The sequence below is a fragment of the Brevibacillus sp. AF8 genome (assembly GCF_021270385.1).
GTDB lineage: Bacteria > Bacillota > Bacilli > Brevibacillales > Brevibacillaceae > Brevibacillus.
Genome location: NZ_JAGQDN010000012.1, coordinates 115,343 through 173,013 on the forward strand (window position 1 = coordinate 115,343; position 57,671 = coordinate 173,013).

A 57,671-nucleotide genomic window follows, 5' to 3' on the forward strand; every position below is an offset into this window, starting at 1 on the left:
CCTTCATGGATGGAAGGCTCCTTTATGAGGTGGTAATCGTCCAATACCAGATAAAAGTCACGATCAAACCCCGCAATTTCCTCGAGCAGCACAGACATCAACTGCTCAGCAGAAGCCGTGTACTGTGGGTGAAGCACCGAGGAAGATTCTTTGCCCGAGCCTTCCTGTGCCATATCAATTGCTCTGGCAAAATATCGCCAAAAGCGCACGGGATCATTATCTGATTCATCCAGGGAGATCCAACCGGTCGGTTTGCCGGAATTTTGCGTCCATTGACTGACTGCTGTCGTTTTACCGAAGCCGGCTGGTGCGCACACGAGAATCAATCTTGCGGCGCCCGCTTCATCGATTTCTTTCAATATCTGACGCCGAAGTAACAAGTCCGAACCATACTTCGGAACATGAAGTTTGGTTGCAATAAGTGGACTGTACGTTAATAAATCCATACGCATCTCCTGCCTAGAAGTAAAATGACATTCATGAAGGAAACATGGAAAGTAGCCTTTCTATCGATGACCGGAAGCGCGATGAGGTTGGCTAACGGGGGAAAAAGAGATCATATTATGATAGGAAATATTGCTCAGATTAAAGATACAGCAAAGTGATCCCTGCGTGGGTATTTTTTTTATGAACGTTGCATCCAGACAGAGAAAAACCCAACTATCGCAGATGTCGGGTTTCCTTTGCGTCATCTAATCATTCTGTTGATTCGTCTGGCTTCTATCGCGACTTTTTTACTGTACAGCCTTTTATCCTGTTTGAGTTGCAGCACCTTGGCACACTGGTGCGCCTTTCTCAAAACATTACTGCTGTAGTTGTTTGTCGATTTCAACATCTGATCAGCCCAGCGGTACGCTTCTCTAGCCAAAGTCTCGTTACTATCCTTTGCCTTCAAGCTGATATCCAACAAGGTCTCGCTCAAGCTTCTGCCCAAACCGGCACTCCTCCAGGAAGAAAAGAGTTTGAGCTCTGGTTCGCACTGCTTGACGCTCGCAAAAGCCTGGACCCAATCCTGCTTGAGCAAATGGATTTCGGCCATTTTTAGCCAAAGGAATACCTTGTTAAACGAATCTTTCTGTTCCGGGAGATCTTGTATGAGATAGTGAAGTGCCTTGTCGTACTCTTCCAATTGTTTTGCCTGATGATACAGCAGAGAATAATTCTTTTTGTCAGAGCCGAGCTGCTCCTCTAGCTTCTCCAGTAATTTTCTGGCTTCTGCCATGTTACCGAAATCGCAGGCTCTGTCCATTAATGTAATCAAGGACTCATCCTCGAGATTGGCTGGGTAATTCCTCGCCTTGGATTGAAACCATCGCTCCATATGTTCAGGCGTATACATCGTTGCCAGCTCCTCTCTCTTATCCTGAAAGAAAGAGCTGGTTCGGCACAGATCGTTCTCTTCGATATACGCGATCGCCTCTTCAATCCCCGCCGAAATGATATACTCGGTATCAAAACCATAGTAGGTATCAAAATTGCTTAATTTTGCCCGTTCAAAAAGTGGGATATGGGTAACATCCTTGCATTTCGCCAACAAATAAGCCACGATGTCCATCGATTCATAAAATCCCTGATACGGATGAGACTTATGCATCTCAATCTCTTGGCTCATCAAATAGTACAGGAGCTCCTTGTCTGCTTCCGTCACAGTCTGATCGTATTGAAGCTGAACGATCAAGGCGTATCTTTTCAGCCCGTTTTTGTCATAACCGTATGCATCCTTACATTTGCTGTATGCAAAAGAGCCCCAGAGGTCTTTGGCATGTTTGATCAATGGCAATTGCTCGGGTATTTGGTTGATTTCCATATGCGATTCTCCTCTCCCTTGAATGGGATAGCCACACCTTGCTCATCTTTTTCCATTCTAACCGTCAACAATTGACAATACAATTTTCAAAATGGTTAAATGTAACATGTTTACATTTCTTCAGGAGGTGCACAAAATTGGAGCAACAACCACCATCATCATCGGTACCGACAGAGTTTTCTCCTCTCGCCCAGCAAGAGCCACCAAAAAACATGGGAGATTTATCGAAATCGTATGACAGGGCGACGATTTTTTTCACGAGATGGGGAGCCCATGTTCTTGATTATATTCTTCTCGCTTGTTTTCTAACCGGCTTTCTCTCGCTTGGGGTTTCCATCACCAAAGACGCCAACAGTCTCTATTTCTTCATCCTAGCCGCCATTATCCTATGTTCTTATTATGTACTGTTAGAAGGACTTACCGGATATACGATCGGAAAATTTACGTTCCGCATCATTGCTGTCAATGAGGAAGGACGGCCACCGGGGTTATGGAAATCATTTATCCGTTCCCTCATTCGTCTATTCGAAGCAAATGTATTTCTTCTAGGCGGGTTGCCGGCCGGTATCTGTGTGTTGGCTTCCGACAAAAGACAACGGTTAGGCGATCTGGCAGCGAATACATACGTCGTGAAAGTGAAGGATCTGAACAACGTCAGCAAAAAGCAAACAACCGTACTCGCTGTTGTCTTTTCCATCGTAGCCGTTTTATCCATCATTGGTATGATTTTTGGGATAATCAGTCTCGCATCAAGAACGCCTTCCGAAGAAATTTTCTATAGCAAGGATAAAAAGTTTCAAATAACAGCCCCTTCGGATTGGAGCAAGGATTCCACCCTTCACGATGAAGCAGATATAGAAATCTCCAATCGTTTTAGCGAAAAGTATGTATTGGTCCTGTCAGAATCGAAACAGGATTTAGATAGTTCATTCACACTTCAAGATTATGCCCAAGCCATTGAAGCAAACCTTCAAGAGGCAGTAGAAAATGTATCCATTGATAAACAGATTCGTACGGTAGTCGACAATCAGGTGGCCACCCAATTCAATGCCAAAGGCGAAGTAGACGGCATTAAGGTCGCTTATATTGTGACATTGGTCGAAACGCCTACGCATTTTCATCAAATCATGGCTTGGACAGAAGAAAAAAGGTTCGAGTCCCTCAAGCAAGAACTGCAAAAGGTCAGTGCAAGTTTTCGCGAGGTAAAATAGCGACAGAACACAGAAGCCACCTTCATCAGGTGGCTTCTTCCCGGTACTCAGAAAACATTTTTCAGTTTTTATTCCTCACTGGCCTTTTTGTTGGCTACTTGATTCCCCCATGGAGGTTCTGCTCTCATCAAGTGCCGTACAAAATACTCCCATTTTCTGCGGATAAAGTACGGTTCCAAAGAAAATCCGTGATGTCGGTTGGGCAAAATCAACATGTCAAAATCTTTATCCGCTTTAATCAATGCATCCGCCATCCGAATTGTTTGGGAAGGATGCACATTTTCATCCATATCCCCACTCACCAACAAGAGCTTTCCTACCAGATTCGCTGCTAGACGAGCATTATCTTGATCTCTGTACAAGACTGGATCATACAGCCCTTGATAACGTTCTGCCCATGCTGCTATATACAGCCGTTGATCATGATTCCCACTCGCGGAAACAGCAACCTTGTAACAGTCAGGAAATGAGAGCATGGCCCTTGTCGAAGCGTAACCTCCCCCTGACGATCCCCAGATACCTACCCGGTCAACATCCACAAATGGGTAGCGCTCTGCCAATTCCCTAACCGCTGTTACATGGTCAAGTAAGCCTCCTGCTTCCTCCAATTTTCCGTCTGAGATGTCATGGAACGCTTTCGAACGATAAGGTGTTCCCATTCCATCCAGGATCAATACGACAAAGCCCAATTGCGCCAATGATTGCCCACCCCCCAGCGGGTCATGGCTTCGGCCGGGATCGAGTGCGAAAGCTTTTGGTGTATTGATGATCTGTGGTCCCCCGTAAATGTAATCGACAACCGGATATTTGCGGGAAGGATCAAACGGGAATGGGCGCAGCATCACCCCATAAAGATCGGTAACGCCGTCTCGTGCTTTGACGGTAATCCTTTCTGGAAATTGGTACCCCATCTCGAGCAGCATTTCCACATCAGCGTACTCCAATTCGCGAATCAAGCTACCATCTACCGAACGGAGGACAGTAACAGGCGGTAAATCAACTCGCGAAAACGTATCGACGAAATACTTCATAGTGGGAGAAAACACAACATCATGCTCTGCATCCTCTGGCGTCAGCAACGACAGACCAGTTCCATCCAGGCGAACACGATACAGATGTTGATAGTAAGGATCGCGCCCCTCTTCTAGCCCTCCTCCGGTGATATACACCCATCCCTGCTGCTCGTCCACTGCCATCAGCCTACGTACCGTCCAGGGACCCGATGTGATCGGATTGCGAATCTCTCCCGTTTTGCCATCACAATGGTAGAGGTGGCTCCATCCATCACGCTCTGAATGCCAGATGAACGAACCGTCGGCCAATAATCGAATATTCGGATTGGAAGCTCCGAGATTATGCAGGTCTTGGTTCAAAAACGTATCGCTTTCTTCCCGCAGTAACGTGCAAACCTCACCGGAGCAAGCATCCGCTACGGAAAAATCGACAGAGCGGGCATCACGGGACATCCGGGTGATATAGATCTGTTTACTGTCGGATGACCATCCAGCCATTTGCATCCCCGGAGTGAGGGGTGAGACTGGACATGCCAGTAAAGGCTCGCTTTCAATCCGGACTGTGGTTCGCCTTTCCAGATGACAGATGACCAGCTCAGCCAAAGGTACGTGTTGATCGCCAACGAGTGGATAACGGTACGAGTGCAGTACCGGTCTGACTCCTTCCCCTTTCGGAACAGATTGGATCAGGTGCATCTCACGTACCTTTCTTTGGTCAAGACGGTGGGTCAGCAGCATCTTTGAATCGGGTGACCAAATCACCACTGGAGGAGACTTACTGCCATTCAATCGCTCCGCCACTGTCGAGAGCCGACATTCAGGTTGGGTTCCGTAATCATAGTATGCCTTGCCGTCATGGGTTAGCCTGATACGCCTTCCGGTTTCGAGTGAGCGAACATACAAGTTGTGATCATATACGAACGCCACCCATTTTCCATCTGGAGACGGCAGTTCATCCATCGACGGCTTTTTAAAATGATGTAAGGGCTTGCAGTTGTATTCCTGTAAATCACAGCTCCAAACAGTACCGCCCACCTCAAACTGGAATGCCGATCCACTCTGGGTAAACATAAGTTCCCCAAGTGGCAATGTTTCTGCATCATACGTTTTGCCTGCACTATCTGACAAACAGACAGCTAGTCGTTCGTGATCGAATGCTGGCTGACTCGTATTCTGTTCAGCATCCACGATCACATATTGCCTCCCAGTACCCTTTTCCAGACGTATTTCACGGATGTACCAGAACTGACTCCCGCTAATCCACCGCGGCCTGACAAAAGCATTGAATACGGCGTCGTAATAATTGGTGGGATGCAAGCGTTTTGCCCTCTCATACTGTTCCCATGTGACAACATTCTCCATGTCAATCCCCCTCTTTCAAAGTGAGATACAAGAATCATGTGCTTCACATTTTTGAACAAAATTTTTCCTTATTTATCCATTTGCTACATGCATATGTAAAAAGCGGGATAATATATCTCCGAATTTGCTTTTTTAGCACCTGACACATGATTTATTTTCAAAAAGAAAGAGGCGATCTCTCGCCTCTTCGCTCTAACATAGATTACTCCGCTTCCGCTATCATCGTTTGGTTTCTACCTGATCTCTTCGCCTTGTACATAGCCTCGTCTGCTACATGTAGCAGATCTTCAGCAGTAACAGCATGAGAAGGATAGTGCGCAATGCCTAGTGACACGGTTAGCCGCTGTCCGATTGGGTTTGTGCTTGTTTCTAAGGCTTGGCGTATTCGTTCGGCCACCTGATAGGCCTCCTCCAAGCCAGCATGGGAAACAAGGACAACAAATTCTTCACCCCCAAAGCGACAGCTGACATCGTCAGGCCGAATTGAGGAAGAAATGATTTTCGCAAAATGCCTCAATACTTCATCTCCAGCCGGATGGCCATATGTGTCATTAATAGCTTTAAATCGATCAAGGTCCATCATCATAATAGAAAAAGGGATTTGCTCCGCCATCCATTTTTGCATGGTTTCCTCGAGCGTCCTTCGGTTCGTTAGCCCTGTCAAAGGATCTGTTCGAGCATCATGGGCCAATTGCTCCGTCTGCTTTTTGATATCGCTCAAGGCAAAGTGAATGGCACGAGATAACAGCTCGGCCTCCCGATTCCAATGCTGGCTACCCTCAGAGAGTTCCACCTCTTCTCTCCCGGCCTTACTCACAAGATTGGCCAAGGATACGAAAGGTTTCGCCACTTTGCGGGCAAGCCCGATCACAACTAACATTAATAATAAAAAGGGGGGCAACGTATACAACAACACGGATTGAATATCACGATTTAATTGTTCTTGAACAACACTGATAGGTGACACGACAACGACACCCCAGTCATTCGCCGGAACCTTTACGTACGCGGCTAATACCGTCTGTCCCCTCAAGTTGACGATCTGTTCATAGCCGCTTTTCCCTTGAATCAGCTTGCGTACGGCTGGATTGGCACTGATATCCTCTCCGATCCGGTTTGGATCACGGTGGAACAACAAATGACCATCAGATCCTACGATGTAAAAAGAGGAACCTAGTTCGTCTGTTGGATTACTTCCAAAGATCGTATTCAAAATGTTATCCTCGTGAAGATAAATCGTTCCCCCGATAAGCCCCCGGTAAATCCCATCTTTATCAAATATGGGTTCGCTCATCAATACAATGAGTCGCTTCGTACTTGATGTTACGTAAGGTTTGGAAATGTATGGCTTTTTTAAAGCTAATGCCGTTTTCGCCGTTTCCGTTTTAACATAGCTTCCTACTGTACCAATAGATCCGGGAGACACACTTTGAACACGCCCCGTTTCATCTACCACGGTAACCGAATTAAAATAGTTGTTTGTACGACGGATCAACTCAAGCTTGGAATATACCTCATCCGCATTCATCTCGTTCCGATTGGAAAAGGTGCTTGCCGAATACTGTAAGCTACTGCGCATGGATTTAATCAAAGCATCTAGGGTATGACTCATTTTGATTGCACTCGTATGATTTAAGGTCAAAGTCGTGTTAATCAGTGCCTGTTTTTTGGATTGATAGAATGAGATAAGGAGGATAGTGACAGTCAAGACAACGGATAAAGAGACTAGTCCTGTTAAAAGTGTCACTAGACTAATCTTTTTCGGGCGGTTTGCTCTTTTTAGTAAGACAGGCATTGGATGCCCCCTTGTATTTGGCATATAGCAGTTAGGCAATAAATAAAAAATAGTCTAACACTTGATAATATTCATTTCAAGTATACAAGAAAGTTCAAGCAACGATCTTGGCTTGGGGACATAAAAAATCCACCTTTGTCAGGTGGTGGTTTGTATTACAACATTATCTAGGAGACCCGAAAGCTTTGTCTTCTCATCCACATCGTTGCAACCCACTTTTCCCCATGGATCACTTGTGCACCTGCATGCAAAGTGAATTCGTTTAATTCTTGATTCCTGTAAAAATATTCAAAGTAGACAGCCATGCCTTTGGTTGGGAAAACAGATAAATGAAGCAAAGGGAACACCGTTTCACCGCCTTGCTCCACATCATTCAAATACATCACGAGCGTACTAATGCGATTGTTCGTACTTGCGCGACTCGTTTCTGCAAAGAAATCATAATGAGGTTTATATTCCTGGCCAGGGGTATATCGTAGAACTTGCAAACCATCGCCATGCTCAATCGGAATGTTCATGATTTGAGAGATTCGCTTCTCGATCCTTGTAATCGTCTCCGTCTGCTCGCAGAACACCCCGCTGCTCGTCCGAATAGAATTGACTGAACGATCTTCGCCTATTTTTGAGCGTTGCAATCGTTCTCGAGAATGTTCGATTAGCTCATCGCATTCGTGATCACTAAGCACATTTCCTAACACGGCAACCAGCGGTTCCTCATATTTGGCAAGAATTCGAATCTCTCGATCTTCTGTCTTGATCCTATTTCCGGTATGGTCAAATATCGTCCTTTCTTTCCCTGTCGTGTGCCCTATCATCCCTATGCACCCCATATATATGACATCCGTCGCAAAAAATAGAATACCATAAAATGGGTAAATCCAATCAACAAACTTTTGAAAAGCACAAACATTTTTAACTATAGAAAAAGCACCTTCATTATGAACAAAACCCGTCTCCTATATGGGAAGGGACGGGTTTGTAAATACTCTGGCTAAGTAGCATCTGTGAAAAGCTATTCTCATGCCTCTTTTTGTTTTTGAACGTGGTACAAATTCTTCCGGAAAACACTGATCATGTATCCGCAAACCCCACCTATTAGAGAAGGCAGCACCCAGCCCAAACCTACGTCATACATTGGAAGGTACTGAGTAAAAAAATGATGGGCAAAACTGTTTTCGAGTCCAGCAGCCTTTAAGCCATCAAACAGACTAATCAGAAAAGTCAAAAGTAAACTTCCTTGATACACTTCTGGCCGGCCCTTGAATGCTTTGTGCAGAAATGTCATGAAGAGTAACGAGATCGCAATCGGATACATCGTCATTAAGATCGGAACGGAAACCTTAATGAGTTGCGTTAATCCAATATTGGCAACGAGTGTACTGAAAACAGACAAAATAACCGCGAATTTTTTGTAAGAGATCTTTGGAAACAAGGAATGAAAAAACGAAGAGCAGGCTGTAATAAGCCCAACGCTTGTAGTCAAGCATGCCACTGTAATCATTAATCCCAATAAAATGGCACCATAAGAACCAAAGTAGTAATTCGAAACTTTCGCCAAAACCTCAGCGCCATTTTCTAAGTGGCCCAACTTTTCTACACTAGAGGCACCCATAAAGGAAAGTGCGGTATAGAAAAGAGCGAGAAGTAAGCCGGCTATCATTGTTGCTTTAGCACACGTAGCCAAAACTTGTTTTTTGGCAGTAACCCCTTTTTCTTTAATCGCATTCACAATGATCATTCCAAAAACAAAAGCAACAAGCGCATCCAATGTTAAATACCCTTCTTGAAAACCCTTGAAAAATACATGGGATGTGTAATCTGCTTGCGGGGCTTGAAGGGCTCCAATTGGATAAAGAATAGCCGTTACTGCAATAATTCCGATAAATGTTAATTTAATCGGAGTTAAGATTTTTCCGACTACATGGATAATTTTCATAGGATTGAGCGATAAGAAGCAGGCAATTGTGAAAAACACGATGGTAAATAGAATCAGCGGTGCCGAACCTGCCTGTTCTGATAGGAAAGGCTTTATCCCAATATCAAACGATACATTGCCAGATCTAGGTATCGCAAAAAACGGACCGATTGCTAGATACAGAACAACGGTGAATACCATTCCGAATACGGGATGCACGCGACTGGCTAAGGAGCGCAAGTCGTCTACTCCCGAATAAACAAAGGCTGTGATTGCTAGCAAAGGCAACCCAACCCCTGTAACCAAAAAACCTGCATTGGCTATCCATACATTTGTTCCTGCTAATTGGCCAAGCATTGGTGGAAAAATTAAATTACCCGCTCCAAAAAACAAAGCAAATAACATGAATCCGATCGTAACTACAAAAGAAACTGGTGCTTTCTGTGACACAACAATCCTCCTAATTATTCTCTATCTCTCATTCTTACATGCTCATGCAGATGGCTGCTAACCCAACCCTCATTTATTCATTCTGATACTATACTCCAAATAAACATTCTTTTCAAACACATGATAACTCAAAGCACCGCTCGCAAGAGAAAGACACTCCGAGTTGTCAAAAAACCAAATTTACATCCCTGATACAGTTTACTACAAGCACCCATATATCGCATCTGGAAGTACCTTCCCTAGAAAGCACCAAAAACTTTAAAAATATTTCAGAAAATATTTATTTTTCTTAACTTGAAATACATTGGCAATTTTCCTTATAATTACATTCAAACCTATTAGTTCCATTACTCTGGAAAGGAGGTGTAAACACATGAAAAAAGTCGTAAAAGTAGCAGTAAACAAGAATAAACAAGTGCAAGAAATGAAAGCGTTGAAATGGCGCGTAGTTGTTGATGTTTGCTTGTAAGAGAGCCAAAAGGCATGCATGCTTTCCATAAAATGATAAAAGTTAGGAAGGACGGGATTGCCCATGAAAAAGGTAGTGAAAGCACAACTTTCTAACAATCAAAACGTTCAAGAAATGAAATTGCTTTTCCATCCAATTATGACACTTGCGTGTAAAAAGTAATCAATTGTTCAAGAGCACCTCGTGTGCTCTTGAATTTTTTGTAGAAAGTTCTCGCTTTCCATGCAGTAAGCAAACATGACGGGATGGTGCAGATAATGAGTCAAGCGCATTTGTTGGAAAGATATCATCAGTTGAGAGAGCTTGCCGAGGACGCAGATGCATGGCTAGAATCAGAGATCGGTTCCGATCTTTGGGTGGATGGAATTAACGTATTTTTAACGGTATCAACAGAGGATTTTGTTGAGGGACTTGAGCGATTCGAGGGTAATTACGGATTTAAGAACGATGGAATTGTAAGCACTATACGTCAATTTCAACATTATTGTAGAGATGCATCTGCGGAAGGTGAATTCCCTTTATACCAGGCTCTAGCAGTTGGGATGACCTGGTTGAGCTTACAGCCTCAAATAAACGGCAGCTATTTCAACTTGCCCGTTCAAATTACCAATCACTCCATCGCTTTGTTGTTAAGCCCAACCTATTTAGCTGTTTGGGCACATAGTTACAATGAGGGGATTGGATTATACTTAGATTTACATTCGACGCTACCCACATTATTCCGACCGGAGCATGGACGGATTTATCAAAATGCAGGATCGTATTTGGAGGGAACGCACATCAAGTTTCCTTTTCAAAATTACTTCCACGAAATTGCTCATATCCTCTTCTTCCATGACGTCTATCAACGTGTGCTAGGGAGCGTAGATGAATGTAGAAGCTACTGGACACATATCGAGGCATGCATTTACGGACTCGAGGAACAAGTGCTCGCTGAAATGATGGAAGTCCAACCAGATTTGCATGCCATCGATGATGGATTCGGAAGCAGTAAAGGTTTCGAGGAATTTATCTCTTATCGCTTTGGAATTCTTGGTGCTCAAGAAGATAGATCGATACCAAAAGACACAGTTCGAACGTACATCAAAAGAAGTATGCAATTAGGCGAAGCTAATGAAAACATCCCTGATAATGAGGTGAAAGCGAGGATTCTTGCTAGTCATAAACTAGATCAGGAACGTTTAGAAGAGCTCGATACTCACTGCAAGTCATTTGCTACGGCATTGCAGGTACATAGCTTGTGGGGAATCAAAAGCTATCGACGAAACTCGATTCCAGCGTTTCGTGAAGTGGTAGAGTTACTCTCTCCTGATGCGTACTGTCTGCAAAAACTCGAAGAATCTATGCGGCCAGATTCATGGGGGACATTAGAGGATTTGTTATCAAAAAATCCGTTCGATGAGATATGCTCGCAGACGAGGGAAAAGAATATTCAAGTTTGGAACTGGCGTGATACCCTGTCTCGTTTGGCAGAAATGCGCGGATATTTGGCAAGCACCGATGAATCTGGTCACGGTGAGACCAATCAAGAGCTATTTCAGATAGCAAATCGTTTAGCTAGAGTCATTCACGAGGAGAAACAAAAAGAGGGCCCGGCAGAGCAGCATGAAAGCCAGTACGCGGACATGAAACGAGAAATTAGCGAAGCATTAAACCGATTACCTAACGTGGAAGTACGCGACCATTTGCACAATCTTCTTTCCAAACCCTATTACTTTGTATTAGAGCCCAATTAATAGCTGACGATGAGTCAAAGACCGGCGATATTTCCTATGCTGGTCTTTGTTTTTTTATGTAACGTATACATATCCCGCGATGGCATTCAGATTTTATCCTTTTTTTAGAAATCGTTTAGGGTTTGTTTTGAACTTGCGTTTAGGATGGGGGTAAGACAAATGATTCAGATGGGAGCGGTTTTTGCATGCTTGAGATGAATAAAAAGATCCCCCTTCCCCCTTATTTGGTTCTCTCTTTCCTTGGAAAGCTGCCCGTACATCTACGTTGGATTTGTCTCGGATTATACCTCATGATCGTTGCGCAGTTCCTTACCGTTATTTATTCCTCTCACTTAGGACTCCTCTCTGCGCTTCACCCGGTTATTGCCTTGTTTCTCTTCTGGGGCTCTCTCACCACATTAAAACATGCTCATAATGTAGGGAGGAAGAAGGCATGAGACTCCCAAAAATTTGGTGGGTATTATTTCTTGTATCTCTAGTGGTTATCGTTCCATTTATGTTTCCTTATTTAACCTTTGATTCTGCAAACAGTCGAATCACGATTATTCCCGGCACTGTTCAGTATCCTTTATTAGTTGCTCATATCGTGTCTGCTTTCATTGCTCTTCTCACTGGCTTTTTCCAGTTTGTCGATCGAATTCGCCTGAAGAACCCAAGGATACATCGTTTTCTTGGGAGAGTTTATGTGTACAGTGTGTTTATCAGCGGACTCCTCTCTTTAGCGAGTATCTTTTATGCAGAAGATTTCATGAAGGCAACAAGCTTCCTGATCTTATCTTTGGCTTGGCTATTCACTTGCTGGAAAGGGTACCGTACCGCCATCAACAGGCAATATGAGGAACACCGAAAATGGATGATTCGCAGTTTTGGAATGACACTGGTTGCCGTAAGCGCGCGTCTGTTGGTGCCAGTATTACTCCTTCTGTATTTTATACTGCACGGTTTTTCTCTTCCGCATGGGATGGAAACGGTCATTGCAGAGGTATTGAATGTAAACATTTGGGCTGGGCTTATTCTTAATTTTGTTATTGTGGAGTGGGTTATATTGAGGAAATAGAGTTGCTGAGTCACGCCACATGAGTGATGGAGTGGTAGCGCAAAGAAGGACTGTCTCGATCGTTGAATCGGGACAGTCCTTTTTGTAGATCGGTATTCGTCAGACATGGCTTTTCACCCAGGAATCAGCAAACTAACGAGGAAAGTAACCTAGAAGTAAGAGTTCCGATGCAGACTGCGTTTGCTTTTTTCAAGTGTCTTGATCAGCAAATATTTTTGTACGCCCTTGGATTCAGCAATGGCTAGTTGACCGTATTGTTCTGCTTCTGCCATGTTTCCTTGGTGATAGGCCACTTCAGCATTGAGTAACAACTGGTAGATACGGTTTTTGATTGCGGAGCGGTGTTGATTGTAGGCATCTTGGTTGTTTTTTAGTAGTGCTAAATGTGCGGAGTAATAGTTTCGATGCTCGATTGAATCAATCTTGCCGAGTGCTTTTTCTACCAGATCGTAGTTGCCGCGATGGAGTTCTACCACTATGGTGATGTAGGCGCGAAGTTTATCGGATGTAATTTTTGCTAGTTCTTTCTCGGCTTCCGCCTCGTTGTCGTGTAGATAGGCGTACAAGAAACGATAGTAAGGTTGTTTTGAATGTTTGACGTAGCGTTCAACTGTTTTCATGTTGGTGCTGAATTTAAAAATATAGAGGTCTTTGCTGATGAGAAGGACGAAAGCGATTATGAAAAAAGTGATCCATACGATTGGGGTAGGTTCTATGTCTAGGAAGGAGATTGTGATGCCACCTGCGGCTCCGAGGAGGAGCATGGTTAGTAGGTTGCGTAGAGTGGAAGACATGGTGGTGCTCCTTTGGTTTTGAGATTATTCTTTTAGTTTAGCATAAGAGAGAGACCCTGCACCCAAAAATTGGGCGAGGAGTCTTTAGTGGGGTTTATGAAACGCTTCTCATAGCTGTCCAAAGTTTCTCACATCAATGCGCCCAGCGACTAAAATAGCATACCAACCCCCAATGTATAGAGAGCAGTTCCCCCATAAACACAAAAAAGCCACCCTCATCAGGTGGCTTCACTTTATGTATTTTGGTGGAGGCGGGTTAACACCTCTAATAACCCTGTCCATTAGCACAATAATTTTATTCAAGAAAGACTGTTGATAATTTAAGATGAAGACCTTGTATTTTTTTGAAATTATTGTTAGCGTAAACGTATAAATCTTCCGGCGGTGAAAGATAGTGAATATTGTCGAACCGATAAGAGATCCAGGAAAGATCCTAAAGATTAAGAAGTTGCTTAAACAGCGTTCAACTAGAGATTACTTTTTGTTTGTATTTGGTATAAATACAGGATTGCGAATTTCTGATATTCTAAAATTAAAAGTGAGTGACGTGCGAGGTAGAAGCCACTTATCAATAAGGGAAGAAAAAACAGATAGTAACTTGCGCCTAAAGTTTAATGACTATTTGGTCGAAGAAATAGATGAATATACAAAAGAAATGGAAGATAAGGACTACCTATTTCCTTCTTCTAAAAGAGATAGTCCCATTACAAGGGTAAGAGCTTATCAGATTCTTAATGGAGTAGCAAAACAGGTCGACTTAACAGAAATTGGGACACATACTTTAAGAAAAACTTTCGGCTATCATTTCTATAAAAGAACAAAAGACATTGCAATATTACAAGAAATTTTCAATCACAATAATGCAAATGATACTTTAAGGTATATCGGGATTCATCAAGATATGTTAGATGGATATATGAACGATTTTCATCTTTAATACAGATAAAAAATTATGAGCACCCTTGTAAAAAAGGTGCTCTTTTATATGTAAAATTATGAAGGTTTATTATTGGTGGAGGTGGAGCTTATAGGTACGTCGCCACAACAAAGAAGATAAAGATTATCAAATATCAGGCTCACTCCCCAGCTGTTGCATCATTGTTCGAAGTTGCCACTCAATTAAGCTAAACTAATACAATCGCCGCTTCCGCGAACCTCGGATAAGCGGCGATTGTGTTTACACCCCGTATACACCCCCTGTTAAACCTCTAAATCTCAATTATATACAGCTTACATAAACTTACTACTACAATCTCTGAATTCGTAAGATTCCATACATGCCTCCTAAAATGCAACCCTAATCCCTTTGTTACGTAGTACAAAGTAAAATAATCCAAAAAAAGGGCGATTTCTGTGAAAAGAACACCTATTCTTCAACTGTTTACTCTGTTTCTAATTGAATGCCATCGGATTATCCAATTGGCTTATAAGAATGAAAAGCCACTAAATCGATTTAATGGTTTGTTACTAAATTTTTCATTTTGTTTGTTGCTATCGCTCCCTATTAGTCTTTTTGTTTCTCTAATTGAATTATTTATGTACAACTCTCATCATATCGACGTATCGATAACAGACCTATATTTGTTGTTGCCTCCCTATATTTTATTTTTAGGTTTCTTTTGTTCCTATATGTTCTTAAATCTACAACATAAAAAATTCAGTATGCCCTACACAATCTATTTTGTTATCTGTCTTTTCAGTCGAATTCGATTGTTTCTTGAAATTGTGATCGCTCTAGTATTCATTACATTAAGCACTGTAACCATAACTTCTTGCTTTGCCTTTATTCTTTATAAGGTTGTTGTCCCACCAAATAATATAAATTCCTTCTTGGGGACACTTATCCTTGGTTCATTTCTAATATCAATATCCATTTATGTTGAACTAACTCTCGACAAATTGAAACGTTATATTAGACAATTTGTTACATACTTTTTGCTTTTCCTCTTTGCGATAGTTTGGGGATTCCTTCAATTCATTTATTATTTAAACGGAACACTGGATTTGGGAAACATTTATAATATTGCTGTATTAATAGGTAGTCTTATTTTGTCACTTCCAACTGTGTTAGATAAAACTAGACAATGCCTTGAAGAATTAAAAGAGAGACATAAAACCGAATTTCAAACAAACTGGGACTCTCTATTGGAAAATGAAAGTTCTCTCAAAAAAAGAGTTCCCTCCTTCAAGGCTTACATGTGGGTTTTAAGATCAATTTGGCTGCAAGGGAAATACGGAAAAATCCTCATAATTTTGTGGGCTATTTTTTCTTTCTGCCTCATTTTCGTTTGGCATGATGACGTCCGTAGTTTTTTTGATTGGGTACAACAGCATACTGACACATTTATTAAGTGGTTAGTCTCTATTTGGGTTTCTATATTTAGAGACGAAAAAGTTGCTATGGGTGCTTTTCTTTTTCTCGCCTCGGTTTCCTTTATAATATACAAGTTTAGAAAATTAAAAGGTATAAATAAGTATCTAACTTGGTATGGAAGAATTCAGCATTATGAACATCTTTCAATAGCAATAGTGTTCCTCTTTATGTCATTAATGCTCGTGAATTCTTTGCCTTCAAGAAGATTCACTTATGCCTTTTTGACTATTTTCTTTCTTCTCGGTATCTTAAGTTTCATTAGAAGCAAACTAGAGAAAAAATCACCTGAGATATGGACGATTTTTAAAGAAGGAGAAGAAATGTTTAAAAATGGTGATTATCAAAAAGCGTTAAATATTTTTTCAATATGTCTATCTAACAAAATTAAAGAATTTGAATCAACAGCATACATGGGTAGTTGTCAAATGCATATGGAAAACTTTAAAGAAGCAATATCTTATTTTAAGGCAGCTCTGTCAAAATCGCCAAATAATGAGGAAATTACTTTAGAACTTGTTTGGGCTTATATTTTTGATAATCAATATGATATTGCTTATTCCGAACTCCAGCGTTTCCTTTTTATTTATCCTAACTCGACTAATGCACAATTTTCTCTTGGTATTTGCCAACAAGAAATGGGAGAGCATCAGGAGGCAATACAAACCTTCACTTCACTTTTAGATACTTTTCCAGAAAAGGAGGATTTACACAACCGTATTGGGCTAAATCTTATGTTAATCGGTGAAAAGGACGAGGCACTTTCAGCGTACAAAAAAGCTATTGAAATGAACCCATCATTTTATGTTGCTTATTATAATCAAGCATATATCTATGCTGGGGATGGGCGTTTCAATGAGGCTTTGGAATTATTAGAGCAGTCACTATCCATCAACCCCATTGAAATTAGTACTTTAAAATTGAAAACTGAATTATTAATTGAACAGAATGAACTTTTAAAGGCGAAAACTATTGTAGATACCATCTTGAATAATTACCCAAATGACGATGAGGCTTTAATGTATGAAGAGTATTTAAAAACTCAAGTTAAAATAAATGAACAAGTAGAATCAAATATGTAGAAAAACTCCCTTGAAGGGAGTTTTTTTAAAAACTTATCCTATATATTTCCTGATTAATCCATAGAAACAACGATAATTTGTATATTTTTAAGGAATTCCACGACTCCATTAATATCTATCTCATTTGAGATATGCATTTTCATATACAACTTTTGAGGTAAGAAAGCACTATATTTCGAATGAAAAAACTCGTCCTCTCGTGTAAAAGCAATTAACTCTTCTGCCCGCCACTCTTTTTGAGTAATTTGATTAAATCTTTCAAGCAAGTCAAAGGAACCCGTAATTTCTATCCTTCCAAATTCATCATACATTTTGACTTGTACTTCCAGTGAACGCAGCATCCACACCAATGTCCTAGCAATTTTGGTTCCTGTATACCCCTCAAAAAAATAACTGTCTCTTTGTTTCCAAACAACCCTCTGCTGTGGTTCAACGTTGTTTAGATGGTATGCCCTTCTGATGTCTTTCAGCTCACCCAATGCTTCCTCATTTATATAACCAAACTTATCATCTGAACAAAGAATCTCATGCATTTTCTCTGATATTTTGGAGTGTATCTTACTACCATCCCCAAAGTATCTTGGTGGATTTGCATTGACTGCTGTTGTAACGTAAACCTTCCCTTTGCTCTCTTCAATAGCTTGGATAGTCCACAGTTTTCCTGCAAGAATAATATTGTCTCCTTCATTAATAAGCCACTTTTTATCCAATTGTCCTATTTTTTTAGCTCCATTTACTACTTCATATTCTTCCGATGTCATAAAAACCGAGTAAAAATCTTTGTCACGTAATATTCGTTCGCCATCCAGTCCTACAATTAACTCTTGGCTTCCATTAATTAATTCGAGGATATCATTATTTATCATGTGATGGATTAACATTCTGATATCGTCAGTAGGTAACGAATAGAATACATGGTTTCCATTTAAATGTTTAATTAAGTCAGTTTCCGTAATTCCATTATACTCTTGGCAAATTGACATTATCTGTTGAAACATAATGTCATACGGCATAGGATACCCTTCAGATGCTTCAACCCACTTCTCCAATAGCAGCTCCATCACAGCTAGTGATTGTAACAGGCTATCCTGATTGGTCGTATATAATTGCAGATACTGATTCGTGTCTTTCTTTCTACCTGAACGACCAAGCCGTTGTTTCAGTGACGATACAGTAAATGTACTATCGACTTGGACTACCAATTCTATTTCGCCAATATCAATCCCTAATTCTAGTGAACTTGTTGCAACAACACTCTTTGGAGCAGATGAATTGGCTATTGTTCTTTCAACATATTCACGTTCCTGTTTATCTATGGAAGAGTGGTGGGCGTAATAAGTTTCTCCAATATTTTCTCGCTTTGCTAATCGGTTCAAAAATACAGTAGTTTCTTCGACTTCCCCTCGACTGTTGCAGAAAATGATTGATTTACTTTCCCTTGTAAGCTCCCTCAAATCCTCAAAAAATTCTACTCGTTTCTTAAAACCTTCGTCACTTTGAAAATGCATTAAGGAGTAGTTTAGCTCTTTATCATTTCCGGGGGACTCTACAATTTCTACATTATCTGTGTCACGATAGTTGATCCAAGAACGAACGAAGTCAAAGTTATCTATTGTTGCCGATAATCCAATAATTCTAGGTCTACTTTTACAATAGTTCTCAATCCGTGATAACAGAGATCGCAGTTGAACCCCACGCTCTGTATCTAAGAAAGAGTGAATCTCGTCTATCACGATAAACTCAACTTCTGAAAATATACGTTTTATGTACTCAGTTCGATTAATAAACAGACTTTCTATTGACTCAGGTGTGATTTGAAGAATACCTGCTGGTGAATGAATAAATTTTTTCTTCTTCCCTTGATCAACATCTCCGTGCCAGCGATGAATGGGTACATGGATATGCTCACAAAGCTTCTCAATTCGCTCAAACTGGTTATTTATCAGTGCTTTTAGTGGTGATATATAAATTACTTTTAAAGATTTCTCAGCTGTTGATTCAATTAGTGTGAGGATAGGTAAAAAAGCTGCTTCTGTTTTACCAGAAGCAGTACCTGAAGAAATCACAATATCTTTATTCGTTTGGATAATTGTTGGGATAACCCTTTCTTGAATCGGGGTAAATTTATCCCATTTCATATCCCATATTTTTTTCTGCATACTTTTTGACAACAAATAAAACGGGTTCATACTACCACCTACAAGTTCGTTTTTTGAAATCGGGAATGAACGGATGGCTTTGTGTCATTTGTTGGTGTATCCATGCTTCCAAAAATTTGCGTCTTATCAAAAGTGGGGTTTTGGTGAAGTACATTAAGCGCACCAATAAACTGCCGAACAATATCTCCCGCCGTGAGATTATCTTCTGCCCCGGGTCTTGAATAAAGCGTTTGAATAAATCCCATTATTTCTAATTCGGTTATAGTTTTTTGGTATTCAAAATGGACAGCATGCACATCTCTAATTTTTTGAAGCAGAACAAATGTTTCTTCGTTTTTTAAAGGGGTTAGCTTAATTACTGGTTGAGATAGGTCGCGATACTCAACTGTTTCAAATTGATTGGATTCCAATCTTCTTTTCAGCGCACCATAACTGAAAAGACCTCTTCTTTCATCCTCTAAAAATTCAGGTGTTCCCCCAAAGGTAATATATATGCCTTCTACATTTCCTTGAAGTGTATCATTAAAAATTTTTAATACCGTTTCATAATTCTTCTCTCTTGTTTGAGGATGGGTAATTTTATATAGATTAATGGCTTCGTCAAAGTTGACAACCATTCCAGAATATCCAATCTGTTTAATAAATTGAGACATGACCTTGATATATTCATAGTAATTACTGTCGTCTATAATATCCCTTACACCTAGATCAGAACGGGCTTCCGTTTTAGTAGTGTACTCCCCACGTAACCAACGTAACGCACAGCGCTGTAGCTCGGTGTTATCATGAACAAATCCGTTAAAATACTGAGTTAGCACACGTGCAAAATCGAATCCACCGGTAAGCTCATCCATTTTCGAAACAATTTTGGTAATTTCTCTTTCAACGTCCTTTACGAATTCATCGTTTTCAAAGGATACAGAGCCATAATTTTTCTCCAGAACCACAGCACTCTGCACTTCACTAATCCATTTATCAAGTATCGTAGGTAAAGCATTACCATCAGGAACAGTTGCAATCGCCATATTTTTCATTAATTCAGTATAGGTAGCTACTGCCTTTCCTTCTGTACCGTATAAACGACGTTCAGGTGTAAAATCGGCTTTGGTCACAACAAATTTCTCTTTAAAAGCAATCTGTTGAATCAATGCCTGAATAAAGCTTTTCCCACTACCAAATGGTCCGATAAATAGTTTGATAATGGATGTACCTTTTTTTATGTTCTGTAAATCAAGTAGGATTTGCTTAGCTTCTTCAGCTCGACCTACCATGATATATTCCAGTCCTCTGCTTGGCACAACGCCTCCAGCAAGAGAATTAAGTATCGCTTGGGAATCTTTTTTTCTAATTTTCATTATGCTTCACCAACCTTTAATCTCTCTAAAATATACTCAAACTCTTCGTAAAGTTCGTAATTCTCACTACTTGTTTCCACTAAATTGTCACCTAAAAACATATGAGACTTCTCATTTAGTGAACTGATAAACATACCAGGCATAATCCCTTTTGTTTTGAGCCACTGATTGGCTTCAGTAAAGTCCCTTTTACCACATTCAAATTTAGTTAAGAATTCAATTTCTTCAGCTGTTAATGCTTCAACTAATCCCATATCATTTTCCTCAATTTGCGTATCAAAAATGGAGGATACATCCAGATTCGTAATATTCTCAGTTGATGGGATATCGATTGTAATATTCGTATGTTCTTTATGCTCTCCCGAAGCAACTTCTACATGACCAACTTCGCTTTCCTCGAAAAGCTGTTGAAGTTCGTTGCTCTCCTGCTGTAATTGTTGAACACGTTCAAGGTCTAATGCAAACACCTTTTGCGGTACAATCTCAGTCTCAGGTTGAGGAATTTTACTTCCTTCTGTTTGAGAACTTTTGTCTTGAACCTTTTTAAATCGAGTTTTAGATGCTGAAGTCTTGGAAAACACATCAATCATTCTCTCTTTTAATCCTTCTGGTAGTTTTTCCTCGTCCACTTTGAGTTGTCTTTTCTCGCCTGTAACAATTCTTGTAACATTTTCAGCTAATCTAAATAGAATAGTTACATCATCATATAATTCTTGGGTTGGTCTTAGCTCAATTGTTTCTGTAAAATATTCCCTTTGTGGAATATTCCGCCCAATTACTGCACTCCCAAAGAGATAATTTCTTTGTTTCCCTTTAATCTCTTTGAACCACCTATCCATATAAGTAATACCTTGTTCTTCAAATGCCTCCCGTAACAAAGGAATACTTAGTTTAAACGTCTTATAGATTTTGCTTTTGTTTCCCCTGAAAAACTCAGTCTCACGATACCCGTTGATATATTGTTTCCAGAGAGTAATGGATACGGTTTCCAAGGTATCCTTTTTTCCCAACAAACTATCATATAACGAGTTTGTCCTGACAGCGGTACTTCCCCACTCTTTAGCAAGTTCTTTTTCATCCAACTCGATAAGAAAATCATATATCCAAGACTTCAGATAACGCTCCACCTTGGGGTCTCTTTCCTTATATGCTTCAAGCAATCTCACCAACATGGAAATATTGAAGGCAGCATTTTGATTAAAAGAGTAGTTGATTAACTCATATGTAAAAAGAATTAGGTAACTTAAATCCGTATCCAAGTAGTTACCTTGGAGTACTTGATTTCTCCAATAGAGATACCATTCTTTTTGTTTTTTATTTAAATGGTCAAACGTAGTCCAGTATGACATGAGGGGTTGGTGAACAGCAGGCTTGCCTCTTTCTGTTGCATATTTTATAGAGTCTTTAAGAAAACCTGTTGAATTAGTTGAATATGAAATTTCAAATGTAATACCATATCCTGTTTCAAGTTTCTTCTTCTTTGGATTTAGTATATTTCTGATATCATCAAGGATGTGTTGCGGAGTCTTCAGATGTGCATACTTATCGAGAATAATTTCATTCTCATTGTAAAACAGTCCTGATTTACTCGGTTTTTCAAATATTGTCTTACTGTTGTCCTTTGATTCTACTCGCTCTACTCTTTGTTCTGATGCCTTTATAAAGGGTTCCATTGGAACGATCAGTGGTTTCTCTAACGAATAATTTTTCTCCCTTACCCACTTTCTAATAAAAAACAAGTCTATCCACCCAAGAACAAACGGTATGTATGTCCAGCAAAAGACTAGATATAAAACAGCTCTCTTGTATTTTCCTAAGTAAAATAAGTGCGCTCCGATGCCTCCTAGGAAAATAGCCAATATATAAGCTGTACTCATTGATTTCTGTAATTTCATTTATTTCACCTCAATGGCAAATATTCTCTAGGACTAATTATCTACTCATTACCTGTATTTAACAACTACTGAAATCATTTTTCTCAAGCTCCATTTTCAGGTGTAAATCAATTTATAAAATTGTAAAAACGGCAAAGCCCCTGTTTTAAAAAGAGTTTTGCCGTTTTTTATTTCCTAAATTCTATTTATTTTTAATACTCAATGTTTAAATTACTTGTTACCCCGCTGCTCTAAAATAACCTTCGCAACCTTCAATATCATTGTATGGTCAGTTTTTGGTCTTTTATTCAGAAGTTCCAAAAGTTCCCCGAAATCATCCTCTCTTATAATCGGGTCTAATGAACGGAACAGTTCCTCCAATGACATGTTCAAGCCATTAGAAATCTTATACAAACTATCGATAGACAGGTTCTTCTCGCCCCGCTCCACTTGTCCAATATATTTTTCATGCAGCCCTGTCAGTTCCCCTAATTTCTCCTGACTTAAACCCATTTCTTTTCGTATATTCCGAATCCGCTCCCCGAGCAGTTTTACAATATCCGTCAGACTTACATGCTTAGCGGATTGATTTATTGCGGGGTATGCGGTGCCGCGATGGTTGGTAACCGTAAATTCAGCGGTCGGAGCAAGCTAAAGTATGTAACATATCGCTGCAATCATCGCGATCGAACCAAAGGCTGTACCAATAAGGAGATTCGCCGGGAATACATCGAGAATTATGTAGTTGACCAGCTTCATAAAAATCTACTGTGCGAAGAAGCAATCCCTGAATTGGTAGTCCGGCTCAACGAGTACATTGAGCAAAATGAAGATGAGAGCATGAACGAAATACCAGTGATTCGAGAAAGCAGCTTACGGAAATCGATAAGCAGATTCAGAATATTGTCGATGCTGTTTCTAAGGGTCTTACTCATGCATCATTTTTGTCCAAAATGGAGGACTTGGAATATAACAAAGCCAGTTTGGAAGTGCGGATGAAAGAGCTTGAATTAAAAGAAAAAAGAACAGTGATCACAGAAGAAATCCTTCGTGAACTGTTCTCTCGGTTTAAATCATTCATTGCTGAGAAAAACATTCCTGAAATCAAAAAGTTTATTCAGCACTATGTAGAGAAAGTTGTCGTCCATGCAGAACATGTAGACGTCATTTTTAAACTCGATATTGTGGGTGTATTTTGGTGGAGGCGGGGGGATTCGAACCCCCGTCCGAAAACAGCGATACATGAGCATCTCCGAGCGCAGTCACTCATTTAAATTTCGGTACCGGATTCGCGGAGTGACGCGCTGACCCGTTACCTAGCCTGATTGATCTTCTTCCTTCGGCTCCAGGCGGAAGCCTCCGGCGTATCCCACTAAAGTTGAGCGCTAGTCATGCCACATGGGCGATGGAATGGTAGCGCCTCACTGGTTATTAAGCAGCGAGAGAAAGTTGTTTGTTGCCAGTTAATGGCGTTCCGCGTTGTTGACGAGGTCCGCAGCCCCCCGGCTCGCTTCTCATGCTCTACCATCCCCGTCGAATCCAGAACGCCCCCAGGTAGGTGAGAAAAAGTCTAGGTGAAGAGCCATTAAATCCGCACCTAGACTGTATTGTAACTAACAGTGTATTGGCTTGTTGTTGCTTATTAAATATAGCACAGGCGACAACCAAAACTCAACGTTGATTGCTGCCAAGCCTGCCAGTGCAATCCAATCAACCTTTTTGGCGTTCGCGCAGAGCACGCTCGATATCACGCGCAGACTCTTTTTTCTTGAGGTCTTCACGCTTGTCGTAGTTCTTTTTCCCTTTGACAAGTGCGAGCTCGACCTTGGCCCAACCGCCCTTCAAATAAATGCTGAGCGGGACCAGCGAGTACCCTCTTTCGCGAATCAGACCATTGAGCTTGAGGATTTCCAAGCGACGCATCAGCAACTTGCGAGTCCGCTCTGGCTCATGGTTAAAACGATTTCCCTGCTCGTACGGACTAATATGCACATTGTACAGTAGCAATTCGCCATTCTGCACACGAGCGAAGCTGTCCTTGAGCTGGACACGAGCCGCACGCACGGACTTGATCTCCGTACCGGTCAGCTCAATGCCTGCCTCGTATACTTGCTCGATGTGGTAATCGTGGCGCGCTTTTCGGTTTTGGGCGATTGTCTTGGTTCCGGCCTTATCTTTTGACATGGAGATCACCTCACTTGTACGTACTGCGTTTCGTACCAGTTAGTCTAGCAAATTTTGCCCATTGTGGCAAGTCATTTACCCGGTAAATAGCCAACCCCGAAAAGGGAAACGGATCGTTCCGCGTACTTTTCGGGGTTTAAACAACTGTTTAACGGCGTTTCCGTTTCGCCTGACTGGCTACATTTTTGCGGTTCTTTTTCTTCGACTTGACGAGATCTTCCCAGAATCCCTTCTGGCGTTTCGCTGGGGTATCTCCTTCTCCTGCACCGATTGGCAGCACTTCTTCACCGCTCGATGCTTTGCCCGATCCAGCACGGCGAGGAGGTTTGTTCCCTTCCGTTTTGCGGCGATCCTTGTATTTTTGACGGATTTCCGCTGGATGCTTTTTGTCCTTTTGACGATCTGGTTTGCCTGGACGATCTGGACGGCCTGTGCGTGAACGATCTTGTTTGCCACGTGTCGGCTTACGATCTCCACCTCGACCATCTATTACGCGAGGCGTACGCTCACGGCTGCCGCGGAACCCAGCCTTTGGCATCCCGACGATTTCGAAGTCGATGGTGCGTTCATCCACGTTTACATTGGCTACACGTACCTCGACGACATCCCCGATCCGATACTGCTTGCCTGTACGCTCACCGACCAGCGCAAACATTTTCTCATGGTAATGATAGTAGTCGTCGGTCAAAAAGCTGACGTGCACCAAGCCTTCAATCGTGTTAGGAAGCTCGACGAAAATCCCAAACGAAGTGACGCTGGAGATGACGCCCTCGAATTCTTCTCCCACTCGCTCAAGCATGAACTCTGCTTTTTTCAGATCGTCTGTTTCACGCTCGGCATCGACAGCCAACCGTTCACGTTGTGACGCATGCTCCGCGATTACTGGCATTTGCTCTGCCCAGTACCCCAGACGTTTTTCTGATATTTGATTCCCCAGCTCGATCCATTCGCGAATGCGACGGTGGACGATCAGGTCGGGATAACGGCGAATCGGCGAAGTAAAATGAGTATAAAACTCCGTAGACAAGCCGTAATGCCCCAGACTTTCCGCGTCATAGCGCGCTTGCTTCATCGAACGCAGCATGACGGTGCTGATAATAATTTCTTCCGGTGTTCCCTTTACCTCTTCCAGCAACTGCTGCAACGCACGTGGATGGACAGAATTGCCCTTGCCACGGATTGAGTAGCCAAAATTCGTGATGAACTCCATAAAGGCCATGAGTTTTTCAGCATTCGGATCTTCGTGAATCCGGTACATGAACGGCTGCTTCATCCAGTGGAAATGCTCGGCCACTGTTTCGTTGGCAGCGAGCATGAACTCCTCGATGATCTGCTCCGCAATCGATCGCGTACGGAAGCCGATTTCTGTAGGGGTTCCCTCTTCATCGACGTAAATTTTCGCTTCGCGGAAATCGAAATCAATGGCGCCGCGCTGCATCCGTTTTTTACGCAGCTTCAAGGCCAGCTCTTTCATATCCTCGAACATCGGGACGAGTCTGCTGTACTTCTCAATCAAAGCTTCGTCCTTGTCTTCCAAAATACTGCGTACATCTGCATACGTCATGCGCTCATCTGTACGAATTACACTCAAAAAGATGTCGTACTTGACGGTGTTTCCGTTCGCATCCATCTCCATATCGCAGGAAATCGTCAATCGGTCTACCTGCGGATTGAGACTGCATATGCCGTTGGACAAGCGATGTGGCAGCATCGGGATCACGCGGTCAACTAAGTAGACACTGGTACCGCGACGATACGCCTCATTGTCCAGCTGGGACTTTTCACGAACATAGTAGCTGACGTCAGCGATATGCACGCCGAGTCTCAGGTTTCCATTTGGCAGCCTCTCCAGGGAAACGGCATCGTCCAAGTCTTTGGCATCTGCACCGTCGATCGTAACCATCATCCGCTCACGCAAGTCACGACGACCGCTGATCTCCTCCTCGGAAATCTCATCTGGTGCAGCCTCAGCCTCTGCTAACACGTCATCTGGAAAAGCTTCTGGCAAGTTGAACTTGCGGATGATCGACAGGATATCGACGCCCGGATCGTTCTTATGGCCGAGAATCTCGACGACCTCACCCTCAGGATTCACTCGCCCCTCTGGGTAACGAACGATGTTGACGACTACCTTGTGACCATCTACAGCACCGTTATAGGCTTCTTTTGGGATAAAAATATCCTTGCCGAGCCGCTTTTCGTCGGGAATGACAAACGCGTAATACGTCTCGTCCTTGAACGTCCCTACGACCTGCTTCATTCCCCGCTCGACGATGCGAATAATTTGTCCTTCCAGACGATTGCCGCCCGCTTCCTTTTCCACACGGACCAATACGGTATCCCCATGCAGCGCACCGTTCATATCATTCGCATGAACGTATACGTCCTCCGCGCCCTGTGTTTCCGGGATCACAAATCCGAAGCCCTTCGGATGACTTTGCAGACGTCCACGCACCAGATTCATTTTTTCAGGCACACCATACCGATTCGCTCTCGTGCGGATCACCTCTCCGCTCGCTTCCAGTGCATTCAGTGTTTTCACAAGCTCCTTGAACGTGGCAGAATCCTTGATTCCAAATGCTTCTTCCAGTTCCCTCACCGTCATCGGGTGGTATGCTTGCTCTCGCATAAACGCGAGTATTTTTTCTTGATCTTCCATTCACAAACCTCCTTTTTCGCGTGGCATTCCCGCGTTTCTCCATGACCATCCTATTATGTAGTATTCACCGTTCCCGCATATCGCAATCGGAATAGAGAAAAAGACAGCAAGTTGCACTCGCTGTCTTTCGGCCGTTCGTCTATTACGCTCCTGTTTTCAAGAAATACCCGAGCAAAATCGCAAAAATCATGAAGCCAACCGCAAATACAACGGTCAGTTTCCCTAAAAGTGCGTCAATCCCGCGGGCTTTTTGTTTGCCCATCAGTTGCTCTGCGCCGCCACCAATCGCTCCGGAAAGGCCGGCACTTTTTCCCGATTGCAGCAACACGACGATAATTAAGCCAATACTTGCGATCACAAGTAAAATTTTCGCAGCCAATGCCATCTTCATTCACCTCAAAACGTATTTCCAAGGCGGAAAAAACCAATACAACAACTTTATCACACTTGTCTGGTAACAGCAACCCGCTATCCCTTCCATTATAAGAGAAATTCTTTCAAATAATATTGACCGTTATAAGGTAGAATAAGAGCAACGTGTTTTTACGAAAAAATGGCAAATTGTGTACTTTCTTTGTCTTGTTGGGTAGTCGCCTTGATATTGTCAAACTTTTGCCGTAAAATTACCATGAAACTTTATAATTTGCTTTGGGAGGTCTTTGTCAGATGGCTGGGTCCAACAAAAAAGACATGAATCAAAACGATGTAATTGATTCCGCGAAGGCCTTTTTTACTTCGTTTGGTATCTTGTTTCTTGTTTTTCTCATTGCACTTGTAGGATCAATCATTTTCCCACCAAAACATGGCGAAGAAGCAAATGGTGGCGGCGCACCAACTGCACAAATTGACGCTGCTGCTGTATTTAAACAAAATTGCGCTTCCTGTCATGGTCAAAATCTCGAAGGCATTGCAGGTCCAAACCTGACAAAAATTGGAGCGACACTTAGCGCTGACGACATTGCTAAAATCATCAAAGAAGGTAAAGGCGGCATGCCCCCTGGAATGCTGAAGAAACAACCAGAAATTCAAGCGGTTTCACAGTGGCTGTCGGAGAAGAAATAAGTACATAGATAGCCTGTAAGAAAGAAACACCGAAGACTTTTCCTCTTCGGTGTTTTCCGCGTTAATGGGGAGGCTTTTCATATGATCATCAAGATTGAAGCTTTGGGGAAACAAATCCACTCCCCTGCACGTACATGGTTGTTCCGTGACGTAAACACTAGCATTATGGAGCCTACGATTATTGGCATTCTGGGGAAATCAGGTCAGGGAAAAAGCACCTTGCTTCGTATTTTGGGTCGTCTTCTGCAACCTGACGCCGGTACGGTTTTCCTGGAGAAGAAAGAAATGACACTGTGGGACGCGAAAGCTTGGCGAATGAAAATCAGTTATGTGGCTCAGCAGGCCGTTATGCTGCCAGGCAGCGTGGAAGACAATCTGCGGACAGTAAGTACCCTGCATCAGCGTCCTTTTGATAAGAAGCTCGCCTCAGCCTTGATGGAACAGTTATATATGGAAGAGATTGATTGGTCAAAACCGGCCGCTCAACTCTCCGGCGGTGAAAAACAACGGCTCGCTCTCGTTCGTAGCCTGATGCTTCAGCCATCTGTCCTGCTGCTGGATGAGGTCACCGCTTCACTCGATACGAAAAGCAAACAGGCTGCTGAACGGCTCCTCGTGGATTTGCACCACCAAACGGGCACGACCTTAATTTGGGTCACCCATGATTTAGAAGAAGCACGAGCCGCTTGCAAGCGCATTTGGTTTATGGCCAACCACCAGCTCGCAGAAGACACAGATTCTGAAGCGTTTTTCCACTCGCCTCAATCCGAGGAAGCTCGTGAATTTTTGCAAGATGGGAATGTCCACGCTGCCCTCAGTGAGGTGCAGCGATGACGCATACGCTTACGGATTCATACATGTGGCTACTCTTTGCCTATGCATTTGTTTTCATTGCCCTCCTGCTCTCCGTTTGGCAGAAGCTCGGCTTGGAAAAGGATATTTTGATTGGCACCATCCGCTCTACCGTTCAATTGCTCGGGATCGGCTACGTCCTACATTTTGTCTTTGCTGCCGATAGTGTCTGGTTTATATTATTGATCATTCTCATGATGATCTTGGTCGCTTCGTGGAACGCTGCCAGCAGAGCCAAGCATTTATCGGGGATCTTTTGGCGGATCTCTATATCAATTGCAATAACAGAGGTCATCACTATGGGACTGTTGGTTGTACTCGGGCTTGTTTCTCCTACGCCGCAGTACCTCATCCCGATGAGCGGCATGATTATTGGCAGCTCCATGATCGTCATGAGCCTTTTTCTCACGCATATGAACAGAGAAGTAGAAGCCTCTCGCGGGGAAATCGAAACTCTGCTTTGTCTGGGAGCCACTTCTCGCCAAGCCGTGCATGTAGTGTTGAAGCGAGCCGTCAAAGCGAGTATGATCCCCACCTTTGACACGATGAAAACAATCGGACTCGTCCAATTGCCAGGGATGATGACCGGAATGATCGTCGCGGGTGCCAGTCCCATCGAGGCCGTTCGCTACCAAATCCTCATTATGCTCAGCTTTAGCTCCTCAGCGGCCATTTCAGCGGTTCTGATCAGCATACTCAGCTATCAGCTCTGGTTTACGCGGGATTCCATGCTCCACCCTTAAATACAAGCACTGTCGGACACAGCTTCCGGCAGTTTTTTTGTTTTTGTAATGAAATGCACCCTGAGTCGTCAAATTACATGTAGAACGTACAAAAGGTGGTTCAGCTATGGACAAAAACGGTTTAATGGAGCAATGGTTCCTACGCTATGGCGATGATATTTACAAATTTCTTATTTACTACACAGGAACCCGCGATGTGGAAGACCTCGTTCAGGATGTCTTTTTAAAAGCGCTTCGGTCTCTGGATGCATTCGAAGGCAGATCGCAACCGAAAACATGGCTATTGACGATTGCCAGAAATACCGCCATCGATCATAAACGAAAGCAACGTCTGCGTAATTGGCTGCCAGACAAATGGCTGGCGAATGTAGAGACTGAAGAAAAAACACCGGAGGAAATTTTGCACGTACATGAGGAGCAGCAAGCACTTTACCATGCAATCCGAGAAGTAAAACCCGCATTTCGTGAGGTGCTCATTTTGCGTGGGGTCAAGGGACTGTCCTCCAAGGAGACGGCTGAAATACTGGGGTGGTCCGAAAACAAAGTAAACGTGACATTGCACCGCGCCATGAAAGCTGTCAGAGAAATACTTGAGCGTGAGAAAAAGGAGATGATTGGCGATGCGATCTAATTCAGACCATGATTTACTAGAGAAATTGAAAGGGATGCCGGATATGAAAATGAGCGGAGAAAAAAAGCACGAGATCGTTTCTGCTATTCGCAAAACAAATGTGAGCAAATCTGGGGGGACTGCTTCTTATCGTGGTTTCGCTACGATTGGCAAGGGATTGGCCCTCTGCTCCGTACTTGCTGTGACCGTCTGGCTGGGAGCCTCACTCCTTACGAACCAACAACAGAGTACATTGCCAGATACCGTTGCACCTATTGCTCCTGGCTCTCCTACCGCTTCTCCGGGACCCGGTCCAAACAACAGCGTGACAACACAGCCTATTCCGCAGTCAGAGGAGCTCTTGTCACAAATTCGTTCAAATGCAAAAAAAGGCAGAGTCATCTCCCTTCCTTTCGTTCTGGAAAAAACGATAGATGAAGTAGAAAAGGGCTGGGGAAAGCCTGAGAAAACCTACTCAGCAAATGGACTGATCTACTCTGCCTACCCGAAAAAAGAAGTCGTGTTTGGCTACAACAAAGGCATGCAGCTCGTAGACATGCACAGGACAGATTCACGCTTGCAGCAAATCAGCTTGTCTGCCGTCGAAAAGAGCTGGGGAAAACCGAGCCGTATCAGCGAGTTTGGCGATCATACAATTTATACCTATGATGTGACGAGTGAATATCAGGTCAAGCTGATCTTCCAAGGCACGAAAAGCACGAGCAAAGAAGACTTGATTCTTGTGGAATACCAACTGTACTACCCGCAAGGAAACAAAAATCTGATGCTTTATGGGAATAATGCCGAATTGTTGCAAAGCGTGCGTGATCTCGCCGGGAAAGGCCAAATCATCGGCAGTCAGTATCGTTTAGAAAAGGATGTATTCGATGACGCAGAAAAACAGTTGGGCAAACCGGATGTCGTCTCCTTCGTCAATGGCATCACATACAATACGTACCGGGATCTCAACCTAGTCTTCGCCTTTAACAAAGGAATGCAAATCGTTGATATTCGTTCCTATGACCCACGCCTGCAAGCAATTACACTTGCCGAGGTGCGTGAAACACTTGGGGAGCCAGCTAGCAAAACCACAACGGGCGGCCAAACCATCTACACCTACAAGGTAACCCCTGATTACGAATTGAAATTTATTTTCTCAGGCATCATGACCGATGACCCAAACACTATCTTCATCGATCACGTAAACATTTACTACCCACGAGGAACATTCAACAACATGGCGGGATAACCACACAAAAAAAAGACGGGAGCATCAGTCCCGTCTTTTTTCATTATTTACCGATGATGTAGCCTTCCAGCTCATCCAGCACTTTATTCGCTGCGATTACGCCACCGGAAGTATTCCAGATGGTGTCATCCACTTTGAATGCTTTGCCCGCTTTCACGACGTTCAGGTTTTTCCAGAGTGAATCGTTTGTCCACTCTTGCTCCAGCTTGGATGCCTCGCCCTTGCCTGTTTCGTACGTAAAGTAGAACATGATGTCGCCATCCATTTCCGGAATGCGCTCTTTGGTTACTTCTGCTGCGAAATCGTCTTTGTCTTGGGCAGCTGGACGTGCCAGGCCAAGGTCTTTGAAAATCGCACCAGTGAAGGTGTTTTTGTAGTAGATGCGAACTTTGCCAGGCATGAAACGTACAACAGATACTTTTGTGTTCAGCTTGTCGCCCGCTTTTGCTTTAAACTCTTCTACGCGTTTGTTCCAATCAGCGAGGATTTTTTCACCCTCAGCCTTTTTGTTTACTGCTTCCGCGAACAAAGAGAAGTTTTCTTTCCAGTCGCCGCGTGGCTCTTCCACGAATACGGTTGGAGCAATTGCAGTCAATTGTTGATAAATTTTTTCATGACGGAATTTCATACCCAGAATCAAGTCAGGTTTCAGTGCCGCAATTGCTTCCAGGTTAGGTTGTCCTTCTGTACCTACGGATTTTGTACCCTCAAGGAAAGACTTGGTGAAATCGTAGAATTGTGTTGGATCATTAGCTGCACCTACAGCCCCTACTGGCTTCACACCGAGAGCCATCAGAGTTTCAGTACCTTGGTTAGTCAACATGACGATGCGTTCTGGCGTACCTTTAATGGTTGTTTCGCCCATCGCGTGTTTCACTGTGTAGCTTTGGCCGGAACCCTCGGAATTGCCTGTTGCTTGGTCAGCAGGCTTTTGTTCTGCCGGCTTTTGTTCGCTTGCTTGCGGAGTTCCACAACCGGTAACAACCAGTAAGAGCGCCATTAAGACAGCAAAAAAAGCTTTACCGCCTGCGGTCCGATATGTACGAGAAAACATGATGAAAGGACCCCTTTCCCTTTTCTATAATGAGAATTCATATCAATGACAGAGTCTATCCTACTCCCCTGCTTGTCAAAAGTCAATCATAAAATGATAATGACTATCAACGTCATTGACACTTCCTTTATGTAGCTCTACACTTAACTATGAAACCATCTAAGAAATAAGGATGTAGCCATCATGAATACTTTTTTAGCTAGCAACTTTCGTAAAATTCTGGGACTGGTATTCGCCCTTCTCCTTCTGACTTACCTCAGTTATGCCAGCCTCATCTTTGGCGTCATTGACACGAGCTGGCAAACTGCGATTGATGCCTATACGAATTTTAACGGCTCCAATGAACACATCGTCATTAAAGAAGTGCGAGTACCGCGTGTGCTCAATGCACTTACGGTCGGTTTCTGCCTCGGCTTGGCCGGAACTCTGCTGCAATCCTTGACGAGAAACCCTGTTGCAGACGTTGAACTGTTCGGTCTTAATGCAGGTGCTTCTCTTTTTGTTGTGTTCGCCGTTACTTTTGTCGGGATCAGCTCCTTGACCCAGTTTACATGGATTTCCTTTCTAGGGGCCGCTGTAGCAGGTTTGATCGTTTACATGCTCGGTTCATTCGGCAGAGATGGACTTTCGCCTGTGAAGCTGGTCCTAGCGGGTGCAGCTATCACCGCCTTGGCTTCTTCGATCCGACACGGCATGATGGTCCTGAATGAAAAGGCTACGGACGAGGTGCTTTTCTGGCTGGCAGGGTCAGTCGGAGGCAGAAAGCTGGAGTACTTAGCCACTGTCTTTCCTTATATGGTCATCGCCTGGATCGCTGCTTTTGTCCTCGCACGTCCGATTCAAACGTTGTTGATGGGTGATGACGTAGCAAAAGGTCTCGGACAACGCACATTATTGGTCAAATTCAGTGTTGGAATCGTCATTGTTCTCTTATCCGGTTGCGCAGTTGCTGTTGCTGGACCTATTGGTTTTGTCGGTTTGGTCACTCCACATCTGGCCCGCTATCTCGTCGGAATCGATACACGCTGGGTACTTTTGTACAGCGGTCTGCTTGGTTCCATCCTGCTGCTGTTAGCAGACATCGGCGCTCGCTATATTGCAATGCCTGTTGAGGTTCCTATTGGAGTAATGACAGCCCTGATCGGGATTCCGTTCTTCATCTATGTCGCACGCAAGGGGCTGGATAAATAATGAAAGACTACCTGTCTCTTCGCATCGGCAAGCGCTTTTCATCGTTTCAGCTACATAAAAGGACGATCTTGTTTTCGCTACTCTCCTTGCTGGTCGTCATCGCAGTAGCGGTTGTCAGTCTCGGAATGGGTGAAATGAAAATCGCCTCGCTCGATGTGGTAAAAGTTTTGTTGGGAATCGGTTCAGAAGAGAATGCTTTGATTGTGGAGCAATTTCGACTGCCTCGCATCGTCATTGCCATTTTGGTAGGTGCTGCACTTGCCGTCGCTGGTGCCATCATGCAGGGGCTCGTCCGCAACCCGTTGGCTTCCCCGGATATTCTTGGGGTATCGGGTGGAGCATCTGTTTTTGCAGTCGGCTTTTTGATCTTGTTTGAAACAGTGAGCATTAAGTGGCTTCCTCCCATCGCTTTTTTGGGGGCAACATTGACGACATTCCTGTTGTACGCCCTCTCTTGGAAAAAAGGCGTCACACCGCTTCGTCTCGTCATGATCGGTGTGGGAATCAAAATCGCAGCGGGTGCCATCGTCACCATGCTGATCATGTTCAGTCCGTTTTTGCTGCAAAATAAGGCATTACTCTGGCTGACTGGTAGCATCTACGGCGTTGACTGGAACGATGTATTCATGATTTTGCCGTGGGTCGTCGGACTGATTCTCGTAGCCGGCTTCCTTGCTAGACGCGTGAACATTCAACAGCTCGGCGATGATCTGGCAACGAGTCTCGGCAGTTCCTTGCAATTGGATCGTTTCCTCCTACTGATGATTTGCGCGGCATTGACGGGAACAGCCGTCTCTGTTGGAGGAGATATCAGCTTTGTGGCTTTGCTGGCCCCACACATTGCCAAACAAATGATTGGTCCGTCCTTTGGCGGTGCCATGACACTCTCGGCTTTCTTGGGTGCCATTATCGTATTGCTTGCGGATTTGATTGCACGCATGGCTTTTTCACCAATCGAAGTGCCTGTAGGAGTATTCACCTCTGCCATCGGCGCTCCGTTTTTCATCTACTTGCTGTACAAAAACCGAAATCGCTAGGAAAAAACTTAGTCCCGCTGTAGTGGTGGGGAGGAAACAGGAGAAAACGCTCAGATTCTTGTCCCACCCGCTGAGGGATTCACTGCCCGACTCCATGCAAAAAGCGAAACCGCGTCCAAAGTTGTTCTTTCAGGATGTTTTTCAGAGGTGGACGCTTAAGAGCGTGTTTCACTTTTTGCATGGAGTCTCGGTCGGTGTACCAAAGATCTTCGCTGTTTTCTCCTGTTTCCTCTACGAGCTTTCCATGTTAGTCCGATTTTAAAAGCCTTAAAAGAATGTAGAGCATATTCCGTTACTCCAGAGAAGAATATTTCCAGACGTAGCGACTTGTGGAGTCCTACCGAGCGGAGAAGGGATTCGCGGGCAAAAGAAACGCAACCGTGCCCATACGACGAAGCGGCTACCGCTTTTGCGTTTCCCCGCGAATCCCTTCGGAGCGGACAGTACACACTTCCAGTGGGACGGAGCCTGGAGCCTAGACTGGAAATATTCTTCTCCCCACCAGAGCCACATGCGGCCCTGAAATTATTTTTTTACTTCCTATGCGTTTGAAAGGAGTCCAGACCATATGCAAGCTTTGGAAACCCAACAGCTTACGTTATCGTACGGAGAACGCAACATCATTGAAGCATTAGACTTAAACATCCCGCGTGGAAAAATCACCGTTTTCATTGGAAGTAATGGCAGCGGCAAATCGACGTTGCTGCGCTCTCTGGCACGTTTACTCAAACCAAAGGAAGGCGCCATCCTGCTGGAAGGAGAATCGATCGCGAAACGCTCTACCAAAGAGGTAGCCAAACGTCTTGCCATCCTTCCTCAAGGCCCATCTGCACCAGAAGGATTGACGATTCTGCAATTGGTCAAACAAGGACGCTATCCTTATCAAAACTGGCTACAGCAATGGTCAGAAGAAGACGAGCAGATGGTCAACAAAGCATTGGCAGCTACTCAACTCACGGATATGGCTAACCGTGCCGTCGACAGTCTCTCTGGCGGCCAACGTCAGCGCGCCTGGATTGCGATGACGCTCGCCCAAGGAACCGAAACCATTTTGCTGGATGAGCCTACGACTTATTTGGATATGTCGCATCAGATTGAGATTTTGGACCTGTTGTTTGAACTGAATCAAACGGAACAGCGCACCATCGTCATGGTTCTCCACGATCTGAATCTCGCTTGCCGCTATGCCCATCATATCGTTGCCGTTCACAATCAGACCGTCGTGGCAGAAGGGTCTCCGAACGAAGTGCTGACGACCGACCTTGTCCGTACGGTTTTCGATATGGATTGCCAAATTACGCAAGACCCCCTGTACGGAACTCCTATGTGCATCCCGTACAGTAAAAGCCGTCTGGGTACTGTGCAGACCGAACAAAAAGCATTCGCCATGTCATAAGCTCCAAACAATAAAAAGACTGTCCATCGAGTGGTATGGGCAGTATTTTTTCGTAAGCAAAAACGTCCTTCATGAAGCTAACGGGAAGGTTGCTGCAAAGCCAATGTCGCTTGCTCGTCCATTTTTTTAACCATTTCGGGATCTTCGTAGGTTGCTATCTTCGTATCGATGAGCGCAAGGTTTTTCTGGAATTCCTCGATTTGCTTTTCCACTTGTTCACGATGAGCGATTAGGAGTGCTTTTCTCTCCTCCAACTTTTGACTACCTTGCTTACACCAATCACTGTATTCTTTGATTTCTTTAATGGGCATACCGGTATTTTTGAGGCAGCAGATTAAGGCTATCCAATTGAGATCCAATTCGCTAAAGAGACGGTTGCCGTTTTTGTCTCTTGAGACAAAGGGTAGCAGGCCTTCTTTGTCATAGTAACGCAATGTATGAGCGGGTAGGCCGAATCGGTCAGCCACCTGCTTAATCGTGTAAAACATACTTTTCACTCCCCCTTGACTTAAAGTAAACTTTAACCTTTATGCTCACTATAGATCACATGTTTACTACCATTCAAGTGGTCCAATCAAAACATAAAGGGGATAAATCGCTATGAAAAAAACTCAAAAGATCGTGCTGGTAACGGGTGGTAGTCGCGGGCTAGGGAGAAATTCAGCTATCGCGCTATCTCGAAAAGGATTTGATGTCATCCTGACGTATCATTCTCGCAAGGAAGAAGCGGAATTGGTAATCAAAGAAATTGAGGAGAATGGTCAAAAAGCTGCCGCCCTGCAACTTGATGCGGGTGACGTATCCACTTTTGAAAGGTTCGCATCCCGCCTTGCCGATTTACTGAAAGAAAAATGGAGTACAGAGCATTTCGATGTTCTGATTAACAACGCTGGTTTCGGAGTGAACGCTCCACTTTCGGCTACTACTGAGGAACAGTTTGACAGTTTGGTAAACGTGCACCTCAAAGGCGTATTTTTCTTAACACAGAAATTATTGTCCCGTATTTCTGATGATGGACGAATCATTAATATCTCGACTGGATTGACCCGGTTTGCCCTTGACGGCTATGGAGCATACGCCGCCATGAAAGGTGCCGTCGAAGTATTGACGAGATATATGGCAAAGGAATGGGGAAAACGGGGTATCCGGGTTAATACGATCGCCCCGGGAGCGATTGCTACGGACTTTCAGGGAGGGGCAGTACGGGATAATCAGGATATACATGACTTTATTGGCTCGCAAACAGCGTTAGGCCGTGTTGGGAGAGCTGATGATATTGGTGGTCTTGTCGCGTCATTGTGCACCGACGAAATGGGCTGGGTGAACGCGCAACGAATCGAGGCGTCCGGTGGCATGTTTCTTTAATCCTACAAAAAGAACAGCGGTAGTCCCGGACTTTTTTGCGTCCTGGACTACCGCGTGCTCTTTTTATCTATCAATCATACGAGCTTATTTCTTCAGGTTGTAGAATGCAGAACGACCGCCAAAACGAGCTGTATCAGCCAGTTCGTCTTCAATACGGAGCAATTGGTTGTACTTCGCTACGCGGTCCGTGCGGGAAGGTGCACCAGTCTTGATTTGACCTGCATTTGTAGCCACTGCGATATCAGAGATTGTAGAGTCTTCGGTTTCACCGGAACGGTGGGAAATCACCGCAGTATAACCAGCCAGCTTCGCCATTTCGATTGCTTCGAAGGTTTCTGTCAGCGTACCGATTTGGTTTACTTTTACCAGAATGGAGTTACCTGTAGAGGTCTCGATTCCGCGAGCCAGACGCTCGGTGTTGGTTACAAACAAGTCGTCACCAACCAGCTGAACTTTGCTGCCCAACTTGTCAGTCAGCGCTTTCCAGCCATCCCAATCGTCTTCAGACAGACCGTCTTCGATGGAGATGATCGGGTATTTGTTTACGAGGTCTTCGTAGAACGCGATCATTTCTTCTGTTGTTTTCACAACGCCTTCGCCTTCGAAGTGGTATTTGCCATCTTTGAACATTTCTGTAGCTGCTACGTCCAGCGCGAGGAACACGTCTTTGCCTGGCTCATAGCCTGCTGCCTTGATCGCATCCAAAATGGTTGTGATCGCTTCTTCGTTGGATTTCAGGTTTGGAGCGAAACCGCCCTCATCTCCTACTGCTGTGCTCAGACCTTTTTCACCCAGTACCTTTTTCAGGGAGTGGAAAATTTCCGCACCTGTGCGCAGCGCTTCCTTGAAGGATGTAGCACCTACTGGCATGACCATGAATTCCTGAATGTCTACGGTGTTGTCTGCGTGCTTACCACCGTTCAGGATGTTCATCATAGGAACTGGCAACATTCTCGCGTTGAAGCCGCCGAGGTAGTTGTAGAGAGGAACGCCGAGAGATTCTGCAGCCGCACGTGCCACTGCCATAGACACGCCGAGAATCGCGTTTGCGCCCAGCTTGCCTTTGTTTGGCGTGCCGTCGAGCTGAATCATCGCCATATCAATGCCAACTTGATCCAGGGCATCCATGCCGATCAGTTCAGGAGCAATGATTTCATTCACGTTTTCTACGGCTTTCAGAACACCTTTACCCAAGTAACGGGATTTGTCACCGTCGCGAAGCTCCACTGCTTCATACGCACCTGTAGACGCACCAGATGGAACATCTGCGCGACCCATCGAGCCATCTTCGAGGTATACTTCTACTTCCACAGTTGGATTACCGCGGGAGTCCATAATTTCGCGTGCATAAATGTCAGTAATCATTGCCATTTCTCGTCCATCTCCTTTTTTCAAATGCACTTACAATCTATTTCGAGTTAAACGTCAAGCTACCCTTACAGTGTGTCCCAGTGAAGCCTATTTTGCAAGTAACGATTTGCCTGTCATTTCAACCGGTTGCGCTACCCCCAAAAGCTCCAGAAGCGTTGGCGACAAGTCGGCCAAAATACCGTCTTCGCGCAGAGTAGCCCCGTCTTTTGTCACGATTACAGGCACCGGATACGTACTGTGTGAAGTAATCGGACGTCCCGCTTCATCCAGCATCAGATCCGCGTTTCCGTGGTCAGCTGTGATGACGGCTACGCCACCTTTTGCTACGATTGCATCGACGACTCGGCCCAAGCATGCATCCACTGTCTCGACTGCTTTGATCGTGGGCTCCATCATACCGGAATGACCAACCATGTCGCAGTTGGCAAAGTTCAGGATGATCGCGTCAAAATTGTCTGCCTCGATCTCAGCGACAACAGCGTCTGTCAGCTCTGGAGCACTCATCTCCGGCTGCAAGTCGTACGTCGCCACTTTTGGCGAAGGAATCAGGATACGCGTCTCACCTGGAAACTCCTTTTCACGCCCGCCACTGAAGAAGAACGTCACATGCGGGTATTTCTCCGTCTCGGCAATGCGCAGCTGCTTCAAGCCGTGCTGGGAAAGCACCTCTCCCAACGTGTTATCCAGATTGGAAGGCTTGTAAGCGACGTACCCATTAACCGTCTCGGAAAAATGCGTCAGGCACACAAAATGCAGATCACGCGGTCGCTTATCTCCGCGGTCAAATCCACGGAAATCTTCATTCGTGAATGCCTGCGACATTTGAATCGCACGATCCGGGCGGAAATTATAAAAAATAATCGAATCGCCGCTTTGAACGGTCGTCACTGGTTTTCCGTCTTCATCGAGAATCACGGTTGGCATGACGAATTCATCCATAATGGACTTTTCATAGGATTCCTTAACCGCCTGAATTGGATCACGATAAGCAGGAGCATCTGCGTACACCATGGCACGATACGCCTTCTCTACGCGCTCCCAGCGTTTGTCACGATCCATCGCATAGTAGCGACCTTGTACGGTAGCAATTCGGCCAACGCCGATCTCTGCAATTTTGGCTTGCAGTTGTTCGATATAACCCACTGCACTGTCAGGCGATACATCGCGGCCATCGAGAAAACCGTGGATGAACACATCCGTAAAGTCCTGCTTTTTCGCCAACTCGAGCATTGCAAACAGGTGGTCAATGTGACTGTGTACACCACCATCGGACAGAAGCCCGAACAGGTGGAGCTGTTTGCCGTTTTGCTTCGCGTGCCGGAAAGCAGCGATCAGCGTTTCGTTCTCAAAAAAAGCGCCTTCTTGAATCGACTTGGTAATGCGCGTCAAATCCTGATAAACAACACGCCCTGCCCCGATATTGAGATGGCCAACCTCGGAATTCCCCATCTGTCCTTCTGGCAGTCCCACAGCCAGCCCACTTGCCTCAAGGGTCGCATGAGGGTATTGGTTCCAGTAACGGTCAAAATTCGGCTTGTTGGCTTGTGCTACTGCGTTACCATACGTCTCGTTCCGCAGAGCAAAACCATCCACAATCAAAAGGGCAACCGGTTTTGGTCTTTGTGCCATTGCTTTCTCCTCCTATCGCGACGTAGCTCCTGCCACAAGCTGCAGGTAACTGTCCGCTACGAGACTCGCTCCACCAACCAATGCTCCGTCGATATCCGGCTGTGCCATGTAGCTTGCGATGTTTTCCGGCTTAACGCTTCCGCCGTATTGAATGCGCACTTTCTCAGCTGTCGCTTGTCCGAAGCGTTCACCGATTACGCTACGAATAATCGCAATCGTTTCATTGGCATCCTCTGCCGTGGAAGACTTGCCTGTGCCAATCGCCCAGATCGGCTCGTATGCAATAACCGTATCCGCCACTTGTGCAGCATCCACTCCGGCAAAAGCACCTTCAGTCTGCGTACGGACTACGTCAGCTGTCTCGCCCGCTTCCCGCTGCTCCAAACTCTCGCCTACGCACACAATCGGTACGAGACCTGCTGCTAATGCGGCTACAACCTTTTTGTTCACCGTCTCATCTGTTTCGTTGAAATATTGACGGCGCTCAGAGTGACCAAGGATCACGTACTCCACACCGATTTCTTTTAGCATGGACGCGCTGATTTCGCCTGTAAAAGCACCTTGCTCTTCAAAATGCATGTTTTGTGCGCCAATGGCAATATCCGTGCCCGCCAGCTCTTCTTTAAGTGCAGCCAACGCTGTAAAAGGTGCGCAAATGACTTTTTGTACTCCGGAAGTATTATTGCCAGCCTTGGCTTCCTGCGCAAACGCTCTTGCCTCGGCCATCGTCTTGAACATCTTCCAGTTCCCCGCGATAATTGGTGTTCGCATGCAAACTCCCCCTCTTCGCTCTTATTGGTTATCTGCCAACACAGCTACGCCTGGCAGTTCCTTGCCTTCCATGAATTCCAGGGACGCTCCGCCGCCTGTAGAAATGTGTGTCATCTGCTCAGCTACGCCTGCTTTTTCCACAGCTGCTACGGAATCACCGCCACCGATGATCGTCGTTCCGCTGCATGCTGCCATCGCCTTGGCTACACCAATCGTGCCGCCTGCAAAAGCATCCATTTCAAATACGCCCATCGGACCGTTCCATACAACCGTTTTCGAATCTACAATGACGCCGTGGTATTGTTCCACTGTTTTTGGACCGATATCGAGTGCCATCCAGCCCTCTGGAATCGCATCGATTGCCACGACCTGCTTTTCCGCATCTGCCGCAAAACGGTCAGCTACCACAACATCAACTGGCATCAGCAATTGAACGCCGCGCTCTTTTGCCTGATCCATCAATGTACGTGCGAGGTCCAGCTTGTCGTCTTCACACAGCGAAGCACCAATGCCATAACCTTGTGCTTTGAGGAATGTATTCGCCATACCGCCGCCGATAATCAGGTGATCGACTTTGGTCAACAAATTTTCAATGACAGCAATTTTATCTTTTACTTTTGCACCGCCGACAATCGCTGTAAACGGACGCTCCGGATTGGACAAGGCTCCGCCCATAAAGCGAATTTCCTTTTCCATCAACAAGCCCGCAACTGCTGGTATGTACTCAGCGATTCCCGCTGTAGAAGCATGTGCCCGGTGAGCTGTTCCGAATGCATCATTGACAAACAGATCAGCCAAAGCCGCAAAGCTTTTTGCCAGTTCTGGATCGTTCTTTTCTTCTCCCGCATGGAAGCGTACGTTTTCCAACAGAATGACGTCGCCAGACTCCATCCGTTCTACTGCCGCTTCTACGTCCGCACCTTGGCAATCCTCCAGCTTACGCACGTCCTTGCCCAAGAGCGAGGACAGATGGGCTGCGACAGGAGTAAGACGCATCTCTTCCACTACTTGGCCTTTAGGACGACCAAAATGGCTCGCCAGGATTACTTTGGCTCCTGCCTCCATCATGAAACGGATGGTTGGTACAGCAGCACGAATGCGTGTATCGTCGGTGATTACCCCGTCCTGCATCGGCACGTTAAAGTCAACACGGCAGAATACGCGCTTGCCTGCCAGCTCAACATCGCGGATAGATTTCTTGTTCATGAACGATCCTCCCAAATCATTGGCTTTTTATTCGGAAAAAAGATATGGGAAAAGGGAGATTGCTCTCCCTTTTTTCCACAACAGTTCTATTTTACGTGTTAGAAGCCGCGCTGTGCAACATAATGACACAAGTCTACGACACGATTGGAGTAACCCCACTCGTTATCGTACCAGGAAACGACTTTCACCATGTTTCCTTCGAGTACCATTGTAGACAAAGCATCGATTGTGGAGGATGCAGGGTTTCCATTGTAATCAGAGGATACGAGCGGCTCTTCGGAGTAGCCGAGAATGCCTTTGAGTGGGCCTTCTGCCGCTTCTTTCAGGGCGTTGTTGATTTCTTCAACAGTTGCGTCTGCCTTCAACTCAACTACCAGGTCCACTACGGATACGTTTGGAGTTGGTACGCGCATCGCGAAACCGTTCAGCTTGCCTTTCAGCTCAGGCAGTACGAGCGCTACCGCTTTTGCCGCTCCTGTAGAGGTTGGAATGATGTTCTCCGCAGCTGCACGGGCACGGCGCAAATCTTTGTGCGGCAGGTCGAGAATTTGTTGGTCGTTGGTGTAAGAGTGAACGGTTGTCATCAAACCGCGTACGATGCCGAATTTGTCGTTCAGAACTTTTGCGAATGGCGCCAAGCAGTTTGTTGTGCAGGACGCGTTGGAGATCACTGTGTGTTGTGCCGGATCGTACTTGTCTTCGTTTACACCGATTACGACTGTAATGTCTTCATTTGTTGCTGGAGCGGAGATGATGACTTTTTTCGCGCCACCTTCCAGGTGCTTCGCTGCATCTTCGCGCTTTGTAAAGCGTCCAGTCGATTCCACTACGATTTCAACACCGTAATCTGCCCACTTCAGTTGAGCTGGATCGCGCTCTGCCAATACCTTGATTTCTTTGCCGTCAACGATGAGCGTGTTTTCGGAAGCTTCAACGCTCACGTTTAGAACACCATGAACAGAGTCATATTTCAAAAGGTGTGCCAGTGTGTGTGCATCTGTCAGGTCATTGACCGCCACGATTTCTACATTCGGATTGTTCAGTGCTGCACGAAATACGTTGCGACCAATACGACCAAATCCGTTAATACCTACTTTTACCATAATGTATACCTCCTGCTCATTAGCTAGCTTTATTCTTCATTGCGAGAAACCTGCCCTCTGGCGAAAACCAGCGGGTCGATAATATCGTAACAATCGGTAATAAGATTGGAAAAAACACAAAGGGCAACGTCTGGATTGTCGAAACACTTAACGTGAGTGCCATCATCATCGATAGACCGTTCCACGGAATCAGTACAGGCATGACAACTGTGGAGTCAAGCATTGTCTTGCCCAACAGCTCGCGCCCTCCCTCCCATTGGGAGAACCGTCCGAGAAGAGTCGAACCGAGAACCAGAATCGGAATGGTTTGATTACAGCTGATGATAACCACCAACAACGACAATGCCGCTGCTTTCGCTACCAATACCGTCTTATTTTTTGTATGACCCATCATTTTGTCTACGATGGGGGTTAATAAATTGGCTCTGTTCAAAATGCCGTTTAGAAAGCCTGCGAGAATGATTAACGCCAGAACACTGAAGATGGCGAACATCCCGCCCCCATGGACCAGTTGATCCAGCGGCGTTCCTGAATGAAGCTCAAATCCAACTAGCATCGATGTAAAAAACGTCTTCACATCCAAATTCCCATTGATCCCGACTAGAATCGCACTGGCTCCGATACCGAAAAACAATGCCTTCACCGCTTTTACTCTCAGTGCAAAAGAAGCAATTAACACCACGAGAGGCAGCATGAGCAGCCAATGTACAGAAAAATGACTGACCAACAGCTCTTGGTACATTTGAATGGTATCCGTCGAGTTCGCCTGAGGTCGAAATAGATCAAGGATCAGGAAAAGTAACGCGCAAATCGCTACCGTAAGCAAAGCAGGACGCCGTAATCTTCTTTCCTGCTCTTCTGTCAAACCGACATTGGAAAGCACCAGTAATCGACTGCTGGATATCGGCGAGAAACGCTCCCCCACCATCGCTCCAGAGATGAGCGCACCTCCTACGATCGCAGGTGATATCCCCGCTGCGTGTGCAATCCCCATCAGGGATAGCCCAATCGTACTCAGCGTACCGATTGATGTACCCAATAAATAACTGACGCCTGCGGTCAACAGAAAAGAAAGAACGAACAAATACTCGACATTCACAATCGATAATCCGTAGTAAATGATGGCGGGAATGGTTCCTCCCATCATTAGTAGCGGAATCAAGAGTCCTACTAAAAACAGAATCGTAAGGACGGGCTTTGCCTTTTGGACACCTTCCCAGCCAAACACGAACTGCTGCTTCCACGGATAACCCAATCTTTTTACACTAACCAGTGTGACCAAGATCGCAAAAACAATCCCCCATGCGATCGGAAAACCGAGCGATAGGCTCAAAATGATGCCAGCGATCATTGCCAAGATGGGCGTTACCGATGTGATAGACATGCGACCGACTTCCTTCCGTTACAATCGTGCGGACAACAGCGTGTAAGCTGCTCCTTCGTCCGTAATGAGTACATTCTGACACGATTGCTTGGCAAAGGAAAGAATCGCTTTTGCCTTGCTTTCGCCCCCCGCAATGGAGAGCACAGTTTCTGCCTTGTGCACTTCCTCTAGCTGTAAACCAATTGTCGGCATTCTGTGGACCGTTTCTCCCGCTTCATTAAAGTAGTAGCCGAATGCTTCTGAAACAGCCCCCGTCTCCACTAATTCTGCGAGCTCTTCCTCCGAATAATTCCGCCTTTTCGCCATCGTGACGGCATCCCCGATTCCATGCAAAACGATTCGAGTATCTCCCAAGAGCGATAGCACATCTTGTACCTGCGGCTCTTTGACCAATGTCTGCAAGGCTTCTGGATGAAGGCGATCCGGTACGTGAAGAAGCCGATAAGAAGCACCTGTTTTCGCTGCCATGGCGGAAGCGAGCGTATTCGCTTGCAGCTCTACGCGTTCTCCCAGTCCACCGCGAGCAGGGACAAACTGAACGTTTTTGAACGAAGCAGAAGGCGTCAAATGACTTGCTACACTGGCGATGGATGAACCACCTGTTACCGCTACAATGTCTCCTTCTTGCACGACCTGTTTGAGGACCCTTGCCCCTACCCGTCCAAGCTCTTCCTTTACCCAAGGCGATAGGTCTGCATTGCCCTGCACCACAATGACTTCTGCTATGCCCAGCTTTTTTTGCAGGCGCTCTGCCAAGTCAGTAAGGCCGAATAGCTCTCCGACGAGAGGTTCCATGTCGTCCAAGACTTGTTGTCCTTCTTCACTCAGGCTCATTCCCGCAGCCGTTACATGCAGGAGCCCCGTTTCTTTTAGCAGTTCCACTTCTGCCCGCAAAATACGTTCAGTGGTATCCATGGCTTGAGCTAGACCTCTTCTGCCAATCGGCTGCAAATGATAGATGGATCGGAGCAACATGTACCGCTGACGCAAAACCTGAATCAAGTCAGGCAACAATTTTTGTTGCAGTTCCAGTAAACGTCGCATTTTACCTTCTTCCTTGGTTAAAAGTTGTTTGATCGGGACGTTTTATGTCCCTGTATATACATTTTATGTCCCGCTTGATGCAAAAAAAAGATCACTTTCTACAACTTGAATGTATCATATTTAACCATATCTTGCAAGTTCCCCCGAGCCCCCATTAAAAAAGTGCCACTCATGACCGAGCGGCACGTCTCTGTAATTCGTTTCGCAGTTCCTCGAGAGTCACTACATGTGTAATAGAACGAAATACGATCTCTCCATCTATCTCGACTACTGGTATGACGAACATCATTTCTTCATGCAAGACCGGATCACTTTCAATATCAACTACGCGCATCCGAAGGGGGAACTCCTCCGCCAGACTGCGGATGTAGAGCTCCACCTCGTCGCACAAATGACATTTATTTCGTCCATACAAGACAATTTCAAACGTTTTTTCATTCATTCTCATTAAAACCTCTTTCGTTTGGCCGACGATGGGATCAGCATTTCCTCCCGGTACTTGGCAACCGTGCGGCGGGAGATTTCAATCCCCTCTGTAAGCAGCATCTCCCCCAGCTTTTGATCTGATAACGGAGACTTCCGATCTTCTTGCTCGATCAGTGCTTTGATTCTGCGCTTAACACTCTCAGAAGAGGTCGCTTCCCCGCTGGAAGTAGAGAGTGCTGACGTAAAGAAATACTTCAGCTCAAAGATTCCGCGCGGTGTCTGAACGTATTTATTGCTGGTTGCCCGACTGATCGTCGATTCGTGCAGGCCGACCCGCTCTGCAATTTCCTTTTGTGTCATGGGCTTTAAATAATGTATCCCCCGATCAAAAAACTCCCGTTGCATATCGAGGATGGCCTGTGTTACACGCATGAGCGTCAGGCGGCGCTGCTCCAGACTTTTTGCTAGCCACATGGCGGCATTCAGCTTATCGTGAATGAACTGCTTAGCTTCATCCTGACTTTTTTGCTGGCTCAGCATTTTTTCATAGAAGCTGTTGATTTTCAGCCGCGGTGCTGCGACATCATTGACCAATACTACATAATCATTCCCGACCTTCTCTACCGTCACATCTGGAATGACATATCTTGTCTCTACTGAAGAAAAGGCCGCCCCTGGACGCGGATTCAGCGTACGGATCAGGTCTGCCATCGCCTGTACCTCTTGAGGTGTACATCCGATTTTGTCTGCAATCCGCTGATAGCGATTGTCCGCCAAATCTTGCAGATGATTACGAACGACCTGCACGATCTTTTCATCATCGAGTGCCAAATGCTCCAGTTGCAGCAAGAGACATTCTTCCAGGCTGCGTGAAGCTACGCCTACTGGATCAAAATGCTGCAAAACGGACAACACGTCCTCAATCTCCAACATTTCAGCACCCAGGCGCGCACTCGCTTCCTCCAGTGTAATTTCCAAATACCCCTTCTCATCCAGATTCCCGATCAAAAAGAGAGCAATCTGTTTTTGCAGCGACGAGAATCCTTTTACATAGCCGAGTTGACGCTCCAAATGTTCGTACAGCGTCTCCGCACCTTGCTGGACGTAATCCAGCGGATTGTAAGTGCTTTCATTTTTCGACGAACCGTACTCACCTGTCGCGCGATTGCCTACAATTTCTTTCCAGTCAATCTCAGGAGCTGGTTTCTCTGCTTTTGCAGAAGCGACTTCTCCAGCCACTTCAAGGTCGAAAACAGGATTTTCATTGGCCTGATCCTGCAAATAGGAGATGAGATCAATAGCTGAATACTGCAATATGGTAATCGCTTGGCGTAATTCCGGCGTCATCACTAATTTCAGTGTTTGCTCTTGAAATAACCCCAATCCCATGTTCATGAAGCTCGCCTCCTTCGCACATGCTCATGCTGCTCGATGACTCTTTATTTTCATTATATTCGTTCTCTCATGCAATTTTCCTGCCAAATTGATGAAACAGAACACAAATAATGTCGAAAGATCTTCACCGTTGGACTTTTTCACTCTCGCTTACCATATCGCTAGTTTTTTCTGCTGAACTACTTTTTTTCGTTTGCATTGAGATTCTCGATGTTTTATAATAAAAGTTGTCGTCACAATATACGCCTGTAGCTCAGTGGATAGAGCAATGGTCTCCGGAACCATGTGCGGGGGTTCGATTCCCTTCAGGCGTACCATACTTTCAAACCAAAAGCGATCTCTTGAATTTCAAGAGGTCGCTTTTTTATGTTAAACCCTCATGGGAACAAAAAAACAGCCCAAATAAGGACTGTTTTTCTTGTGCTACATTTACTGGTTAAAGATCGCTTTGAAAGAATAAGGGATTGGTGCTATTGGGTTAGTTTCAAACATTGCATTTGGAGCCATCAGTTGAATGTAGTACTGACCCTCTTCAGGGATGTTCACTGAAAATGACGTATTACCTTTAATAACAACTCTATGCACTGTCTCTCCTGTTGACTTCCTCACCCAGATAGTAATCGATTCAGAACTTGTTGACTGTCTGCTGAATGCAAAATCAAACGTTCCTGGTTTTGCATAAAAATTGAAATAATCAACATCTTTATTATGATTAATCGCAGCTGTGTATGAAACATTCGAATTAATATATGGAGCGAATGAAACACTATCATTTGGTTCGTATGGATCGGTCACCGAAGCAGCAGCTTTTTGGGAAGACTTCATATTTTTAGCTGGTTCTGCTGCAAATGCGGAAGCAGATGCGGATAAAGCTACTGCGAGTGTCAACAAACTAACTACGACTTTTTTCATGAATAATACCTCCAGATATACTAGTAGAAATAGTCAGTGATCTTATTGATTAAAAATGGCTTTAAACGCATAAGGGACTGGTTTAATTGGTTTTGGGTTTTCTACCATAACACGCTTGTCAAATATGTAAATCGCATATGTTCCTTCTTTAGTGATATTAGTCGTAAAGTTAACATTTCCGTTTACAGCGAAAAAGTCCTGTGTTCCTGAACCAGGCTCATCAATTTTGTGTAGAATAACCCAAAATTGTCCTTTTTCCACAGTTAAGCTGTTAAGTAAAAATTTCAGTTCGCCTGGTTTTGCATAAAATTTAAAAATATCCTTATCTTCAACATGACCAATCTCTGCCGAATATGAAGTATTCGAGTTTATATAAGAAGCAAATGCAGGATCGTCATTTGGCTCATAAGGATCATTTGCCGCCGCAGCTTTTTGAGATGATTTCGAGATTTTTACAGGCTCTGCAGCCAGTACAGATACAGAGGCAGATAATACGAGTGACAGGCTCAATAGACTTGCTACGACTTTTTTCACGAATAAATCCCTCCAAAAGCTGTGATAGTAGGTACTATTATGTTTTACCATTTTATCTAAAAATTGTAAATATAAGTTTTGTAATTTTTTGTAATTATTTGATGACTTCGCTAGAATGAAGTCTATATTTATCGAATGATGACTGATATTATCGCTCTTTGCTTTTCTCCGTATACTAGGGGTTCCCATGAGCAAAACATCCATTAGCGATTAATCCCATCAGTTATCATAAATGTAATTTATACTAATCATTACCATATTTAAAGCGTATTGTAAATTAAAGTCTTGTAATATTTTGTAATAAATTGACAGATAGTGAACACAAAGACCCCTGAAGCATTCCTCTCCTTCAGGGTTCTCACTAAACTCTCGATAATCACTCTTCAATTTCCTACTGATGATTCCTCGTTTTATACAAAAGATAAACAAAAAACGGAGCTCCAATCGCTGCGGTAAAAATCCCTGCTGGCAAATCATGCGGTAAAAATACCGTTCTCCCAATTAAATCAGCCAAGACGACGAGCATCCCGCCCAAAACAGCGGAAGCCGGCAGCAAATAGCCATATGCAGAGCCTACTAGCCTACGAGCAATGTGTGGGGCCATCAACCCAATAAAACTGATTCCTCCTGCCACACCGACCGCAGCACCTGCCAATGCCACACTGATCGCAATCAAGAGCAAACGCTTCTTATCAATCGCTACACCAATGCCTTTGGCGATATCATCACCGAGCTCCTGGGCATTCAAATAACGGATTTGGAAAATCGTAGCGCCGAGAAACAATACGGTCCACGGAAGCAACGTTATCACATTTACCCAAGACATACCATACACGGTTCCTGTCATCCACCCGAGTGCATTTGAGGCTTTATGGGTTTGGGTAATCACCATAAAAAAAATCGTTAATGCCCCCATGCCTGCGGAGATACATACCCCCACAAGTGCGAGACGAAAAGGGGAGACTCCCTCCTTCCACGCAGTGAGATACGTAAGCGTCGCGGTTACCAATCCACCGATCAAGGCCACCAATGGCATCCATTGCACACTCACATCTTTTGCGAAGGTGATAAATGCTACCGCTGCTGCCGTCGCTCCCGCTGTAGTCCCGATTAAATCAGGCGAAGCTAACGGATTTCGCACCAAGGACTGCAAGATGGCCCCCGATACTGCCAGGGAAGCCCCCACCATGACTGAAACGACAACGCGAGGCAATCGCCAATCGAGCACGATCAATTCATTCTGTTCACTGCCCGCTCCCATAAAAGCTTTGATGACATCCCACACCGGAATATGCAAGCTTCCTAAGCCAATACTCAATACAATCACAGCAGATAACAGGATAAATAGAATGAAATTAATTCCTAACGCCCGCTTATCTACATGAAAAGAAAGCGCTGGCTTTTTGGTCCGTATGACTACATATCTATGCATACGCTCTCCTCCTGACCAGCGGGATGATAAAAGCCACTCCGATCATGGCGGTTGCTACGCCTACCGGTACTTCCAAACGCATAGGCATCAATACAAGGCGTGAAAGCAAATCAGCGCAAACCAGAAAAGCTCCGCCGAAGACAATCGAATAGGGAATCAACCAGCGATGATCAAGGCCGACTAAAAAACGACAAAGATGCGGTATGATGATGCCTACAAATGCAATCGGTCCGGCGAGCGCGACACTCCCACCTGCCAAAAGCACCACGATCAATATTGCTGTAGCTTTTACCAAGATAATCTTTTGGCCCAATCCAGTCGCTACATCGTCACCGAGTACCATCAAGTTTAACGAGCCGGTCAGTAGCATAGCGCCTAACCAGCCTACGAGCAAATAAGGAATGATCATAAAAAAATGATCAAGCTGTCTTCCCTCCACAGACCCAACTAACCAGTAAAAGGCCTCTGTCATCGTCTTTTCTTGCAGCAGCATAAACAGAGAAGTCACAGACGAAGCAAAAGCGGCAACCGCTGCACCCGAAAGTGTCAGCTTAATCGGAGTCATGCCTCCCCGCCCAGCGGAAGCCAACCCGTATACAAGCAGAGCAGTCACCCCTGCTCCGATAAAGCCCGCCCACATCATCTGCGACACGGGGAATTGCGAGCCAAATACAGCAATCGTCGTCACTATGGCTGCTGCAGCTCCAGCGTTCACACCGATAAGAGATGGTGAAGCCAAAGGGTTGCGAGTCAACGCCTGCAACAAAACACCTGCTACAGCGAGACTGCTCCCCACCGCTACCGCTGTCAGTGTACGCGGCATTCGGGAAGTCGTAATAATCAAGTGTTCCTCCGAACCTGAAAATTGAGTGTATGCCTCTACTGCAGTAGTGAGCGAATACCGATTAATTCCGAAAAGGATACTAGCTACCATCACGACTGCCAGGACGACGAGTCCTGCTATGAGTACAGTAGTCTTTTGCAGTCGGCTGGACAAAATCACATTCACGCCTGGTCCCTTCTTTCCGTATGCATTCTACCTATTCTGTTTATTCGCCACCTATGTATGTAAGTTTCTCCCACTAATCAGTCTAAGCTTGAGGATAGGGCTAGTCAATGATATTGATTTTTATTATCGATACTGGAAAATTTAGCACATAAATATCTATACTTTTCCTCTGATTCCAAAAAATATATTGACACATTGTCATATATGCATATACAGTAGTGAAGAAAAATGATAATCATTATCAGTTAAAAGGGGGATTTTCCATCATGCGCAAAACTTCCCTGCGTTTGATGCTCGGGGCTATGCTTTCCGCTGTCATGCTCGTAACAGGTTGCGGAGGACAGGCAACGCCTTCATCCGACTCATCTTCTTCTACACCAGCCGCGTCAACAAATACATCAGCACCGGCAGCGTCTGAAGAGAGAGAAGTAAAACACTTTATGGGGTCAACAAAAATAAAAGGGACTCCTCAACGTGTCATCACTCTCACCAGTGAAAGCACAGAGGCTGTTCTCGCGTTAGGGATTACGCCAGTTGGGGCTGTCATGAGTGGCCTTGGCAAATCTGGTGACCCATGGCATCCACATATTAAAGAAAAAATGAAGGATGCAGTTGAATTGGGTGATGAGAACCAACCAAACGTTGAGCTGATCGCCAGCCTGAAGCCAGATCTGATTCTGGGAACAAAAGGACGCCAAGGGCAAGAAAAAGTATACACTCAGCTATCCGCGATTGCTCCAACCGTCTTCTCCGAGGATCTCGTAGGCAGATGGAAAATCAACTTTGCCCTTTACTCCGAAGCGTTGAATAAAAAAGCTGAAGGCGACAAGCTGATGGCTGATTTTGATAAGAAGATTGAGGATGCAAAAGGAAAACTGGGTGACAAGACGAAGATGAAAGTCTCTGTCGTTCGTTTCGTAGCTGGTAAAACTCGTCTCTACTTGAAAGACACTTTCTCTGGCGTTGTTCTGAGCCAGCTCGGTTTTGCTCGACCAGCCTCCCAAGACATCGATGAGTTCAAAAAAGACATTCCAAAAGAACTCATGGCTGAAATGGATGGCGACGTCATGTTTTACTGGATCGGCGATTATTCCGGTGATGGATCTGCCAATAAATACACAGAGGAATGGATGAAAGATCCGCTCTATCAAAAACTGAATGTCGCGAAAAACAATAAGGCATTCCAAGTTGACGAAGTGATCTGGAACGTAGGCGGCGGCATCCTTTCTGCTGAACTGCTTGTTGATGACATCGTGGAACGCTTCTCCAAACTGTAGGCTATTTACTTTCCGATACCGTCAAAAAAGCAGGAGTGGTTGAGATAACCACTCCTTTTCTTTTGCCTGCTGGCATTATTGATCGAGTTCCTTATTTCCAGCAGTATCCTTACTGGGCAGGATCGGATCTATTTGTTCAGGTTTACGCGAATAAGCTTTGTTTGTAACCAAAATCGTCGCACCGATGACGACGATAAAAATGAGCACCAACGCAACGATAAAACCCGTTGTCATGCATACACCCCCGACTTTTTTCTAACTCTCATTATAGCTGATTTCCATGCGAGTCAGAACCTTCATGCATGACCAATTCATTATAGAATAACAAACTATTCCAAATTTTGATAGGAAAATGGCTCCTATATCTCGAATAGTTACGACAATACTATCTCATTCAAATACTAGATAGATTATGCGGGGGAAATCTGATGAACAAGCTTAATACCCCTTTCTTATGGAAAAAGAAACGTTCAAAAAAGGAAATCACGCAAGTTTTGTTTCCCGATCAAATATTAAAAGCATTTTTCCACTTTACGACGGATGCCATCTCCATTAGTGATCTCGATAACAATATCGTCTTGGTGAATCATGCTTTTGAGCAATACTACGGTTGGTCCATGGAGGAGATTTACGCTTCACCGCTCTGCTTTATTCCAGAAGAGTACAAGAGCGAGACCAAACAGTTATTTGATGCAGTCAGGAGCATGGGTGTCTTACTAACGAATTATGAAACCATCAGGCAGCGAAAAGATGGCACGAAGATGGATGTCATTCTGTCGGCTGCTCCAATCAAAGACGAAACGGGAAAAATTATTGGTGCTTCCTGCATTACTCGTGACATTTCTGACCGCAAAAAAATTGAAGAGGCCTTGCGTCAAACTGAAGCCAAATATCGTCTTCTCATCGATCATACTCAGGATATCGTGACGATTTATGATTTATCCATGCGACGCATCTATGCATCTCCATCTATCGAGCAATTGGGATTTGTTCCAGCCGAGGTTACTTCCCCTAACAATCTGCAGCTCACACATCCAGAGGATATCCCTATGTTCCGGAACAAATTTCAAGAGATCATGGCAACGAAGCAACCCGTTCATTTCGAGACACGCTCTATGGATAGGAATGGAAACGAAGTCTCCTTTGAAACACGCGGTATCCCCATTTTAAGCGCGGTAGGAGACGTTCAAAACATCATGTTAGTCTCGCGAAATATCACAGAACGCAAATACTCAGAGGCCGCCTTGTTTAAAAGCGAGAATACGAACAAAATCATCTCAGAATACACAGATGATCTGATTCTGATTACGGACAAAAACGGGGATATCCTCTATCTCTCCCCTTCGCATTCACGCGTAATCGAAACGAGTGAACATTGCCGTCAGCTTACCTTTGCCGAGATTCATCCAGAAGATCGCAAAACTGTTATTGACCACTTTCATCATTTGCTGGCGACCAAAGAACCAAAGATATGCGAATTCCGTTTCCAGACGAAAAATAAAAAATGGATCGTTCTCGAATCAAAGGGTGCCCCCATCCTGACGAAAACGGGAGATTGTGATGGCTTTATCATCGTATCGCGGGATATTACAGAACGGCGGCATAACGAGGAACTATTACGAAAGGCTGAGAAGCTGTCTGTGATTGGCGAGCTAGCTGCTGGAATCGCCCATGAGATTCGCAATCCGCTCACATCTTTGAAGGGCTTTATCCAATTTCTTTATCCGAGCATGAAAGATAACCAGCAATACGCCGATATCATGCTCTCTGAACTGGACCGGATCAATTTTATTGTGAGTGAATTGCTAGTCTTGGCAAAGCCACATAGCATTCAAATCAAGCCTCTTCCGCTCATCCCATTGCTGGAAAACGTGTTGGTACTTTTGAGGTCGGAAGCCAATTTGAAAAACATCGATTTCCGTACCGCATTTGCTTACCATCCGATCATTGCGGGAGAAGAAAACCAGCTCAAACAGGTCTTTATCAACATCATTAAAAATGCCATCGAAGCGATTGACGGACATGGTGAGATTCATATTGCCACCGCCTTAAAAGACAATCATCAAGTACTCATTACACTCACAGATACTGGCTGTGGAATCTCTGAAGAAATGATTCACAAGCTGGGCGCCCCCTTTTTCACGACAAAAGAAAACGGAACTGGCCTCGGCCTCATGATCAGCAGCAAAATCATGAAAGACCACAATGGCAGCTTGGAAATTAAAAGCAGGGAGCACGAAGGTACAGTGGTAGAAATAACACTGCCGATTGTACAGGGCCAAATTGGGTCATCCTAGAAGGGTGTACATCTCATCATCAGTGGAGGTGCCCTATGGATTTCTCCAAAATGAGCACGGGTGAGTTCGTGGCCAAAATTCGCGAATCCCAGGCGAAAAACCTGCGAAGCAGACAGCATCAGGGCTACGGTCATCCCGAAAAACGTTTGCCTAGCAAGCAAGGTATTTAACAAGCAAAAGCCCTCCCGTTGAGCTCCTTTGGCTAAAACGGGTGGGCTTTTGTCATTGTTATTGTGGATCCTGTTTATTCAGGTTACGATCTCTTTCGGACTTTTGCTTTTGGGTGCCCTGCGTCTTGCTGCTGTGTCCTTGATTGCCGCCATTCTTCGTATTTCGATTGTTTGACATCAGAATCCCTTCCTTTTCATTCTGGTATTCATGCCAAACGTAGTATGTCCCAAATGGCTTGTTCATAATGAAGATTACTTCGCTTCACCCATAAATACTTTCTTGCCGTCCTCATACTTGTACACGTATACGGAAGCAAAGTCGTTGTCGCCTTTTTCATTGAATGTTACGTTAACGAATTTGCCTTTGTAATCTTTGGTTTTGTGAACAGCTTCCAGCACTTGTTCACGAGTTGGCTTTTTGCCGCCGTTTGCTTTGATCGCTTCTTCCAAACCGTTCAGCATAACACCCATGGAGTCATAACCAAACGAAGTGAAGATCCCTACTTTGTTGCCAGTCGCGCTCTCGAAGTCTGTAATCCATTTCTTGCCGTCTTCGGTAGCACCAATATCGCCAACAGTAGAAGTAAAGACTACATTATTGGCATTTTCCGCACCAGCAATTTTCACCATGTCAGCGGAGTCATAGCCATCGCCACCCATGAAGACACCTTTGAATCCTTTTTCACGTGCTTGCTTCACGATGATTCCTGCATCAGAGTAGTATCCACCGAAGTAGATCATCTCTGGATTTTTCGCGAGGATTTGGGTGATAATCGCACTATAATCCTTCTCGCCTGCTGTTACCCCTTCATAGCCGAGAACTTGTACGCCGTCTTTTTCAAATTGCTTTTTCACTTCTTCCGCAAGACCTTGTCCATATGCAGCCTTGTCATGCATAACGAATGCTGTTTTTACATTCAACTGATTTTTGGCAAAAATAGCAGCCTTGGAGCCTTGTTGATCATCACGCGCACAAATGCGGTGTACGATCTTCTTGCCTTGCTCAGTCAAATCTGATCCCGTTGCGGAAGGAGATACCATCACGAGCTTCTCTTGCTCGTATTGCGCTGCTGCTGTGATGGAAGCACCTGTTGTAGCATGGCCAACTACTCCGACTACATCAGGATTGGAAATCAACATTTGTGCGACTGCTACCCCTTGTTTTGGGTCAGCTTGGTCGTCTTGCGCGGACAATTGAACGTCAAAGCCAAGTGCTTTGAATGCCTCTGCCTTTTCTTTCAATGCATATTCAGCACCAGCTTTTGCTGTGCTTCCGTAATCGGAGTACTGCCCAGACATCGGACCAACTACAGCAACGACGAGCTTCTCAGTAGCGCCACTTGCACCGCCCGTGCTTCCTCCGCTATTATTGCTTGGCTGTGGTGTCGCGCTTTGTCCACCAGTCCCCGTACCTCCGCCGCAGCCCGCGAGCAATGTGCTCAGAGCAAATGTTGCAGCCAGTATCGACAATGATTTCTGTTTTTTCATTGCAAAACATCCCCCTCTTTATTTATGAGCAAACTATGAATCACAATCTTATTGTAGGATATTTTAGAAAATTTGCAATAGAAATGATTAAAAGAAGAATCAATCAAAAAAACCTCTATCGCTGTCTGCTAATAGAGGCGTATACGCGTATTATTGAGGAAAATAGCCACTTCTACGCATAGAAGTGGCTATCTTGATGGGAAGTATCCCATTGATTATTAGGAATTAATTGGAATGCTCAGTTTGTAAGTGAGCGTTTTTGCATCGTATTCTACTTTTGCACCCAATTCTTGGGCAATGAATACGAGGGGCACGAGCACTGCTCCGGTCACTGGACGTGGCGGATTTGCTACACTGGTTTCTTTGCCGTT

At 44.6% G+C, this 57,671-nt stretch carries 50 protein-coding genes, 1 tRNA gene and 1 other RNA gene (2 of these 52 running past the window's edge); 19 read left to right on the forward strand and 33 right to left on the reverse strand.

The genetic code is table 11. The features are described from left to right. Positions 1-446, reverse strand: partial view of a winged helix-turn-helix domain-containing protein gene (locus KB186_RS28370; RefSeq protein WP_173611092.1) — the start only. Its footprint begins 2,125 nt before the window's first position; the window shows 446 of its 2,571 coding nt (coding positions 1-446); its start codon is at positions 444-446; its stop codon lies off the left edge, out of view. A 242-nt stretch (positions 447-688) separates the two neighbouring features. Beyond that, positions 689-1,807, reverse strand: coding sequence for a hypothetical protein (locus tag KB186_RS16740; protein WP_173611091.1), 1,119 nt, complete (start codon positions 1,805-1,807; stop codon positions 689-691). A 137-nt stretch (positions 1,808-1,944) separates the two neighbouring features. Here KB186_RS16740 and KB186_RS16745 point away from each other — a divergent pair, with 137 nt between their 5' ends. Next, on the forward strand, positions 1,945-3,018 hold the full coding sequence (locus tag KB186_RS16745) for an RDD family protein (protein WP_173611090.1): 1,074 nt from the start codon (positions 1,945-1,947) through the stop codon (positions 3,016-3,018). Between the two features lie 68 nt (positions 3,019-3,086). Here the strand turns inward: KB186_RS16745 and KB186_RS16750 are convergent, their stop codons facing one another. The 4 genes from KB186_RS16750 to brnQ all read right to left on the reverse strand — a co-directional run bounded on the left by KB186_RS16750 (position 3,087) and on the right by brnQ (position 9,553). Further along, positions 3,087-5,393: a S9 family peptidase gene (locus KB186_RS16750; RefSeq protein ID WP_173611089.1), complete on the reverse strand. Its 2,307-nt coding sequence runs from the start codon at positions 5,391-5,393 to the stop codon at positions 3,087-3,089. A 202-nt stretch (positions 5,394-5,595) separates the two neighbouring features. Further along, positions 5,596-7,188, reverse strand: coding sequence for a sensor domain-containing diguanylate cyclase (locus tag KB186_RS16755; RefSeq protein ID WP_232774019.1), 1,593 nt, complete (start codon positions 7,186-7,188; stop codon positions 5,596-5,598). A 167-nt stretch (positions 7,189-7,355) separates the two neighbouring features. Then, positions 7,356-8,018: a 2OG-Fe(II) oxygenase gene (locus tag KB186_RS16760; protein WP_370646694.1), complete on the reverse strand. Its 663-nt coding sequence runs from the start codon at positions 8,016-8,018 to the stop codon at positions 7,356-7,358. 188 nt (positions 8,019-8,206) lie between these two features. Continuing rightward, complete coding sequence (gene brnQ, locus KB186_RS16765) at positions 8,207-9,553, reverse strand: branched-chain amino acid transport system II carrier protein (RefSeq protein WP_173611087.1); 1,347 nt, start codon at positions 9,551-9,553, stop codon at positions 8,207-8,209. A gap of 726 nt (positions 9,554-10,279) precedes the next feature. On the opposite strand from brnQ, the gene KB186_RS16770 reads away from it, so the two are divergent. Then, positions 10,280-11,758: a hypothetical protein gene (locus tag KB186_RS16770; protein WP_232774021.1), complete on the forward strand. Its 1,479-nt coding sequence runs from the start codon at positions 10,280-10,282 to the stop codon at positions 11,756-11,758. Positions 11,759-12,191: 433 nt separating this feature from the next. Continuing rightward, complete coding sequence (locus KB186_RS16775; protein ID WP_232774022.1) at positions 12,192-12,815, forward strand: DUF2306 domain-containing protein; 624 nt, start codon at positions 12,192-12,194, stop codon at positions 12,813-12,815. Between the two features lie 149 nt (positions 12,816-12,964). Here the strand turns inward: KB186_RS16775 and KB186_RS16780 are convergent, their stop codons facing one another. Then, the gene (locus KB186_RS16780) at positions 12,965-13,609 is read right to left on the reverse strand and encodes a hypothetical protein (RefSeq protein ID WP_232774023.1); all 645 of its coding nucleotides are present in this window, start codon (positions 13,607-13,609) and stop codon (positions 12,965-12,967) included. 394 nt (positions 13,610-14,003) lie between these two features. On the opposite strand from KB186_RS16780, the gene KB186_RS16785 reads away from it, so the two are divergent. Beyond that, positions 14,004-14,546 carry a tyrosine-type recombinase/integrase gene (locus KB186_RS16785; RefSeq protein ID WP_232774024.1) on the forward strand — a complete coding sequence of 181 codons (543 nt, stop codon included), beginning with the start codon at positions 14,004-14,006 and terminating at the stop codon, positions 14,544-14,546. A 1,112-nt stretch (positions 14,547-15,658) separates the two neighbouring features. Continuing rightward, positions 15,659-17,062 carry a tetratricopeptide repeat protein gene (locus tag KB186_RS16790; protein ID WP_232774025.1) on the forward strand — a complete coding sequence of 468 codons (1,404 nt, stop codon included), beginning with the start codon at positions 15,659-15,661 and terminating at the stop codon, positions 17,060-17,062. 53 nt (positions 17,063-17,115) lie between these two features. Here the strand turns inward: KB186_RS16790 and KB186_RS16795 are convergent, their stop codons facing one another. From KB186_RS16795 to KB186_RS16810, 4 genes are all read right to left on the reverse strand, one after another. Next, entirely contained in the window at positions 17,116-19,251 is a 2,136-nt protein-coding gene (locus tag KB186_RS16795; protein WP_232774026.1) for a DEAD/DEAH box helicase, read from the reverse strand. An 8-nt stretch (positions 19,252-19,259) separates the two neighbouring features. Continuing rightward, entirely contained in the window at positions 19,260-20,576 is a 1,317-nt protein-coding gene (locus KB186_RS16800; RefSeq protein ID WP_232774027.1) for an ATP-binding protein, read from the reverse strand. Further along, positions 20,576-22,471 carry a TerB N-terminal domain-containing protein gene (locus KB186_RS16805; RefSeq protein WP_232774028.1) on the reverse strand — a complete coding sequence of 632 codons (1,896 nt, stop codon included), beginning with the start codon at positions 22,469-22,471 and terminating at the stop codon, positions 20,576-20,578. The genes KB186_RS16800 and KB186_RS16805 overlap by 1 nt, the downstream gene beginning before the upstream one ends. Positions 22,472-22,681: 210 nt before the next feature. Then, positions 22,682-23,044 carry a helix-turn-helix domain-containing protein gene (locus KB186_RS16810; RefSeq protein ID WP_370646703.1) on the reverse strand — a complete coding sequence of 121 codons (363 nt, stop codon included), beginning with the start codon at positions 23,042-23,044 and terminating at the stop codon, positions 22,682-22,684. Between KB186_RS16810 and KB186_RS28470 the strand changes: the two genes are divergently transcribed. Beyond that, complete coding sequence (locus KB186_RS28470; RefSeq protein WP_370646698.1) at positions 23,024-23,449, forward strand: recombinase zinc ribbon domain-containing protein; 426 nt, start codon at positions 23,024-23,026, stop codon at positions 23,447-23,449. The two genes, KB186_RS16810 and KB186_RS28470, sit on opposite strands and share 21 nt — an antisense overlap. Before the next feature lie 197 nt (positions 23,450-23,646). Here KB186_RS28470 and ssrA read toward each other — a convergent pair. The 4 genes from ssrA to secG form a co-directional block, all read right to left on the reverse strand. Further along, positions 23,647-24,002, reverse strand: a transfer-messenger RNA (tmRNA) gene (gene ssrA / locus KB186_RS16815). A gap of 158 nt (positions 24,003-24,160) precedes the next feature. Continuing rightward, positions 24,161-24,634 (reverse strand): SsrA-binding protein SmpB, encoded by a 474-nt coding sequence (smpB, locus tag KB186_RS16820; RefSeq protein ID WP_016740379.1) that lies wholly within the window; start codon positions 24,632-24,634, stop codon positions 24,161-24,163. Positions 24,635-24,782: 148 nt separating this feature from the next. Beyond that, a complete protein-coding gene (gene rnr, locus KB186_RS16825; protein ID WP_232774030.1) occupies positions 24,783-27,293 on the reverse strand; it encodes a ribonuclease R in 2,511 nt (836 codons plus the stop codon). 142 nt (positions 27,294-27,435) lie between these two features. Next, positions 27,436-27,678, reverse strand: a complete 243-nt coding sequence (gene secG / locus KB186_RS16830; RefSeq protein WP_047069672.1) for a preprotein translocase subunit SecG — start codon at positions 27,676-27,678, stop codon at positions 27,436-27,438. A gap of 281 nt (positions 27,679-27,959) precedes the next feature. On the opposite strand from secG, the gene KB186_RS16835 reads away from it, so the two are divergent. The 5 genes from KB186_RS16835 to KB186_RS16855 all read left to right on the forward strand — a co-directional run bounded on the left by KB186_RS16835 (position 27,960) and on the right by KB186_RS16855 (position 31,809). Further along, a complete protein-coding gene (locus KB186_RS16835) occupies positions 27,960-28,355 on the forward strand; it encodes a YqzM family protein (RefSeq protein ID WP_047069673.1) in 396 nt (131 codons plus the stop codon). Positions 28,356-28,436: 81 nt separating this feature from the next. Then, the gene (locus KB186_RS16840) at positions 28,437-29,189 is read left to right on the forward strand and encodes an ABC transporter ATP-binding protein (RefSeq protein WP_232774031.1); all 753 of its coding nucleotides are present in this window, start codon (positions 28,437-28,439) and stop codon (positions 29,187-29,189) included. Further along, the gene (locus KB186_RS16845; RefSeq protein WP_232774032.1) at positions 29,186-29,950 is read left to right on the forward strand and encodes an ABC transporter permease; all 765 of its coding nucleotides are present in this window, start codon (positions 29,186-29,188) and stop codon (positions 29,948-29,950) included. Before KB186_RS16840 ends, KB186_RS16845 begins: the two co-directional genes overlap by 4 nt. Before the next feature lie 106 nt (positions 29,951-30,056). Then, positions 30,057-30,581, forward strand: coding sequence for an RNA polymerase sigma factor (locus KB186_RS16850; RefSeq protein ID WP_221868257.1), 525 nt, complete (start codon positions 30,057-30,059; stop codon positions 30,579-30,581). Next, positions 30,571-31,809, forward strand: a complete 1,239-nt coding sequence (locus tag KB186_RS16855) for a YjgB family protein (RefSeq protein ID WP_173611039.1) — start codon at positions 30,571-30,573, stop codon at positions 31,807-31,809. The genes KB186_RS16850 and KB186_RS16855 overlap by 11 nt, the downstream gene beginning before the upstream one ends. Before the next feature lie 43 nt (positions 31,810-31,852). Here KB186_RS16855 and KB186_RS16860 read toward each other — a convergent pair whose 3' ends face one another. Further along, the gene (locus KB186_RS16860; protein ID WP_173611038.1) at positions 31,853-32,863 is read right to left on the reverse strand and encodes an ABC transporter substrate-binding protein; all 1,011 of its coding nucleotides are present in this window, start codon (positions 32,861-32,863) and stop codon (positions 31,853-31,855) included. Between the two features lie 183 nt (positions 32,864-33,046). Here KB186_RS16860 and KB186_RS16865 point away from each other — a divergent pair, with 183 nt between their 5' ends. The 3 genes from KB186_RS16865 (at position 33,047) to KB186_RS16875 (ending at position 36,487) form a co-directional block, all read left to right on the forward strand. Continuing rightward, positions 33,047-34,054, forward strand: coding sequence for a FecCD family ABC transporter permease (locus KB186_RS16865; RefSeq protein ID WP_232774033.1), 1,008 nt, complete (start codon positions 33,047-33,049; stop codon positions 34,052-34,054). After that, on the forward strand, positions 34,054-35,091 hold the full coding sequence (locus KB186_RS16870) for a FecCD family ABC transporter permease (protein WP_221868256.1): 1,038 nt from the start codon (positions 34,054-34,056) through the stop codon (positions 35,089-35,091). The genes KB186_RS16865 and KB186_RS16870 overlap by 1 nt, the downstream gene beginning before the upstream one ends. A 568-nt stretch (positions 35,092-35,659) precedes the next feature. Beyond that, a complete protein-coding gene (locus tag KB186_RS16875) occupies positions 35,660-36,487 on the forward strand; it encodes an ABC transporter ATP-binding protein (protein WP_173611035.1) in 828 nt (275 codons plus the stop codon). 77 nt (positions 36,488-36,564) lie between these two features. Here KB186_RS16875 and KB186_RS16880 read toward each other — a convergent pair whose 3' ends face one another. Then, positions 36,565-36,975 carry a MerR family transcriptional regulator gene (locus KB186_RS16880; RefSeq protein ID WP_173611034.1) on the reverse strand — a complete coding sequence of 137 codons (411 nt, stop codon included), beginning with the start codon at positions 36,973-36,975 and terminating at the stop codon, positions 36,565-36,567. Positions 36,976-37,087: 112 nt separating this feature from the next. Here KB186_RS16880 and KB186_RS16885 point away from each other — a divergent pair, with 112 nt between their 5' ends. Continuing rightward, positions 37,088-37,852: an SDR family NAD(P)-dependent oxidoreductase gene (locus tag KB186_RS16885; RefSeq protein WP_173611033.1), complete on the forward strand. Its 765-nt coding sequence runs from the start codon at positions 37,088-37,090 to the stop codon at positions 37,850-37,852. A gap of 84 nt (positions 37,853-37,936) precedes the next feature. Here the strand turns inward: KB186_RS16885 and eno are convergent, their stop codons facing one another. From eno to rpoN, 9 genes are all read right to left on the reverse strand, one after another. Next, positions 37,937-39,223: a phosphopyruvate hydratase gene (gene eno, locus KB186_RS16890; protein WP_015893463.1), complete on the reverse strand. Its 1,287-nt coding sequence runs from the start codon at positions 39,221-39,223 to the stop codon at positions 37,937-37,939. 87 nt (positions 39,224-39,310) lie between these two features. Beyond that, positions 39,311-40,852 carry a 2,3-bisphosphoglycerate-independent phosphoglycerate mutase gene (gene gpmI / locus KB186_RS16895; protein ID WP_173611032.1) on the reverse strand — a complete coding sequence of 514 codons (1,542 nt, stop codon included), beginning with the start codon at positions 40,850-40,852 and terminating at the stop codon, positions 39,311-39,313. Positions 40,853-40,864: 12 nt separating this feature from the next. Then, positions 40,865-41,623 (reverse strand): triose-phosphate isomerase, encoded by a 759-nt coding sequence (gene tpiA / locus KB186_RS16900; protein ID WP_173611031.1) that lies wholly within the window; start codon positions 41,621-41,623, stop codon positions 40,865-40,867. Between the two features lie 21 nt (positions 41,624-41,644). After that, positions 41,645-42,829: a phosphoglycerate kinase gene (locus KB186_RS16905; RefSeq protein WP_173611030.1), complete on the reverse strand. Its 1,185-nt coding sequence runs from the start codon at positions 42,827-42,829 to the stop codon at positions 41,645-41,647. 98 nt (positions 42,830-42,927) lie between these two features. Next, entirely contained in the window at positions 42,928-43,932 is a 1,005-nt protein-coding gene (gap, locus tag KB186_RS16910) for a type I glyceraldehyde-3-phosphate dehydrogenase (protein ID WP_106783570.1), read from the reverse strand. A 19-nt stretch (positions 43,933-43,951) separates the two neighbouring features. Next, the gene (locus KB186_RS16915; RefSeq protein ID WP_173611029.1) at positions 43,952-45,316 is read right to left on the reverse strand and encodes a Na+/H+ antiporter NhaC family protein; all 1,365 of its coding nucleotides are present in this window, start codon (positions 45,314-45,316) and stop codon (positions 43,952-43,954) included. Between the two features lie 18 nt (positions 45,317-45,334). Further along, positions 45,335-46,360 (reverse strand): sugar-binding transcriptional regulator, encoded by a 1,026-nt coding sequence (locus tag KB186_RS16920; protein ID WP_232774034.1) that lies wholly within the window; start codon positions 46,358-46,360, stop codon positions 45,335-45,337. 169 nt (positions 46,361-46,529) lie between these two features. Beyond that, positions 46,530-46,808, reverse strand: coding sequence for a glutaredoxin family protein (locus KB186_RS16925; RefSeq protein ID WP_173611027.1), 279 nt, complete (start codon positions 46,806-46,808; stop codon positions 46,530-46,532). Continuing rightward, the gene (rpoN, locus tag KB186_RS16930) at positions 46,808-48,181 is read right to left on the reverse strand and encodes an RNA polymerase factor sigma-54 (RefSeq protein WP_173611026.1); all 1,374 of its coding nucleotides are present in this window, start codon (positions 48,179-48,181) and stop codon (positions 46,808-46,810) included. Before rpoN ends, KB186_RS16925 begins: the two co-directional genes overlap by 1 nt. A gap of 242 nt (positions 48,182-48,423) precedes the next feature. On the opposite strand from rpoN, the gene KB186_RS16935 reads away from it, so the two are divergent. Beyond that, a tRNA-Arg gene (locus KB186_RS16935) sits at positions 48,424-48,498 on the forward strand. Between the two features lie 112 nt (positions 48,499-48,610). Here KB186_RS16935 and KB186_RS16940 read toward each other — a convergent pair. The 4 genes from KB186_RS16940 to KB186_RS16955 form a co-directional block, all read right to left on the reverse strand. Next, positions 48,611-49,093, reverse strand: a complete 483-nt coding sequence (locus KB186_RS16940) for a hypothetical protein (RefSeq protein WP_173611025.1) — start codon at positions 49,091-49,093, stop codon at positions 48,611-48,613. Positions 49,094-49,135: 42 nt separating this feature from the next. Then, positions 49,136-49,627, reverse strand: a complete 492-nt coding sequence (locus KB186_RS16945) for a hypothetical protein (RefSeq protein WP_173611024.1) — start codon at positions 49,625-49,627, stop codon at positions 49,136-49,138. Between the two features lie 391 nt (positions 49,628-50,018). Beyond that, positions 50,019-51,059 carry a FecCD family ABC transporter permease gene (locus KB186_RS16950; RefSeq protein ID WP_173611023.1) on the reverse strand — a complete coding sequence of 347 codons (1,041 nt, stop codon included), beginning with the start codon at positions 51,057-51,059 and terminating at the stop codon, positions 50,019-50,021. Beyond that, positions 51,052-52,068: a FecCD family ABC transporter permease gene (locus KB186_RS16955; protein WP_173611022.1), complete on the reverse strand. Its 1,017-nt coding sequence runs from the start codon at positions 52,066-52,068 to the stop codon at positions 51,052-51,054. The genes KB186_RS16950 and KB186_RS16955 overlap by 8 nt, the downstream gene beginning before the upstream one ends. 266 nt (positions 52,069-52,334) lie before the next feature. On the opposite strand from KB186_RS16955, the gene KB186_RS16960 reads away from it, so the two are divergent. Continuing rightward, on the forward strand, positions 52,335-53,345 hold the full coding sequence (locus KB186_RS16960) for an ABC transporter substrate-binding protein (protein ID WP_221868249.1): 1,011 nt from the start codon (positions 52,335-52,337) through the stop codon (positions 53,343-53,345). A 75-nt stretch (positions 53,346-53,420) separates the two neighbouring features. Here KB186_RS16960 and KB186_RS16965 read toward each other — a convergent pair whose 3' ends face one another. Next, positions 53,421-53,579: a hypothetical protein gene (locus KB186_RS16965; protein WP_173611020.1), complete on the reverse strand. Its 159-nt coding sequence runs from the start codon at positions 53,577-53,579 to the stop codon at positions 53,421-53,423. Positions 53,580-53,773: 194 nt separating this feature from the next. Between KB186_RS16965 and KB186_RS16970 the strand changes: the two genes are divergently transcribed. Both KB186_RS16970 and KB186_RS16975 read left to right on the forward strand, forming a co-directional pair. Then, positions 53,774-55,642, forward strand: coding sequence for a PAS domain-containing sensor histidine kinase (locus KB186_RS16970; protein WP_232774035.1), 1,869 nt, complete (start codon positions 53,774-53,776; stop codon positions 55,640-55,642). A gap of 35 nt (positions 55,643-55,677) precedes the next feature. Then, entirely contained in the window at positions 55,678-55,812 is a 135-nt protein-coding gene (locus KB186_RS16975) for a DUF4023 domain-containing protein (protein WP_173611018.1), read from the forward strand. A 252-nt stretch (positions 55,813-56,064) separates the two neighbouring features. Here KB186_RS16975 and KB186_RS16980 read toward each other — a convergent pair whose 3' ends face one another. Next, positions 56,065-57,300 carry a branched-chain amino acid ABC transporter substrate-binding protein gene (locus KB186_RS16980; RefSeq protein WP_232774036.1) on the reverse strand — a complete coding sequence of 412 codons (1,236 nt, stop codon included), beginning with the start codon at positions 57,298-57,300 and terminating at the stop codon, positions 56,065-56,067. 218 nt (positions 57,301-57,518) lie between these two features. Beyond that, on the reverse strand, positions 57,519-57,671 hold the final stretch of the coding sequence (locus KB186_RS16985) for a copper amine oxidase N-terminal domain-containing protein (RefSeq protein WP_173611016.1). The gene runs 315 nt beyond the window's last position; only the last 153 of its 468 coding nucleotides appear in the window; the start codon falls outside the window, past its right edge; the stop codon is at positions 57,519-57,521.

Excerpts from the sequence above, each read along its gene's own strand:
- KB186_RS16950 (WP_173611023.1), bottom strand. The coding sequence starts at position 51,059 with ATGCATAGATATGTAGTCATACGGACCAAAAAGCCAGCGCTTTCTTTT.
- KB186_RS16850 (WP_221868257.1), top strand. The coding sequence starts at position 30,057 with ATGGACAAAAACGGTTTAATGGAGCAATGGTTCCTACGCTATGGCGAT.
- KB186_RS16875 (WP_173611035.1), top strand. The coding sequence starts at position 35,660 with ATGCAAGCTTTGGAAACCCAACAGCTTACGTTATCGTACGGAGAACGC.
- gap (WP_106783570.1), bottom strand. The coding sequence starts at position 43,932 with ATGGTAAAAGTAGGTATTAACGGATTTGGTCGTATTGGTCGCAACGTA.
- KB186_RS16855 (WP_173611039.1), top strand. The coding sequence starts at position 30,571 with ATGCGATCTAATTCAGACCATGATTTACTAGAGAAATTGAAAGGGATG.
- KB186_RS28470 (WP_370646698.1), top strand. The coding sequence starts at position 23,024 with ATGCTTAGCGGATTGATTTATTGCGGGGTATGCGGTGCCGCGATGGTT.
- KB186_RS16775 (WP_232774022.1), top strand. The coding sequence starts at position 12,192 with ATGAGACTCCCAAAAATTTGGTGGGTATTATTTCTTGTATCTCTAGTG.
- KB186_RS16770 (WP_232774021.1), top strand. The coding sequence starts at position 10,280 with ATGAGTCAAGCGCATTTGTTGGAAAGATATCATCAGTTGAGAGAGCTT.
- eno (WP_015893463.1), bottom strand. The coding sequence starts at position 39,223 with ATGGCAATGATTACTGACATTTATGCACGCGAAATTATGGACTCCCGC.
- KB186_RS16780 (WP_232774023.1), bottom strand. The coding sequence starts at position 13,609 with ATGTCTTCCACTCTACGCAACCTACTAACCATGCTCCTCCTCGGAGCC.
- KB186_RS16800 (WP_232774027.1), bottom strand. The coding sequence starts at position 20,576 with ATGAAAATTAGAAAAAAAGATTCCCAAGCGATACTTAATTCTCTTGCT.
- rnr (WP_232774030.1), bottom strand. The coding sequence starts at position 27,293 with ATGGAAGATCAAGAAAAAATACTCGCGTTTATGCGAGAGCAAGCATAC.
- KB186_RS16840 (WP_232774031.1), top strand. The coding sequence starts at position 28,437 with ATGATCATCAAGATTGAAGCTTTGGGGAAACAAATCCACTCCCCTGCA.
- KB186_RS16940 (WP_173611025.1), bottom strand. The coding sequence starts at position 49,093 with ATGAAAAAAGTCGTAGTTAGTTTGTTGACACTCGCAGTAGCTTTATCC.
- KB186_RS16845 (WP_232774032.1), top strand. The coding sequence starts at position 29,186 with ATGACGCATACGCTTACGGATTCATACATGTGGCTACTCTTTGCCTAT.
- rpoN (WP_173611026.1), bottom strand. The coding sequence starts at position 48,181 with ATGAACATGGGATTGGGGTTATTTCAAGAGCAAACACTGAAATTAGTG.
- KB186_RS16925 (WP_173611027.1), bottom strand. The coding sequence starts at position 46,808 with ATGAGAATGAATGAAAAAACGTTTGAAATTGTCTTGTATGGACGAAAT.
- KB186_RS16960 (WP_221868249.1), top strand. The coding sequence starts at position 52,335 with ATGCGCAAAACTTCCCTGCGTTTGATGCTCGGGGCTATGCTTTCCGCT.
- KB186_RS16915 (WP_173611029.1), bottom strand. The coding sequence starts at position 45,316 with ATGTCTATCACATCGGTAACGCCCATCTTGGCAATGATCGCTGGCATC.
- secG (WP_047069672.1), bottom strand. The coding sequence starts at position 27,678 with ATGGCATTGGCTGCGAAAATTTTACTTGTGATCGCAAGTATTGGCTTA.
- tpiA (WP_173611031.1), bottom strand. The coding sequence starts at position 41,623 with ATGCGAACACCAATTATCGCGGGGAACTGGAAGATGTTCAAGACGATG.
- gpmI (WP_173611032.1), bottom strand. The coding sequence starts at position 40,852 with ATGGCACAAAGACCAAAACCGGTTGCCCTTTTGATTGTGGATGGTTTT.
- KB186_RS16980 (WP_232774036.1), bottom strand. The coding sequence starts at position 57,300 with ATGAAAAAACAGAAATCATTGTCGATACTGGCTGCAACATTTGCTCTG.
- KB186_RS16920 (WP_232774034.1), bottom strand. The coding sequence starts at position 46,360 with ATGCGACGTTTACTGGAACTGCAACAAAAATTGTTGCCTGACTTGATT.
- KB186_RS16965 (WP_173611020.1), bottom strand. The coding sequence starts at position 53,579 with ATGACAACGGGTTTTATCGTTGCGTTGGTGCTCATTTTTATCGTCGTC.
- KB186_RS16870 (WP_221868256.1), top strand. The coding sequence starts at position 34,054 with ATGAAAGACTACCTGTCTCTTCGCATCGGCAAGCGCTTTTCATCGTTT.
- KB186_RS16860 (WP_173611038.1), bottom strand. The coding sequence starts at position 32,863 with ATGTTTTCTCGTACATATCGGACCGCAGGCGGTAAAGCTTTTTTTGCT.
- KB186_RS16755 (WP_232774019.1), bottom strand. The coding sequence starts at position 7,188 with ATGCCTGTCTTACTAAAAAGAGCAAACCGCCCGAAAAAGATTAGTCTA.
- KB186_RS16805 (WP_232774028.1), bottom strand. The coding sequence starts at position 22,471 with ATGAAATTACAGAAATCAATGAGTACAGCTTATATATTGGCTATTTTC.
- KB186_RS16795 (WP_232774026.1), bottom strand. The coding sequence starts at position 19,251 with ATGAACCCGTTTTATTTGTTGTCAAAAAGTATGCAGAAAAAAATATGG.
- KB186_RS16880 (WP_173611034.1), bottom strand. The coding sequence starts at position 36,975 with ATGTTTTACACGATTAAGCAGGTGGCTGACCGATTCGGCCTACCCGCT.
- KB186_RS16905 (WP_173611030.1), bottom strand. The coding sequence starts at position 42,829 with ATGAACAAGAAATCTATCCGCGATGTTGAGCTGGCAGGCAAGCGCGTA.
- KB186_RS16865 (WP_232774033.1), top strand. The coding sequence starts at position 33,047 with ATGAATACTTTTTTAGCTAGCAACTTTCGTAAAATTCTGGGACTGGTA.
- KB186_RS16885 (WP_173611033.1), top strand. The coding sequence starts at position 37,088 with ATGAAAAAAACTCAAAAGATCGTGCTGGTAACGGGTGGTAGTCGCGGG.
- KB186_RS16750 (WP_173611089.1), bottom strand. The coding sequence starts at position 5,393 with ATGGAGAATGTTGTCACATGGGAACAGTATGAGAGGGCAAAACGCTTG.
- KB186_RS16740 (WP_173611091.1), bottom strand. The coding sequence starts at position 1,807 with ATGGAAATCAACCAAATACCCGAGCAATTGCCATTGATCAAACATGCC.
- KB186_RS16975 (WP_173611018.1), top strand. The coding sequence starts at position 55,678 with ATGGATTTCTCCAAAATGAGCACGGGTGAGTTCGTGGCCAAAATTCGC.
- smpB (WP_016740379.1), bottom strand. The coding sequence starts at position 24,634 with ATGTCAAAAGATAAGGCCGGAACCAAGACAATCGCCCAAAACCGAAAA.
- KB186_RS16760 (WP_370646694.1), bottom strand. The coding sequence starts at position 8,018 with ATGGGGTGCATAGGGATGATAGGGCACACGACAGGGAAAGAAAGGACG.
- KB186_RS16835 (WP_047069673.1), top strand. The coding sequence starts at position 27,960 with ATGGCTGGGTCCAACAAAAAAGACATGAATCAAAACGATGTAATTGAT.
- KB186_RS16970 (WP_232774035.1), top strand. The coding sequence starts at position 53,774 with ATGAACAAGCTTAATACCCCTTTCTTATGGAAAAAGAAACGTTCAAAA.